This is a genomic window from Pseudomonas sp. GW821-FHT05H12 (assembly GCF_059419385.1).
In genome coordinates this window covers 48218-104638 of record NZ_JBWKRS010000006.1, presented here as the reverse complement: position 1 = coordinate 104638, position 56421 = coordinate 48218, and the positions used below count along the sequence as shown (strand labels likewise).

Here is a 56421-nt window from a genome sequence, read left to right as displayed (position 1 = left end):
TGGGCCGCGTGGCGCCGGGTTACGGGTGATAAACATCGCATCACCGTAGCTGAAAAAACGGTACTCGTTGGCGATGGCGGCTTGATAAGCGGCCATGGTTTCCGGGTAACCGGCAAATGCCGACACCAGCATCAACAGCGTGGATTCCGGCAAATGGAAGTTGGTCACCAGGCAATCGACCACATGGAACGGCCGGCCCGGGAAAATAAAGATATCGGTGTCGCCACTGAACGGCTTGAGCACGCCATCACGCGCCGCGCTCTCCAGCGACCGCACGCTGGTGGTGCCCACGGCAACCACCCGACCGCCGCGCGCCTTGCACGCGGCCACCGCATCCACCACGTTCTGGCTGACTTCCAGCCATTCGCTGTGCATATGGTGGTCTTCAATCTTATCCACACGCACCGGCTGAAATGTACCGGCCCCCACGTGCAGGGTCACATAAGCCGTTTCGACGCCCTTGGCGGCAATCGCATCCAGCAGCGGCTGATCAAAATGCAGCCCGGCAGTCGGCGCGGCCACGGCACCAAGGCGCTGGGAGTAAACGGTTTGATAGCGCTCGCGGTCCGCGTCTTCGTCGGGGCGGTCTATATAAGGAGGCAGCGGCATATGGCCGACGCGCTCCAGCAACGGCAGCACTTCCTCGGTGAACTTGAGCTCGAACAACGCATCATGGCGCGCCACCATCTCGGCTTCGCCACCGCCATCAATGAGGATGCTCGAACCCGGCTTCGGCGACTTGCTGGAGCGCACATGGGCCAGCACGCGATGGCTGTCCAGCACCCGCTCCACCAGAATTTCCAGCTTGCCGCCGGAGGCTTTCTGGCCAAAAAGGCGAGCCGGAATCACCCGGGTATTGTTGAACACCATCAGATCGCCTTGGCGCAAATGCTCAAGCAAATCAGTGAATTGACGGTGTGCGAGGGCACCGCTCACCCCGTCCAGGGTCAGCAGTCGACTGGCGCGACGCTCGGCCAAAGGGTGGCGAGCGATCAGCGAATCAGGGAGCTCAAAAGTAAAGTCAGCAACGCGCATGATGGGGTTCGTCTAGCAGGGCCGGGAAGTCTAGCGGAAATAGTGAAAATTGACCATGAAACGTGATTGACCAACGGTAATCACCTCTCTATACTTCGCCGCCATTGAGCCCTGATGGCGGAATTGGTAGACGCGGCGGATTCAAAATCCGTTTTCGAAAGGAGTGGGAGTTCGAGTCTCCCTCGGGGCACCATCTTAAAAAAAGACCTTGAAATTCAAGGTCTTTTTTTTCGCCTGCAGAAAAGTGGGCAGCCAGCGAAATCACTGCTCACCGCCCTCTCTACCTTGAAACGCAATCCCCCTGTGGGAGCTGGCTTGCCTGCGAAGGCGCCAGCCCCAACACCATCAAATCACCCGCCTACACACCAACCGCTTCACCCTCCTCCACCAGCCCATTCGGCAACATTCCATTCGCCAAATCATCCACCACCGCCTTCGCCATCTCCGCCAAATAATGTGCCGCCCAGGCATAGCAATCCGCGTTCGTGTCCATCGCCGCACCCAATGCCAGCATTTTTGAACAGTGGAGAAGCTCTGAGGCATGCTCAAGGGCATCGCGAATGGGTACGCCGGAATTGACGCGGAATAGGCGGTGAAGGTTGGGCTGTTTGCCGCAGGTGGAGAAGGTGATGACTCCGAGGGTTTTGTTGAGGGGTGGGTTGATCATTGGGCACCTCCCAGATAGGTGGAGGTCTGGGTTGTGGGATTGCGAAGATACGACCTATCAGAAACGCTCATTGCTTAGCTCCTAATGTAGAGAGCTGCCACGTTCGTTTCTCATGCGAATAGGTGGCAGCTATGCGCGGGCTGACATCCATCACCATGGTTGACGCCATGCAGGTGCTCACTATCAGCAACAGATATAGCCACCTTTACCGAAGCTGAAACGATGGCCCTTTTTCTTCAAGATCCTTTCAATTTCAACGATTGAAATTTCAGTAACTTCCGGCACCTCCCACTCACTCGATCCCGCGGGTTTCATGCCCCGTGTACTTCAGATAGTGCCAGGGTCCCCAGCACCATTCTGGAGACTGATTGCTTTCTGCCATCCTCCAGCTACCCTCCTTCCGTGCTGGTCTTCGTGCAACTCAGCGAACACAGCACACATTGCTAAATATTGAGTCATTACCGATCCGACACACGGAAGCGAGGACTAGCCAATGCAATCATTTGTCGTGAATAGAAATGTACAGGCCAACGGCGACTACGAAGTGCATAACACAACGATTGGCTGCAGCTTCATGCCAAGGCCGGAGAATCAGGTACCACTCGGAAATCATCTCACCTGCACCGGCGCAGTCAGCGCCGCTCGGGTAGCAAATCCCACACTAAAAATTAATGGTTGTTACTATTGCTGCAATCCTTGCCACACCAGCTAAATTCCTGGCAGAGAACGAGGGGGTTTACGGATCGTTCATAACCAAACTTAGGATTGCAAGATCAAAGGCCCAAGCAGCTTGTATCCCTCCGTGTATCCCTAACCATATTACCGATCTGTAAGCTACGGATTATATGGGAGGCTCCAGCCTCCCTCGGGGCACCATCTTAAAAAAAGACCTTGAAATTCAAGGTCTTTTTTTTCGCCTGCAGAGAAGTCGGCAGCCAGCGAATTCACTGCTCACCGCCCTCTCCACCTTGAAACGCAATCCCCCTGTGGGAGCTGGCTTTCCTGCGAAGACGCCAGCTCATACAACTTCAACTCACCGACCTACACACACGCTTGAGCACCACCTCATTCGCCAAACGGGGCTGCAAGGCGTCTAGCGAATCCGGTGCGATTCAAAACGTATACTTAAAACTCGTCATAAAATTACGCGGCGCGCCATAAACACTCCAGCTATCCGCATACGCGTAGTAGCTGCGATCAAACACATTATTCACGTTCAACGTGGCACTCAGGTTCTTGCTGATGTCATACCGCGCCATCAAATTGGTCAGTGCATAACTGCCCTGATCGAACGTGTGCAGGTCCATCCCCGTCTTGCTCTGCCAGTTCACGCCACCGCCCACGGTGATCTTGTCGAGCACACCTGGCAGGCGGTATGTGGTGAAGGTTTTGAGGCTATGCCGTGGGCTGGTGGTGACAATGCGCTGATCGTCCTGGTTGGTGCTCACGCTGTACGCATAGCCCGCCGATGCTTGCCAGCCTTCGCTCAGTTCGCCGTTGAGTTCCAGTTCGACGCCTTGGGTAGTGGTGCCTTGCTCCAGACGGTAGATGTCCGGCGCACGCACGTACACCGCGAGGTTGTCCTGGTCGATCTTGAACAGCGCCAGGCTGGCGTTGAGTTTGTCGTCGTTGAAGCTGCCTTTCACCCCGACTTCGTAGCCGGTGCCTTCCTGGGGGTCGAGGGCTTTGTTGTTTTCGTCGTGGACGCCATAGGCCTGCGGGTTGAAGATTTTGGTGTAGCTGGCGTACACCGCCCACGTTTCGCTCAGGTCGTAGACGATACCCGCGTAGGGCAGGAAAACGCCGTTGCGGGTTTCCTTGCTTTCGGTGTTTTGGGTCGGGTCAGCGTACACGCTGGATTCGTTGTTGCGCTTCCAGTTAGTGACGCGGCTGCCGAGGATGACTGCGGTGTTGTCGGTGACATGAAAGCGCGAAGTCAGGTAGGCGGCGTATTGGTTTTCTTCGATGTGGGTCTTGCCCACCGGCGTGGTATCCGGGCGATTGGCCCCGCTGCCGTTCCAGTTGAAGATGTTGGGCACCGTGCCGTCGTAGCCGGTCCAGGAGCCGAACCAACCGCCGTGGCTTGGGGTGTTTTCGTTGTAACGTGACATTGTGACGCCGGCGATCAACTCATGCTCACGGCCGAACAGGCTGAATGGCCCGGTGAGGTAGGCATCAAGATTGTTCTGGCGCGGTGTGCCGGACCAGCGGTTGGGGTACAGGTAAGCGCCAGCACCCGTGTCCTGATCGATATCACCGTTCATGTAGTTGATCAGTTCATCGAACTGGTTCTGGGTGTGACTGACTTCCACCTTGCCGCTCCAACCGTTATCGAACTGGTGCTCGATGGAGGTGAAGACGTTGGTCTGCTTGCGGTCGTTGTACGCCCAGTCCGGCGCGCTGTTGGCGGAACGGCTGAAATGGGTGCGGTTGCCATTGCTGTAGAACATCTGGAAGCCGGTACGCAGCGGGTCGTTGACCTGATTGTTAATGTAGCTGAAGCCCACCGTGAGCATGGTGGCGTCGTTCAGGTCGAACTCGGAAATGCCGTACACCAGTTGCGAGTCGGTGTTGACGCGGTCGACCCAGGAGTTCTGTTTCTTGTAGTCCACCACCAGGCGCCCGCGAACATTGCCGCTGTCGTTCAAAGGCCCGGAGACATCAAAGCCCGTGCCATAACGGTCCCAACTGCCCGCCTCTCCCGTGATGCTGGCCTGGACCTCGGCGGTCGGGCGCTTGCGGATCAGGTTGATGGTCGCCGAGGGCGTGCCCGAGCCGCTGATCAGACCAGTGGCGCCGCGCACCACTTCAACACGGTCGTACATCGCGGTGTTTTGCGTGGTGTTGTCCAGACGCGCCGAGGTGGGTACGCCGTCGATCTCGAAGTTGTTGATCTGAAAACCACGGGACCAGTATGTATCGTTCTCCGCGCCTACACCGACGCGCAGCACGGTGATGCCCGGCGTGGCTTCCAGCACTTCGGTGAGGTTGGTGAGCTTCTGATCGTCGAGGCGCTGACGGGTGATGACCGTGAGCGATTGCGGGGTTTCTTTTTGGGTCAGGTTTAACCGCGTCGAACTGCTGGACGAATACGTGGTGTACAAGCCGGTGCCCTCAGTGGTCGAACCCGGCGCCATGCCGGAGATCGACACCGTGCCCAGTTGCAACGCGCCGCCTGCACCCGGCTGCAATTGATAGCGCCCTTCGCCGGTCTGCACCACCGTAAGCTCACTGCCAGCCAATAGCGTTTGCAGTGCCTGGTCGACCGTGTAGCTGCCGCGCAGCGCCGGGCCTGTCTTGCCGGCGGTGAGCGCGGCATTGCCTGCCAGGTAGATGCCGGCCTGGGCGGCGAGCCGGTTGAGTTGGTCAGCCAGGGCACCGGCCGGCAGATCGTAGGTCTGCACGCTGGACTGCTCGGCGGCTGCCGCCCGTGGCGCCATGCTCAGGCTGGTGGGGATGGCCAAGGCAAACGCAATAGCCAGCGCCAAGGGTTGTGGTGAGTTACGCAGGAATGAGGACATAAAACAGTTCCGGTCGAAGGAGGCATCAAGCCGTTGTCCTTCACTAATTCGAATGAGCAATCAAAACCGGAAGCACACGATGCAAAAAAATCAGCGCGGAACCACCGTGGTCCACCAGGCGAAGCGCCGCTCGGTGCGCACGGGCAAGACCTGCTCAAGCATGGTCAGAGCCTGATCGGTGTCTTGCAGGGGATACGTGCCCATCACCCGAAGGTTGGCGACCTGTGGGTCGATGCCCAGATGGCCATGGCGATAGCTGGCCAGTTCGCCGATAAAGTCCCCCAGGCGCATATCGTTCGCCATCAGCACACCTTTTGCCCAAGCCTCACGCCCAGGTTGCGCACGTTGCATTGCGCCCAGGTGCTGACGGTCGAATAGAACACCCTGCCCCGCCGGTATGATGCGGCGTTGATCCGTGTCGCCGCAGCTGGCCTCCACGCTGCCCTCAAATACATTGAGCAGCGTGTGCCCATCCTGCTCACGCACGCTGAAGCGTGTGCCGAGCGGACGCAAGCGGCCCTGCGGTGTATCCACCACGAAGGGGCGACCGTCCTTGCCGGTATTGATCAGGATTTCGCCGCTGTAGAGTTTCAACTCACGCTGACCGGCGCTGAAATTCACATCCAACGCCGTGCCGCTGTTGAGCCAAATACGCGTTCCATCGGCCAACAGCTGCTCGCCCAGCACCGTGGTGTTCGTATGGAAATCCGCGCGCCAGGTGCCCGACACCCAACGCTGCTGCCAACCGGCCCAGCCCAGTAGCGTGCCGCCCAAGACCACCGACAGCCCGCGCAACACCTGGCGCCGCGAACGCTGGGACTGCCGCAAACTCTCCAGCGTCTTGTTGGCACCCACGGCATCGTCCTGCAACGGTGCAAAGCGTTGCCCCACACGCGCGACATAGCTCCAGGCCAGACGATTGACTTCACTGTGGGCATGCCATTGGCGCCAGGCCTCATGCACCGGCAAGGCGTTGGGTTCGGCACTCAGACGAGCGAACCAGTCGGCGGCCTGTTGCAAAGTGGCATGGTCGAGGCCACCGGGGTTGGTGCTCATGCCAAGGCACCGTCCAACTCAGCCTCCAGCACCATGCACTGGAACATGGCTTGGCCGATGTATTTGGTAACGGTGCGCTCGCTCACGCCAATCCGCAGCGCGATCTCGCGATAGCTCAAGCCCTCGATCTGGGCTAGGCAGAATGCCTCGGACACCTTGGCCGGCAAGCGATCAAGCATCGCCTGCAAATGCACCAGGGCCTCCAACACCAATGCGCGATGTTCTTCCGAAGGCGCGCACGCTTCAGGCCGGCTCGCCAACACCTCAAGCCAGGCCTGCTCCACGTGCTTGCGTCGGAAAAAATCCACACACACATTGCGCGACAAGGTGCTGAGGTACGCACGCGCATGCCCTTCGCTGCCGAACTCACGCGGGTGGCTCAACAGCCTGACAAACACATCATGAGCCAGCTCGGCGGCATCACTGACATTGCCGAGTTTTCGCGCCAGCCAACGTTGAATCCAGCCGTGATGGGCGCAATAAAGGCTGCTGATGCTCAAAGATGCGGTGCCGGGCTCGGGAAGCGGTGGCATACACAGCCCTACGAATAAGAATTGTTCCCAATGGTAATGAGAAAAACTGACCACTACAACGAGCAAAAGCGATGGCATTGCGGCGGACGGCTTGAAGTACGAGGTCTTTTTTTTCCGGTTCAGAACAGGGATCATCGCCCTCCCAAAAGACGCCGAGGAACCGAAACCATGGAATTGACGCTGGAAGCGGTGGCGCTCTTTGCACTGAAACTGGTGTACGAGACGGACGGCGGCAGCCCGGTTTTGCGTGATGACCCAGTGATGGTCGGGTATGACCGCGAGGTGTTTGGGTTGTTGGTGCGGCAGGGGGATCTGGCTACTATTCAACTCAAGGTTGATGAGTGCCTGACACTCGCACTCAAGTCCCTGGGCGGCGCCAACACCGTGATGGGCCGCGAGCTGCAACGGCTTGCGGTGGACGTGCGCCAAGCATCAACACTTGAAGCACTCAATGCCCCGCTCAACACCCTCAAGGACTATCTGAAAGCCATTTTGTGAAGCGCGACTCAGCGTCGCCCTTCCACCGCCATCCGCACCGCCAACCCCATCAGCACCGACCCCATCAACCAGCGCTGCACCACCTGCCAGCCCGGCCGGGTGACAAAAAACACCGCGATGGAACCCGCCATGGTGGCAATCATTGCGTTGACGCTCACGCTGATCAAAATCTGCGTGAAACCCAGCACCAACGATTGCGTCAGCACACTGCCATGGCCATTCGGGTCAATAAATTGGGGCAGCAACGACAGGTACATCACCGCCACCTTGGGGTTCAGCAGGTTGGTCACCAAGCCCATGGTGAACAGCTTGCGCGGGCTGTCTTGAGGCAGGTCCCGTACCTGAAACGGTGAACGCCCGCCCGGTTTCACGGCCTGCCAGGCCATGTAGAGCAGATACAACGCACCGCCAAAACGCAGGGCGTCGTAGGCAAACGGCACCGCCATCACCAGCGCCGTGATCCCCAGCGCCGCACACAGCATGTAAACCAGAAACCCCAACGCCACGCCGCCCAGGGAAATCAACCCAGCCGTGCGCCCCTGGCAGATAGAGCGTGAAATGAGGTAAATCATGTTCGGGCCGGGGGTGAGCACCATGCCGAGGGAGATCAGCGCATAGGCAAGCCAGTTGGACAGTTCAGGCATGATGGGGCTCCGCTTTTTTATCTTCTGGCCAAGGTTGTCAGGTTGGCCGCCATGGTAGGGCGTTCAAAATGCCCGCGTTAGATACAGATCCGTGAGCAAAACGGCATACACAAGGACAGGCATATGATCGACTTCAACAACAAAGGCTTTTTCAAACTCAAGCAAAACAACGAATACGCCGAACGCGTCTCGGCGCTGCTGCTGGACGGCGAAGAAGTGGTCGACGCCTACAAGGCCATGCGCGACGGGGTGGTCTTCACCACCAAACGCATCATCGCGGTCAACGTGCAGGGGATCACCGGCAGCAAGAAGGACTTCACCTCGCTGCCGTACAAGAACATCGTGGCGTACTCGGTGGAAACGGCTGGGACGTTTGATCTGGACTCGGAGTTGGAGATCTACTTTTCATCGCTGGGGAAAGTGAAGTTTGAGTTCACCGGGAAGACCTCGATTGTGGAAATCTCGCGGTTGATTTCCAAGCATCTGCTGGGCTGAACAGCATCAAATGTAGGAGCTGGCTTGCCAGCGATGGCGCCTGCCCGTACACCATCAAATCTCCTACCGCCCCCCTAATATGCCTCCCTGGCAAAACGACCTGCGCTCTCCCTATACCCAGATAAGAGAACGCCTCCTGACGATTCGGCCATTACAAACACGCTGACTTTTCCCACGCTCCGCCTCGAACAAAGCCAATATCAACTGTCGCCTCCCCCCTCGTACGCTCACTCCCCCACACAAGGAAGTGAGCCGGTCATGTCAGAGCGCTTTTACCCTCCCACCGAAGAAGAACAGCTCAAACAGCGCATCCTGACCCCGCAACCATCGCGCGTGCCCTATTCGCCGTTGATCGATTCTTTCATCCCGGCTTCCACCTCAAAACCGCCCCCCGCCAAACCGCGCCATCTGCCCGACGGCATCATTTGCTATAGCGATCCGACGGGTTATGTGTCGCCGGTTCAAAAAATATCTGTGAGGACCACATGGGACTAAAAGTGAGGCTGGAATGGTTCGACAGAACCACCAAACACCTAAGCGGCGCGGAGGACTCGGCGGAGTTGGGAGACGACTACTCCGTAATTTCCAACCTTGGACTGTCGGTAGATGAGGACGTCAACAACGGTATGTTTGAGCTGCGGCGAGAGTGGGTACTACTGGTACAGGCGTACTTTTCTCATGAGATTGAGCTTTCTGAAAGTGATTACTTCATCGCGTTTGATTACGAAGAAGCAAACGAATAACACAAACGTAGAGAATTAAGCCTCATGCGCAGACTGTCACTAACAAACAAAAAACTCCGCAACATCCCCAGGCACCTCAGAGCCCTGACCCGTTGGGCTGACCGCTTCAAAGGCTGCTTTTACAACGAGCTGCCGTCGGAACCCAATTACATAAATATAAGAATCCCGGTTATCGAGAATCTTGTTGAAGGCAAGCAAACCACGCCGGAGATTCTGGCGCATTGCGCTCAACAGTTGATCAAGGTTGCAGGTCATCTGTTTGAAGCTCGGTTAGACGATGACCCTGAGTGTTGGATTGTCGCCTGCATCATGGTCCCGGACATGTTCTCAAGCAGAGTCTGTGTCTACACCGACAAAGCGCGCCATCTCGGCCACACCCAACCCTTTGACTACGAACACTTCCGGCAAACCCGCATCACCGGACGAAGTCTCGCCTGTGAATGGGGCCTGACCGTCCCGCCGGGGCTTCACGAGGTTGGCTTTCACTTTGTTCATGAAGACGAAGAAGGAAACGTCTTCGAGTCAGAGCACTGGTACTTCGGAGAAGTCAGCACGAACGATGATGAACCTGGCGCAGAGCGCTGGAAGTATCAAACCTTCAGGTCCTTCCAGGCGCAACATCCACATCTGTTCGGCCCATCCGTTTAACCCTCCATCGCCATGACTGTCGTAACTGACGATAGAGAGAGGTTTCCAAAATGGTGATGAAGATAAGACTGCGGTGGTACGAAAAGCACAGCAGTGACTTGAAGGCAGCTGAGTACTCAGCGGATATCGAAGATCCCGACAGTGTTTTTGAAGCATTGGGTCTAGGCGAGGAGACCGCGATATACGCCGACGTATTCAACGTACTGCCTAACTGGATAACGATTATCCAGCCGTATTTCCAACACATGATTGAACCCAATCAGCTCGACTACCAAATTTCCTTTCGCTACCAAGGCGCCTGGCCACCCCCTTCAAAGCAACCTGAGAAGGCGTCTTGATGCAATGAAACCTACAGCACAAAGCCGGCCCTCTACCGCTCAGTCAACACCCGCACCCATGGCGTGCGCCACGGGAGTTACGGCGCTTACCGGTACGAGCGAACGCGCAGCTCAATGCACAGCCATCAACGTCCAGCCTTTACCGCGCAAACGGTGGGCAATGCCCACCGTTCAATCAAGCCCGCTTACCCCGCCTTCGTCTCACTCCCCTCCCCACCCATCAACACCCGATTCGCCGGATCGGTGATATCAAATACCTGCTGTGCACACGCCGAACGACTAGGCGTGAACTGGAACTCCACCAGATACACCTTCGCTTTCTCTGGGGTGAACGTGCTCTCCGGCGGTATGCAGCTGTAATAAGCGCCATTGCCTATGTTTCCCGCCCGACCAAATACGGTGAGTTTCTTGCCTGGGTCCGCCTGGATCTCCAGCTGCGGAAAGCGTTTGAACCCGGCGCTGGCGACTGTCTGGTTGAGTTTGGCGATCCAGTTGAAAACACGGCCTTCACCGGTGTCCACCACCGTACCCAAGGATTCCACGCGTTGGTCAGGGTCGCCTTCGCGGCGGATGGAAAATTCGACGGGGTTGGTGCCGCCGTAGGCTTTCATGATGACTTTGGCGTGTTCGGCATCGACCGTTACGGTTTTCTGGCGAAATTGCACGCCGTCCTTGAGCAGGCTAGGCGAAGAGTCGCGTTGGTTGGATTGGCAGGCGCCCAGGGCCAGGGCGAGGGAAAGCAGCGCGATGCGCTTCATGGGGATGTCCTTATCGGGGATGAGAGTGAAGACTGGACCCGAGTTTAAACAGTTTGTTCCGCTGGGACCGAATAAGCGGCTGATGCTCAAGCAATCAGCGATGCAAGAGTCGTGGCCTGGCAGGCCTACCGAGGTGATCCCTTCGCAGCCTCGCCAGGGCTCGACATCTCCCACATTGGATCGGCGTCGCGGCCAGCAGTACCTATTCCTGTGAGAGCTGGGCTTATCTGTCAAATCATCGGTGACTGACCCACCGCCATCGCTGGCAAGCCAGCTCCTACAGTGGATGGTCGTCGTTACGCGGCCCCCTGTGGGAGCTGTCGAGCTTTAGCGAGGCTGCGAAAGCGGCCTATCAGGCAACGAAAATGCCTGCAATGCTCCCACCCTCAACGCTCGCCAAACACCAACCGTGCACTCAACCCGCCCTGCTCCAGATTCTGCAACACCAGCCGGCATCCAATCTTGCCGACGATCATGTCGACAATCGCCAACCCCAACCCGGCGCCGTTGGCATTGCCACGGCTGTAGAAGCGCTCCACCAATCGCCCCATTTCCGCTTCATCAATGCCAGGCCCAGCGTCTTCCACGCTCAGGCAATCGGCGCCGATGATCACTTTGACTTCACTGCCCACCGGCGAAAAATTCAGCGCGTTGGTCACCAGGTTTTGCAGGGCAATCGCCAGCGCCACCGGTTCGGTTTCCAACCAGCACGCTTCCTCGCCTTCGAGCACCAACTCCACACCCTTCTCCATTGCCAGGGGCGTCAGCTCCGCGAGTTCTTCCCGCACCAGTTCCGTCAGTTGCACACGGCTGCGCACCGGGTTGCTCAGGTGCGGTTCGATGCGCGCCATGGTCAGCAACTGGCTGCCAATGCGCGTTGCGCGGTCCACACCACTGACCAAAAAGTCCAACGCCTCGCGCCGCTGCTCTTCAGTCACGGCAGTTTGGGCGTTCTGGGCATGAATGCGTAGGATGGCCAACGGCGTGCGTAGCTCATGGGCGGCATCGGCGATAAAGCGGCGCTCGCGCTCCAGCAGGTCATCGATTTGCACCAACACCCGATTCAGCGCCGTCTGCATCGGTTCCAGATCGCTGGGCAACGGTTTGAGCTGCAACGGCTGCAGCGTGTCAGTGGTGCGGCCGCGGATCGATCGGGCCATGACACGCAACGGCTCAAGCCCCCAGCCAATCACCAGCCAGATCAATACCGTCAGCAACGGCACGCCAATCAGGGTGGGCCATAGCGTGTGGCGCATGATGCGCTGGATCACGTCCTGGCGGATGTCGTCGCGCTCGCCCACCCAGATCAACACCCCCTGCTGCGGGTCGGCCAGGAGGAAGGCGCACCAGTCATTGCCGTTATCCATCAGGTCGTGGGAACCGAGGGTCGCCGGTGGCGCCTTCAGCACCGGCGCTTCGGCCGAGCGCACGAGTAATTCACCCGCACTGTTCCACACCTGGAAAGTCAGGCGAGTTTCATAGGGATGGGCCACGCCCTCCTCGCCCACGCGGCTCATGGCCTGGTCAAAGGCCTGGTGCAGGCGGTCCCAATCAGCGTCCCCAGGATCACGCTGGCGCAGCACACCCTGCAGCAAACGTGCGCTTTGTGCGAGTTGAGCGTCGTAGACTTCTTCGATTTCGTGATGGCTGTCGCGCAGCACCAGCCAGCTGATCAAGGCGTCCCCCAGCAAGATCAGCACCAGCACCGGAATCAGAATGCGCGCGCGAACCGAGGTCATGGTTTGAGCACCAACACATAACCGACGCCACGCACGGTGCGGATCAGCTCGGTGGATAACTTTTTGCGCAGGTTGTGAATCAACACTTCCAGCGTGTTGCTCTCGACCCGGTCCTGCCAGCCATACAACGCACGGGACAGCCGTTCGCGGGTCACCACTTTGCCAGGGCGCACCATCAATTGGTGCAGCAGTTGGTACTCCATCGGCGTCACGACGACTTCTTCATCCCCATAACGCACCTGCTGCGTGGCCGGATCGAGGCTGATACCGGCGTGCTCCAGCATCGGTTGCGCACGGCCCTGGCTGCGCCGCAACAAAGCACGCACGCGGGCCTTGAGTTCTTCCACATCGAACGGCTTGATCAAGTAGTCATCGGCGCCCGCATCCAGCCCGGCAATGCGCTCGGCGGTGCCGTCGCGGGCAGTGAGGATCAGCACCGGCAGGTCATGCTGTTCGGCGCGCAATTGCTGCAACAGGTCCAGGCCATCGAGGCGTGGCAGGCCGAGGTCGAGCAGCAACAGGTCGAAATTTTCCGTGCGCAGGGCATGCAGGGCGGCCACGCCGTCCTGCAACCAATCCAGGGTGTAGCCTTCGGCGCCCAAAGCCACACGAATCCCCTGGCCGAGGGCACGATCATCTTCGACAAGGAGTAGGCGCATACCAAAATCTCTGTAGGAAACGGCGGCATCATGCCGGGTTCTGGCGTGGGCTATTCCGCTAAAGATGTTACGGCTCGTTGCCAACTAAGGTTGCACTAAGGTTGGTTTTGCACTGTGAAATCTCCTACAAACGCCGAGAGCTTTTCCATGCGCAAAATTCTCCTGCTGTCCCTGATTCTCGCCAGCCCCCTGGCCGTTGCCGGCCCACAGTGCACCACCGCCGAGCGCTCGCAATGGCAAGACCAGCAAGCCTTCCAGGACAAGCTCAAGGCGCAAGGTTACGAAATCAGCAAGTTCAAGGTCACCGACGGCAACTGCTACGAGATCTACGGCTTCGACAAAGACAAACGCAAGGTCGAGATCTACCACGACCCCGTCACCGGCAAGGCCGTGAAGACCGAGATCAAAGGCTGATGCCAAGGCAATCCCTGCGCCTGTGGGACCCGCTGGTGAGGCTGTTTCATGTGTCTATCGCCGGGGTCTTCATCGCCAATTACTTCTTTAACGAAGCCGGTGATGACTGGCACGTCTGGCTGGGCTACTACGCCATGGCCTGGCTGCTGGTGCGGACGGTGTGGGGATTTGTCGGGCCACGCAGCGCGCGTTGGGCAGATTTTTGGCCGACACCCGCGCGCCTGAAAGCCCACGCGCACTCACTGCTCAAGGGCCGGCCACAGCATCGTCTGGGCCATTCGCCAATTGGCGCCCTGGTGATGCTGTTGATGTTGCTCGCGCTGCTGACCCTCGGCGTCAGTGGCTTCCTGATGCAGGAAGTCGATGCCTTGTGGGGCGCCGACTGGCCGCTGCAACTGCACGAAACGGCGGCCAATGTGCTGCTCGGTTTGGTAGGTGTGCATGTACTGGCGGCGCTGTTTGAAAGTGTCCAGGTGCGGGACAACCTGCCGTTATCCATGCTCACCGGTCGCAGGAAGCGCCTGCCGGATGAGCCTGTGCAGTAATCCTTTTCCAGACAGGTTCCCTATGCGCTCCGCCTTATTGATCTGCAGCCTGCTGGGGGTATTTCTCGCCGCCTGGCTGAGCCATCCGCCCCATATGCTGGCACCTTTTGCACAGGCCAGCCCGAACACCGCCAAGGTGGCAGCGGCTCCGCAGTACAGCAGTCGTTTTGTGTCTTCGCAGCTCACCGATTTTGTGCACGCGTCATCCGTCACCGCACTGCCTGGCGGCGACCTGATGGCCGTGTGGTTTGCCGGCTCCCGCGAGGGCGCCGCCGATGTGCAGGTGCGCAGCGCACGCTTTGATGCGCACAGTGGCGAATGGGGCGCCGAGCAGGTACTGGCCACGCGGGAAAGTACCCGCGACGGCACGCAGCGCTATATCCGCAAGCTCGGCAACCCGGTGATCGCCCTGGGGCCGGACAAACGCCTGTGGATGTTTTACGTGTCGGTGTCGGTCGGCGGCTGGGCCACCAGTGCGATCAATCTGATGGTGTCGGAAGACTTGGGTGCCACCTGGTCGGCCCCCAAGCAGTTGGTGACCTCGCCGTTCTTCAACATCAGTACGCTGGTGCGCGCCGCGCCCGTGTTCCATGCCGACGGCTCGATTGGCTTGCCTGTGTACCACGAGTTCATGGGCAAGTTTGCCGAGTACCTGTACTTGAGCGCCGACGGGGCAGTGATCGATAAATTCCGCATCAGCCGGGGCAAACATTCGCTGCAACCGACCATCGTGCCCCAGGACGGCCAGCGCGCCGTGGCCATGCTGCGCTACGCCGGTGACACCCATCACCGTGTACTCGCCAGCCGCACCGAAGATGCCGGGCAAACCTGGAGCGAGCCGTACCCGCTGGCGCCGGCCAACCCCAACTCGTCGCTCGCGGCCGTGGCCACCGAGGACGACGGTTTGCTCGTCGCCCTCAACGACCTGCAAGACGGCCGCTTCAAACTCAGCCTCTACGGCACCGACGCCCAGCTCAGCCAATGGCGCACCGTGGTCGAACTGGACCAGTCCCCCGACCCGCTCGGCCAGCCGTTCACACCCCAGGCCTACAAGGAAATCATTGGCGAGGGCTTCCGCGCCTCCAGCGGTGCCCGGCGCCTGCCGCTGGAACAACGCTTCCTGAGCAACCTGGATTACCGCGTGTGCAAACCCCGTGGCTGCGATTTTGAGTACGAGTACCCGTATTTCAGCCGCAGCCCGGACGGCATGTACCACGTGGTGTACTCGTGGAATAACACCTTTATCAAACATGTCAGCTTCAACGAAGCCTGGCTGGCGGAGCGCTTGTGATGACGGCGGTGTGGCAAGCCCATTTGAGTTTTGTGCTGCTGGGGTTTGTGCTCTTGAGCACGTTTCGATTCACCGCAAAGTGGCGCCCATGGCTACTGCCAGTGTTAGTGGTGCTCAGTGTTATCCCGGTGAATGAACTGCCTCTGGCGGCGTATGTGCGCAGCTTTACCGATGACCTGGCGTTCAGCACGTTGGTGTTGCTGGCGTGGGTTGCGCTGTGCCGGTTGGGCGTATTGCAACCACTGCATCGCCCACAAAAGCTGCAACTGCTGATGCTGTTTGGCGGGCTGAGCCTGCTGCTGTATCCAGCCACCCTGGGGCTGACGTATGTGGATCCGTATCGCTGGGGGTTCAACCCTCGGCCGATGATTGTGCTGGTGGCGGCGGTAGCGTTATTGATGCTGTGGCTGCGCCATTCGTTGGCGGTGTGGATGTTGGCGGTGGGTACGTTGGCGTTCGCGTTGCGGCTCAAGGCGTCGGAAAACTATTGGGATTATTTGGTGGACCCGCTCTTGGCGGGCTACTGCGTCATCGCTGGATTTACGAATCTCAAACTGTGGGAGCGGGCTTGCTCGCGAATGCGGTGTGTCAGGCAGCACATTTGGCACTGATACACCGCTTTCGCGGGCAAGCCCGCTCCCACATTGAGACTGCGTCGATTTAAAGAATGGGGATAAAAATGAGTGCGTTGCAATCACGCCGCCTGCGCTACGGCGTGGGCGCGATCGGGTTGGTGTTTGTGTTGCTGGCCGCCTTGCGGCTGGTGTTTGTGGTGGGCTTTTCGGGCCTCGGGTTCAACACGCCCGCGCTGCTCGAAACCCTGGGCATCGGTCTGCGTTTCGACCTGCGCCTGGCGGTGTTGATCCTGCTGCCGCTGGCCGTGCTGGCGTGGCTGCCGCGCTGGAACCTCACCACCCTGCCCGCCCTGCGCTGGCTGGCGCGGGGTTATCTGCTGGTGATGCTGGCGGTGGTCGGCCTGGTGTACATCATCGATTTCGGCCACTACGCCTACCTCGGCGTACGCATTAATGCGACGGTGCTGCGTTACCTGCAAGACGCGCAGATTTCTCAGCAGATGGTGTGGGAGACCTACCCGGTGCTGTGGATAACCGCCTGTTGGCTGGCTGCCGTGGCGCTGTGGGTGTGGGCGTTGGTGTGCCTGGAACGAATCACCCTGGACCTCGAACCCAAGGCCATCGGCAAACCGACGCTGGTCGCCGTTTCAGTGGTCGGCGTGATCACCGTGCTGCTGGCCCTGCTCGGCCGTGTGGCCAACCTCAACCTGGAGAACCCGGTACCGCTGCGCTGGAGCGATGCATTCTTTTCCGGCGACAGCCAAGTGGCCGCCGTGGGCTTGAACCCGGTGCTGTTTTTGTACGACACGCTCAAGGTCGGCCAGTCGCAGTTCAACGAGGCCAAAGTGCGCGAGCTGTACCCGCAAGTCGCCCACTACCTGGGCGTCGATCAACCTGACGCCGCGCACCTGAACTTCGCTCGGGAGCAAGGCGTGCAGCCCTATCGCCTGGCCGGCAGCCAGCCGCCCAACGTCATCTTCGTGATGCTCGAATCCCTCGGCACCAGCGCCGTGGGGGCCTATGGCAACCCGCTCAACCCCACGCCAAACCTGGACAAACTGGCCACGCAAAGCCTGTTTTTCAAACACTTCTACGTGCCCGTCACTGGCACCGCCAAGACGGTGTGGGCAAGCATCACCGGCGTGCCGGACGTGACCCGCCAAGAGACGGCCACGCGCAACCCGCTGATCACGCGGCAACACACGCTGATCAACGCGTTCGAGGGTTACCAGAAGTTCTACATGATTGGCGGCAACACCGGCTGGGCGAATATCAACGCGCTGATCCGCCAAAGCATCGACGGCGTACAGCTGTTTGAGGAAAGCCACTGGCGCTCGTCCCGCGTGGATGTGTGGGGCATCTCCGACCTCGACCTGTTCAAGGAAAGCGACGCGCTGCTGCAAGCCGTGCCCGACGGCCAGCCGTTCTTTGCCTTCCTGCAAACCTCGGGCAATCACCGGCCGTTCACCATCCCCAAGCACAACGACGGGTTCCAGGTAGCCGACGTGACGCTGGAACAAGTGCAGGCGGCTGGCTCCCGCAGCGTCGAGCAGTACCAGGCCGTGCGCTTGCTGGACTACAACATCGGGCGCCTGATGGACATCGCCAAGGCCGGTGGCTGGTACGACAACAGCATCTTTGTGTTCTTCGGCGACCACAACACCCGCATCAGCCAGATCCCGCACATGGCGCCCGCCTTCGAACAGTTGGGCCTGGAGAGTAACAACGTGCCGCTGCTGATCCACGCCCCCGGCCTGGCGCCTCGCGTGATCGAAGACGCCGTGGGCCTGGCCGACCTGTTGCCCACCGTGGCGGGTATGGCGGGCGTGCCGTTTCGCAATCGCGCCATGGGCCGCGACATCCAGCAACCGGCACCGGAAGGCGAACGCATGGTGCCGCTGGTGTTGCAGGAGGGCACGTTCCCAGTGATTGGTGGCGTGACCAAGGACTTCCTGCTGCAGATGCAGCACGACGGCAGTTCACCCACCCTGCACGACCTGGCGTCGCAAACACCGAGGGAAGACGTGGCGCAGCAACATCCCGAAAAGTTCGAGCGCCTGCAGGGGCTGACGCGCGGGCTGCATGAGAGTGCGCGGCTGATGCTGTTCAGGAATGTGCGCGAGTGATCACTTGGCCTGGAATGTCTCGAGGTACGCCAGGATGTCCTGGATTTTTTCTTGGTCGCTGATCCCCCAGAAAATCATGCGCGTGCCGCTGACGACTTTCTTTGGCGCCTCGATGTAGGCGGCGAGTTTGTCGCGGGTCCAGACCACGCCCGAGTTCTTCATCGCGTCGGAATATTGATAGTCGGTGGTGGTGCCGGCCGGGCGGTCGATGATGCCGTTGAGCTGCGGGCCGAAACCGCCGCGTGCACCTTCGCCGATGCTATGGCAGCCGCCGCAGGTCTTGGTAAAGAGCTTGCCACCGGCCTCGGCATCGCCGGCGGCGAAGGCCGGCGCGCTGAGGATCATGGCAAGGGTCAACAAGGCGAGGCGTTTCATGGAAGGCTCCACATCAAGGTAGCGGTCATTATGCCCAATCAGGAGCGCATGCCCATCCAGATCACGGTTTCGGTCCATGCCGTGACCACCGGCGCCAGCGCCCGGAACCACGGGTCGCGCTCATCAATCTGCGCGGCCGAGTGGTCATGATGGTGTTGTTCTTCCTCGACGATGGACGCAATAGCAGCCACCGCCAAGGGGTCGATGCCCTGCAAGGTGTGCAGTTGATGGGCCAGATGCTTGAGCACCACGCTTTCGACCGCGACCGTCGTGGCGACAATCGCCTTGCGCCCGCACAGGCCAGTCACCACCCCCAGCACCAGGCCGCCCAGGCCACACAGCCAATAACTGCGGCAGCGACGATAAGCGCGGCGTTGCAACTCGGCCTGGAACACCGCGCGGTGGCGGCGCTCGTGGGAGAGAAATTCCTGCAGTTCGGCCACCATGCCACGCGCAAAAAAACGCGCCATGAACAGCTGGCCGCTGTAGATACAGATCGCGCCATGCTCACCGGCATGGTCGACCTTGATCATGCGGTTGCCGAGGTCGTGGTCGATAAGTGGGGCAACGGGAGCATTCACGGGGGCAGCCTTGTGCGAAAGCCTGTGAGAGGTCAGGCCGGTCCTCTGTAGTTGATGCGCGGGTATCGTGCAGTAACACCCGGCAACCGCGCAAGCCAGAGCCTCTGCACGACCACCCATCGTTTAGCGCATATCCAATCGAACCTATTGAGGCCTGTCCCACTCCACCCAATTGAACCCTGATGGTGGAGTAAGGATCATGGCTCAGCCATCGATTTTAGTGTTGGAAGACGACGAGATCATTCGCTCGTTGATGGTGGACGTGCTGGAGGAGTTCGGTGCCCATGTCACCTCGTTTCCTTCGGCAGATGAAGGGATGATTTTCCTGGAGCGGGCCGATGACCCGGTGGACTTGATTGTCAGCGATATCCAGATGCCAGGTTTGCTCAACGGTTATGACTTGAGCCGGGTCGTGGCCCACCGCTGGCCGTCAGTGCCGGTGGTGCTGACGTCCGGCAATACCAAGCTGGCGGCGCAACTGGGCAGCAGTGTGCGCTTCCTGCCCAAGCCCTGGAGCGCCGAGCATTTGCTTGAATGTGTGCAAACGGCATTGACTCAACAAGGATCGTCCATGCATTGATAGCCCGGCGATATCACTTAAACCGAACTTGAGACGGGGAGTTGTGGTCATTCAATGAGCAAGGAGCGACTTTTCTGATCCGCTGGTCAGGCTTTTCGCCTTGTGCGTACAGCCGACGGCAATGAGTTGTGTAGAATCGTCGCCCATTTTCACGCGTCATTCATGGCCGCAAGGCCCACTGTTCGAGCTCATTGCATGCATTCACAGGCCCATGACGTCAGTGCGCCCTCACTGCTGGAAACATTGCGTACAGGTACTGCCCTGTTGCATGTTGCACTGGAAAAACGCCTGCCGTTCTTCTCCGAGCGCCTGGATGCCAACTGGTATCGACGACTGCTCCAAGCGTACTACGGCTTTTACCGCCCAATGGAAACAGCGCTGTACGACAGTGGTTTGATCCCCGAGGGTTTCGACACGGTGATGCGCGTGAAAACGCCAACGTTGGTGAGAGACCTCCATGCCCTTGGCCTGGACAACGACACCCTCGACGCCCTGCCTCGTTGCACCGATTTGCCCACCTTCAACACTCCCGCTGCCTGCCTCGGCGCCCTGTACGTGCTCGAAGGCGCGACGTTGGGCGGACAAGTGCTGCGCCGGGAAATGGCCCAGCGCCTGGGCCTGGATGCTGACAACGGTGGCGCGTTTCTCAACGTATATGGCGCCGAGACCGGACGGCGCTGGAAAGACTTTCTCGACTACCTGGGCCGCCTGCCGCTGGATGCATCCGCCAAACAGCACGCGGTAGAGGCTGCCCGTTCGACATTCAGCGGCTTTGAGCAATGGCTCGACCGCCAGGAGGTACTGCTATGAAACCCGAAGATTTTGAAGAGCTGCTTGCCAACTGCGCCGACGAGCCCATCCGTTTTCCGGGAGCGATCCAACCTCACGGTGTGCTGCTGACCTTGTCGGAACCCGACCTGAATATCATCCAGGTCAGCGCCAACGTGGGCACGTTGTTCGGCCAGGCGCCTGAGGCGCTGCTAGGCAAGCCTCTGCACACTCTGTTGGGGGTTGAACACGCTAACGCTGTGCAATCCATGGCTGAGAGCAACAGCTTTTTCGACGCGCCGCCCCTGCATGTCACCCTCAACGTCGCCCCCTTCGAAGGTCTGTTGCATCGCCATCAGAACGTGCTGGTGCTGGAATTCGAACCCCGTATTGAAGACTTCAAACCACGCGCACTGAACGGCCGCACCAGCGACCTGGGCAAAATGTTGCAGCGCCTGCAGTCAGCGAAAACCCTGCAAGCCTTGTACGAAATCAGCGTGAATGAAATCCAGGCCATGACCGGTTATGACCGGGTGCTGATCTACCGTTTCGAAGAGGAAGGCCACGGCCAGGTGATCGCCGAGGCATCGGCGCCGTCCATGGAGCTGTTCAACGGGTTGTTCTTCCCCGCGTCCGACATTCCGGAGCAGGCCCGCGAGCTGTACCGCACCAACTGGCTGCGCATCATCCCGAATGCCGCCTATGAGCCGGTGCCGCTGCTGCCCAAGCTGCGCCCGGACACCGGCCAACCGCTGGACCTGAGTTTCGCCACGCTGCGCAGCGTGTCGCCGATTCACTGCCAGTACATGCAGAACATGGGCGTGCTGTCGTCCATGAGCATTTCGTTGATGAAGGGCGACACCCTGTGGGGCCTGATCAGTTGCGGCAACCGCGAGCCGTTGCTGGTGCCCAATGAGCTACGCACAGCCTGCCAGACCATCGGCCAGGTGCTGTCGTTGCAGATCAGCGCCATGGAAGCCCTGGACCTGAGCCGTCAGCGTGAAGAGAAGGTCGAGGCCTTGGCCCTGCTGGCTCAGGCAATGAAGGCCAGCGAAGAAAACGTCTTCGACGGCCTCGCCCAACAGCCGCAAGTGCTGATGGACCTGGCCCTGGCCGGCGGTGTGGCGATCATCGAAGACAAACAATTGCATCGCTATGGCAACTGCCCGGAGCCGGCGCAGATTCGCGCCCTGCACAAGTGGCTGATCGAGACCGGCGAGCCGGTGTTTTCCAGCCACAACCTGGCGTCGGTGTACCCGCCTGCCGCCGAGTATCAACAAGTGGCCAGCGGCGTATTGGCCATGAGCCTGCCCAAGCCTGTGGATAACGGCGTGCTGTGGTTCCGCCCGGAAGTCAAAGAGAACATCAACTGGAGTGGCGACCCGAGCAAACCGCTGGACCTGGAAAACTCCGACGCGGGCTTGCGCCTTCGCCCACGCACATCGTTTGAAATCTGGAAAGTGGAAATGGCCGGCATCTCCACCAAGTGGAGCCACGGCGACCGCTTTGCCGCCAATGACCTGCGTCGCTCAGCCCTGGAAAACGACCTGGCCCGCCAAGTGTTGCGCGAGCAACAAGCCGTGCGCGCTCGTGACGAGCTGGTGGCGGTAGTCTCCCACGACCTGCGCAACCCGATGACCGTGATCTCCATGCTGTGCGGCATGATGCAAAAGGCTTTCAGCTCCGACGGCCCGCACACCTCGCGACGGATTTCCTCAGCCATCGACACGATGCAACAAGCGGCCGGGCGCATGAACGTGCTGCTGGAAGACTTGCTCGACACCTCGAAAATCGAAGCCGGGCGCTATGTGGTCAAGCCGGTGCCGCTGGATGTCAGCCAGATCTTTGAAGAGGCCTATTCACTGCTGGCGCCGTTGGCGATGGAAAAAGGCATCGACCTGTCGTTCAACACCGAACCTGGCCTGCAGATCAACGCCGACCCGGAGCGCTTGTTCCAGGTACTGTCGAACCTGATCGGCAATGCCATCAAGTTCACCCCGCGCCAAGGCAATATCGGCATCAGCGCCATGAGCAATGGCGAGGAGATTGTGTTTTCGGTGCGCGATTCCGGCGAAGGGATTGCGCCGGAACAATTGCCTCACGTGTTTGACCGCTATTGGACACAGACGGAAAACAATCCGACCGGCAGCGGTCTTGGGCTGTACATCACACAAGGCATCGTCCAGGCCCATGGCGGCAAGATTGTTGCTGAAAGTGAAGTGGGCCGTGGCAGCGAGTTCCGGTTCACGGTGCCTAAAGTGACAGACGACGTACACCGATAATCGATCACCCCGCCGGGCAGCCTTGCTGCCCCGGCCTCCCCTCTTACCGGATAAATACCTTGTATTCATCCGCGCACCTGAACACTGACGCCGTTAAGCAACAGTTAATAAACAACCCACACACTCTTAACTTTTTTATCAAAAAACTTCTACCCAGCACATTACAACCCGCAACACTCGCGACCTCGCCTGCCCGAACAAAAACAACTAACTTAACTCCCGCACTGTTACAGGGAAGAACATGCCATGTAGAACTCATTATCAACTTTTAAAAAAGAGACACCCTTATGATCAGCGCTATCAGCACTTACCCCGTTCAATTCCCTGTTAACCCAGACACTCAACACACCCCATCCACCCATTCTCGCCAAAAGCGCAGCCTTGAAGAGCAAGACCTTCAGGTTTCGGCCTTTGAAACCACCTCCAGTGCAGACAAGCCCCGCAGGCGCAATGGCGGAGGTATGGACAGCCTCGGTCGGGGAAACCTACTGTAAACCTGCAATCCATTAAGTAGCTTGGTGAAAAGCAGCGTTCAATACGCTGCTTTTCTATTTTCTCGCCGACGCCTTTTAATACAACGCCACCTATTAACGAAACGTCTACATTCTTTATTGTATCCTGCCGGCCTACCTCTTAATTTGAGTTATCCGTTTGATGCCAGAGCCATCATCGCTACCCTCTGTACTCGCCGGCCCATTGCTACGCCGTGTCGAACCCAAGCGCCTGGTGTTATGGCTCGTGGCAAGTCAGCAGCTGACGCTGACCCTGAAGTTGCAACTTCCTCAAACAACATTGGCTATTCCCCTGGCCGCTCATAGCCAGGTCATTGCCGTCGGTCGTCACGCATTTATCCATCTGATCGATGTACCGCTGGCTGAGCCAATGCCCTGCGACGTAAACATCAGTTTCGATGTGCTGATCGACAATCACGGTATTGCCGAGTGGGCCCCTCACTTGCTTTACGCAGGGGCCTCAATGCCCCACTTCGTTGTACACAGCCGCATTCACCAACTGATCCACGGTTCCTGCCGCAAGCCCCATCACCGCGCCGACGAAGGCCTGCTCTGTGTCGACCGCCTGCTGGCCGAAGCCCATACCCCGGCCGAACGCCCGACCTTGCTGATGATGAGCGGTGACCAGATCTACGCCGACGATGTCGCCGGGCCGATGTTGCGGGCGATTCATGCCTTGATCGCACGCCTGGGCTTGTTCGATGAATACCTGGAAGGTGCGGTGGTCGACGACAGCACCAGCCTCTACAGGCATCGCGCCAGTTATTACCATCGCGCCGACCTGCTGCCTGCGCTGGACAGCAACGAGACCCTGCGCGAACGCTTTTTTGGTGGCGTGAAAAAGCCGATCTTTACCAGCAGCACCGCCGACAACCATCTCGTGACCTTCGCCGAAGTGATCGCGATGTACTTGCTGGTCTGGTCGCCAACCCCCTGGACATTGATCGACACGCAGGCCCCGACGCTGAGCGCAGCCGAACAACAGCGCTACGCCCACGAGCAGGTGCAGATCGACCAATTCCGCCAAGGACTGCCCGGTGTTGCACGGGTATTCGCTCACCTGTCCACCTTGATGATCTTTGACGATCACGACATCACCGACGACTGGAACCTCAGCGCCCAGTGGGAACAAACTGCCTACAGCCATCCCTTTTCCCGACGCATCATCGGCAATGCTTTGCTCGCTTATCTGCTGTGCCAGGGCTGGGGTAACCAGCCGGATGTGTTTGACGACCTGCTGAACCAGATTCAGGCATTGACCACCCGGACGCAGGACAACCACCTGGACGCAACCGCACAGGACGAGTTGCTCAAGACCCTGCTGAAATTCCAGCACTGGCACTACGTGCTGCCGACCACCCCGGCCCTGGTGGTGCTCGACACCCGCACCCGACGCTGGCGCAGTGAGTTCGCCCTCAAGCAACCCTCTGGCCTGCTCGACTGGGAAGCCTTGAGCGAACTGCAACAAGAGCTGCTGGACCATCCCTCGGCCATCATCGTCTCGCCCGCGCCGATCTTCGGGGTCAAGCTGATCGAAACCGTGCAGAAAGTCTTCAGCTGGTGCGGCCACCCATTGCTGGTGGACGCCGAAAACTGGATGGCCCATCGCGGCGCCGCCCACGCGATCCTCAACATCTTCCGCCACTCCCGTACGCCGGGTAACTACGTGATTCTTTCGGGCGATGTGCATTACTCGTTCGTGTACGAAGTGCTGATCCGGCACCGCAACGCGGGCCCCAGGATCTGGCAGATCACCAGCAGCGGCATCAAGAACGAATTCCCGCCGCGCCTGCTGGAATGGTTCGACCGCCTCAACCGTTGGCTCTACTCGCCACGCTCGCCCCTCAACGGCTTCACCCGCCGCCGTGCCCTGCAGGTGGTGCCCCATATTCCCGAGCATGCCGAAGCTGGCGAGCGGCTGTGGAACAGCGCAGGGATAGGCCAGGTGTTTTTCAATGAGCAGGGGCAGCCTGAGGCGATTTACCAGCACAACGCGGATGGCAAGCCTCGGACGAGGATGGTGGCGCCTGAGTGAACGGTCTTACATGCGCAGACGCACCATCGCACCCCAGCCAAAGAAACATCCTAACTAATTATTTTTAATGATTTTTCTTGAAAAAATCTTCTGCTCTTTCCTTCACAAAAAAAGTGCCAGGCTCTGACGGGACTTTGCGAAAAGCGCCCTCAATCGCCGATTGCCATATGAACCTATTTTGGTGCACTCTTTTTGAATCACCTCCTTCTTGTGTTGAACGTCGCTTTTTATCGGACTCAAGCGGGCAATGAACCTGTACGCGAATGGCTGATGGGTTTGCCCAGGGAGTCTAGAAAATTCATAGGCATTGACATCAAATCAGTCCAATTCAGGTGGCCGCAGGGAATGCCGCTGGTTAGAAAACTCGAACATCGCCTTTGAGAAATTCGCAGCGATCTCGGTGAGTCCATTGCACGGACGCTGTTCACTCTGGTTGATCATGAAATGATCCTGCTGCACGGGTTCATCAAAAAGAGCCAGAAAACTCCATCCGTCGACCTGGACACCGCCAGACGTCGCAAAAGCAAGCTATGAGGGACGCCGCAATGAACAAACATATTGGTTCCAGTTTTGATGATTTCCTTGACGACGAAGGGCTCACAGAAGAGGTGTCCGCAGCCGCATTAAAGCGTGTTATCGCCTGGCAGTTGGCGGAAGCGATGAAGGTGCAAAAGGTCAGCAAAAAAGCCCTGGCTGAACGGATGCACACCAGCCGTACCGCAGTCGATCGTGCACTGGACCAAAACGATGCAGGCATGACCCTGGCGACCCTGGCGACCCTGGCGAGCGCAGCGCGGGCGCTGGTCCAACGCGTAGAAGTGCGCCTGGTGCCCGATACCGAACCGGGCGCGCCCCTGGTTTAAAGCCCCCGGGCCAAAAACCACTCTGCCGTTCAGTAGAGCAGCGGCCTGCCTCCTACTAAAGCATCGCCCCCACCCTATTCAAACCACACCCGCCCCGTTGTACAGTAGCCCCAGCCACGGAGTATCGGCGTCAACCCTGACTGGCCTTGGGAGCCAGCCCACGCAGGAAGCGTACAGATGGACGATACATCCGACAGCAAGCCGCTGCGCAATGACTTTTCCGACCTCAATGCCGACATGCTGCATGCCGTGATGGAATTGGTCAGCGACGGCATCTGGGACTGGAACGCCAATACCGGGTTCGTCTACCGCAACCCCGGCTGGTACGAAATGCTCGGTTACCCCCGCCACTCCCTGGAGAACACTGTGTTCACCTGGGAGAACGTGATCCACCCCGAAGACTACCCGCAAGTCATGACGGTGTTTGATGACTACATCAGCCGCCGTGCGCCCCAGTACCGAGTGGAATACCGCTGCCGTAAGGAAGACGGCTCCTACCTGTGGATTGAAGACCGCGGCTACGTGATCGCACGCAACCCCGACGGTACGGTGGCGCGCATGGTGGGTGCGCACCGCGATATCCATACGCGCAAGTCATCGATCGAGCAGCTTGAACGGCGCAACCAGTCCCTTGAAGCCCTGGTGGCCGAGCGCACTCGCGAGTTATCGCGGGTCAATCAGCAACTGCAAGTGCAGCTCGACGAAAACCGCTCCCTGGCCGAACTCGACACCCTGACCCACGTGGCCAACCGCTACCGCCTGGAGAAAGTGCTGCTGGAAGAATGCGACCGCGCCGAGCGCTTTCGTCTGCCGTTGACGCTGGTGGCCATGGACCTCGATGACTTCAAGCCAATCAATGACAAACATGGCCACGCGGTCGGTGACCAGACGCTGGTTCGCACCGTGCAAAACCTGGAGGCGTGCGTGCGCCCCGGCGACCTGTTGGCCCGCTGGGGTGGTGACGAGTTCATGCTGATCCTGCCCAAAAGCAACCTGCAAGCGGCGAAGGGCGTGGCCCAAAGCATTCGCCAGCAGATCACCCGGATGCCTGCCGTGGGCGACTTCAAGGTGACGCTGAGCCTGGGCTTGGCCGAGCGCCATAGCGGTGAATCCCCTGCCGCACTGATGGCGCGAGCCGACCAGGCGTTGTACCGCGCCAAAGCGGCAGGGAAGGACACCGCGTCGGAATAGCTACCGTACGGGCGGTGCGTACTGGATACCGCCCTGGCTCCACAGGGCATTAAGCCCGCGCTTGATCTTCAGCACGCTGCCCTGGCCAATGTTGCGCTCGAACACTTCGTCGTAGTTACCCACCTGCTTGACGATCTGCACCACCCAATCCTTGCGCAGTTTCAGGTCCCGCCCGTATTCACCGTCGGCACCGAGCAAGCGCGCCACATCCGGGTTCCTGGTGGTCTTGGCCTGCTCCTCGACGTTCTGCGAGGTGATGCCCATTTCCTCGGCATTGAGCATGGCGAACAGGGTCCATTTGACGATGCTGAACCACTCATCATCGCCCTTGCGCACCAGCGGCCCCAGCGGCTCCTTGGAAATCACTTCCGGCAGCACCACGAACTCGTCCGGGTGGGCCATCTTGATACGCTGGGCGTACAGGCCCGATTGGTCGGTGGTCAACACGTCGCAGCGTCCGGATTCCAGGCCCTTGGCGCTTTCATCGGCGGTGTCGAAGGTGATCGGTGTGTATTTCATGCCGTTGGTGCGAAAGTAATCCGACACGTTGAGTTCCGTGGTGGTGCCGGCCTGGATACAGATAGTCGCCCCGTCCAGTTGCTTGGCACCGGTCACGCCCAGCTTGTTGTTCACCAGGAAGCCGATGCCGTCGTAGTAGGTCACGCCGGTAAACACCAGGCCCATCCCTGAGTCGCGGGAGCTGGTCCAGGTGGTGTTGCGCGAGATCACATCCACTTCGCCCGATTGCAGCGCGGTGAAGCGCTCCTTGGCGGTCAGTTGGCTGAACTTCACTTTCGAGGCGTCACCAAACACGGCCGCTGCAACGGCGTGGCACACATCCACGTCGATGCCGGTCATCTTGCCCTTGCTGTCCGGCACACCAAAGCCTGGCAGGCCGTCGCTGACACCGCACTGGATAAAGCCTTTCTTCTGGATCGCATCCAGTGTGGCGCCCGCGTGCGCGGTGCCGGCCAAGCCCAATACGGCGCTAGTGCCGAGTACGGCCAAGGTGGTTTTGAATGGATTCATGCAAGGCACTCCCTGTCATTCCTTATTATTCGGCGCCTCACAGCCCGCGCCGGTTTATAGTGCTGCCGGGCAGTATCCACGGCTTTACGGCGCTGCCACAAACGACCTTTAGGCAAAGGCTCCTTCCGATTTGGAATGAACTGCATGATTTCAAAACGCTTGACCCCTTCGATGACGGCCCTGCAATGCTTCGAAGCCGCCGCCCGCCACCTGAGCTTCACCCGCGCCGCCGAAGAACTGCACCTGACCCAGAGCGCAGTGAGCAAACAAGTCGCGCAGTTGGAAGAGATGCTTTGCCACAACCTGTTCGAACGGGTGCGCCAGCGCTTGTACCTGTCACCGGCGGGTTCGCTGTACCTGGCCGAGGTGCACAAGATCCTGACCCAGGTGGACATCTCCAGCCGTTACATCCTCACCTACGGCGGCGAGACCGAAGTGCTGCGCATCGCTACCCAGCCGACCTTCGGCGACCGCTGGCTGGTGCCCAAGCTCAAGGATTTCGCGGCCAAGCACCCGAACATCCACCTCGATGTGCGCAATGAGCTGGAGCCCTTCGACGTGCTGCAGGCCAAGGCCGATATCGCGTTTTTCTTCGGCCAGGGTTCATGGCCCGGGGCAACGTGCATCGAGCTGTTCCGTGAGGCCGTGGTGCCGGTCTGCGCGCCGGGGTTTGTCGCCGACGGCAGCGATGCCTCCTCGCGCCACACCCTGCTGCAATGCACCTCGCGCCCGGAGGCCTGGCACGAGTGGTTCCTGGAACAGGGCCTGCATTCGCAGAACAGCTACCACGGGCCGCGTTTCGACACGTTCTACATGTGCATCCGCGCCGCGCAATCGGGCTACGGCGTGGCGCTGGTGCCCCAATACCTGGTGGCCGAAGAGCTGGCCAACGGCAGCCTGATGATCCCGTGGAATTACACGATGCCCAGCGCCGGCGCGCACTTTATCGCCCACGCCGAACACGCCGGCGAAGTGCCAAAAGTGAAGGCCTTCCTGAAGTGGATGGTGAGCTATATCAAGGCACATCCCGACTTTTAATAATGACCCGGCGACTTTATTTCGTTTGCGGCAAGGCCGGGCGCACGGCTTAGATAAAAAGACGCCCGCCATTGCCGAGTCCACGATTCATGAGCCGCGAAACCATCAGCCAATCGATTTCCATCGTCCACCCCATCAGCCTCAGCCACGGCAAGAACGCCGAAGTGTGGGACACCACGGGCAAGCGCTACATCGACTTTGTTGGCGGCATCGGCGTGCTCAACCTCGGCCACTGCCACCCCGGCGTGGTCGCGGCGATTCGTGAACAGGCCACCCAGCTCACGCACTACGCGTTCAACGCCGCCCCGCATGCGCCCTACATTGAGCTGATGGAACGTCTGACCGCATTCATACCGGTAAGCTACCCGGTCAGCGGCATGCTCACCAACAGTGGCGCAGAGGCCGCGGAAAACGCCTTGAAGATCGTGCGCGGCGCCACCGGCCGCACGGCGGTGATCGCCTTCGATGGCGCATTCCACGGGCGTACCCTGGCCACCCTCAACCTCAATGGCAAGGTGGCGCCCTACAAGCAAAAAGTCGGCGTGCTGCCCGGCCCGGTGTACCACCTGCCCTACCCCAGCGCCGATAACGGCGTGAGCTGCGCCGAGGCCCTGAAGGCGATGGAGCGCCTGTTCAGCGTGGAAATCGACGTGGACGATGTCGCCTGTTTCATCATCGAACCGGTACAGGGCGAAGGTGGTTTCCTCGCCCTGGATGTCGAGTTCGCCCAGGCGCTGCGGCGTTTCTGCGACGAGAAAAACATCCTGCTGATCGCCGATGAAATCCAGTCGGGGTTCGGGCGTACCGGCCAGCGCTTTGCGTTCTCGCGCCTGGGGATCGAACCGGACCTGCTCCTGCTCGGTAAAAGCATTGCCGGTGGGGTACCACTGGGTGCGGTGGTGGGGCGCAAAGCGCTGATGGACAACCTGCCCAAGGGCGGCCTGGGCGGCACCTATTCCGGCAACCCCATCGCCTGTGCAGCGGCGCTGGCCACCCTCGATGCAATGACCGATGAACACCTGCAAGCCTGGGGCTCACAGCAACAGGAAGCCATCGTCCGCCGTTATGACACCTGGCGCGCACAAGGCCTCAGCCCCTACCTCGGCCGCCTGACCGGCGTGGGTGCGATGCGCGGCATTGAGCTGGCCAACGCCGACGGTTCACCCGCGCCGAAGCAACTGGCTCAATTGCTGAGCCTGGCGCGGGACGCCGGTTTGCTGCTGATGCCCAGCGGCAAATCGCGGCACATCATCCGCCTGCTGGCACCACTGACCATCGAGCCTGCAGTACTCGAAGAAGGCCTGGATATTCTCGAGGCCTGCCTCAAGCAGCTGGACTAGTAGCGCGCATCGGCGGGTTTGCCGCCGTTGGGCCAATCCTTGACCTTATCCGGGAAGTCCGGGCGCGGTTGCCCCGAGAAATACGCCGCCACGTCCACCGCGTCCTGGTCCGTCAGACCGCCCTGGCCCAGCGGGAATTTTTCGTGAAAGCCGATCGGCATGTTGCGTTTGACGAACGCCGCCGCCGTGTAAGGGCGGGCCATGCCGGCGCCGATGTTGAACGACTGCTCGCCCCACAGCGGCGGGTACACCAGTTCCCCATCGGCACGCGCCAAGCCCTGGCCGTTATCGCCATGGCACACCGCACACTGTTTGGCGTAGACCGCCTTGCCATTGGCCAGGTCCGGCTTGATCGCCGGGTCGATCTTGCCCACACCGCGCCCCGCCACCTTGTCTTCGGGCCGTGTGTTGTTTTTCATCCAGTCGAAGTACGCGACCATGGCCTGCATCTCGGCCGATTGCGGCGCCAACGGCGTGCCGTTCATCGAACGGCGGAAGCAGCCGTTGATGCGTTCTTCGAGGCTGACCACCTTGCCCGCACGCGGCGCATAGCTGGGGAAAAACGCCGACACGCCGACAAAGGGCGAACCGTCCGCCACGGTGCCGGCGTTGAGATGGCAGCTGGTGCAATTGAGTGAGTTACCCACGTTATCCGGCAGCAACGCCTTGGTTTGCAGGTGCAGGCGCATGCCACGCACCACCTGGTCAGCGTTGGGGGCGGCGAGCAGATCTGCCAGGCGCGGGGTTTCAAACGCCGATGAATCGGTGGTGGCCGGGTTGAGTTGGTCGCGCAGTTTCTTCACCTGGGCGGCACTGATCGGGGTGCCTTCATTGCCCCAGCGGGTGCGCACAAAGCTCAGGATCTCGGCAATTTCCGCGTCCGCCAGGCGTGCGAAACCGGGCATGGTGTAGACCCGTGGGTGGGCCGCCGTTTGCGCGGTTTCCCAACCGGTGAGGGTGATGTGCAGCAACGACGTCGGGTTGTTGGACGCAATGCTCGGGTTGCCGGCCAAAGGTGGAAACAGGCCCTTCACCCCGGCGCCATCGGCACGGTGGCAGTCGCTGCAAAACTGCATGTACCCCAGCCCGCCTCGGCTGGTAAACAAGTCGGCAGGCGGCGTGGCCGGAGCGCGGGCCACAGCCGGCATCGGCAGGTCGTCTTTGCCCGGTGGCAGGGATTTGAGGTAGCTGGCGATGGCGGTGAGGTCGTCATCACTGAAGTGCTGGGTGCTGTGGTGAATCACATCCGCCATGTTGCCGGCCACCGTGGCAAAGCGGTTCTGCCCGGTCTTGAGCAGTTGCACGGTGTCCTCCACGGTCCACAGGTTGCGCAGGCTCAAGGCGCGCCAATGTTCGACGGTTTCACCCGCCAGGTAATGCCGGCCGCTGCGGCCGTCATCGCTCATGGCCTTTTCCTGGAACGCGATGCCCCGTGGGGTATGGCAGGAGCCGCAGTGGCCCAGGCCCTGGACCAGGTAGGCGCCCCGGTTGAGCACCTCGTTACGGGCAGGGTCGGGGGTGAAGGGTTGCTTGTCGAGAAAGGCAAAATTCCACAGCGCCAGGCCCCAACGCTGGTTGAAGGGGAAGCCCATGTCGGCGTCGAGGTTAGCCTGTTGCACGGGCTCCACGCCCTGCATCAGGTAGGCGTACAAGGCGCGCATGTCCGCTTCGCTCATCTTCGCGTAGGACGGATACGGCATCGCCGGGTACAGGTTCATACCGGCCGGGGTAACACCTTCACGCATCACCCGGTCGAACTGTTCGAAGGTGTAGGCGCCGATCCCCGTCTCACGGTCCGGGGTGATGTTGCTGGAGTAGATCGTGCCCATGGGCGTGCTCAACGCCAGCCCGCCGGCCATCACTTTGCCCTGCTGGGCGGTGTGGCAGGCGATGCAGTCGCCCAGTTGCGCAACGTATCGGCCGTGGTCGATCAACGGGGTATCGGGTGGGCTGGCGTGCAAGGGTAGCGCCAGACACAGCGTCGCCCCCAGCAAGGCCAGGCGGGAGAGGGAAAGCGCCATCACATTAATCCTTTAATAACCCGGCGTGGGGTGGCCCCCTCGGCGCAGGTCTGTGGTCATTTTTATGGGTTCATCAGGCCTCTGTGTTGTAACGGTTTTGTCGGTGTGGCGTTTTGATGTGGGTCAGGCTCAATTCGATGGACAAACCCCTGAACGCTCGACGACTATCCACCGCTCGCCCCTACCGCACGGACGCACCCCATGCTCGATATCCTCCAAGGCACGCCCCTGTGGGTCTATGCCGTTTACCTGTGGATTTGCTACTACGGCATCAAGGCCTGCCTGGGTGGACGTGAGAGTCGTCGCTCGTTGATGATCCTGCCGGTGGTGCTGGTGGTGTGGTCGCTGATGGCGTTGGCGCCTTCGCTGCTGTCGAGCAGCGCCTGGGTGGGCGGCGCCATCGTGGGCAGCCTGCTGGGCATGCGGTTGTTCAACGCCAACGGCGCGCACCTCGATACCAATGGCGAAACCCTGGTGTTGGCGGGCACCTGGAAAACCCTGCTCATCTCACAGCTGTTCTTTGCGGTGAAGTACTACTTCGGCTACCAGCAGGCGGTGCACCCGTTGCTGTTGAGCACGCCAGAGATGCTGGTGGCGGTCGGCGCGGTCTCGGGGTTTACCGTTGGTCTGTTCTGCGGGCGGGCCGTGCGACTGCACCGGGCGCTGGCCGCGTTGCGTGGCAAGGTGGGCAGCGTGCTGCCTTGACCTGATCCCCCTCCCCCCTGAAAATGCGCGACGCTTTTTTGTCTCCGTTTACTGAAGTAGTGAAATTTCAATGTCCGATTCCTACACCGAAGAAGAATCCGTAGTCGCCTTGCAATCCAAAGCTGAATACGAAAACGCCATCAATCTTTCACAGCATGTGCCAGCGGCCAAGATCATCAGCGAAATGGTGCTGGACGCCTTCCACACCTCCAAGGAAAGCGACCAGATCCGCGAGCTGCGCGTCGCCATCCGCCAGGCCCACGATGCCTTCGATGACGACAAGGCCTACGACCTGATGGGCCAGCTCAAGCAGCTGAAAGACGCCGAGGCTGCCGACAACGCCGCCCTGGAAAACCTCAGCAGCCAATTCTCCATCAGCCGCATCCTGTCCAGCTTCAAGGATGACCCTGAGTTCCAGGAGCTGGTCTACGGCCTGGCCCTCAAAGTGCTGAACCAGAGCCACCAGGCCATCAGCAACCCGAGCGCCGGCAAGAGCAAGGCCACACGGGCCAAGAAAGAAGAAGTGTATGTGATCAGCAAGGACGGCATCAGTGTCACCCTACCGCTGCGCACACCACGCTCCAAGCTCAACGTCGACCGTGAAGCGCTGGAGTTCCTAGGCTTTGCCTTCGTGGGCGAAGGCAGCGAAGCCGAGCTGGAAGGCGAAACCTTCGTCGACAACAGCGGCGTCGAGCAGCCGGTCACGCGCAAAAGCATCGTGACCGCGCTGCAACAGCAGAGCGCGTTCGACGGCTACACCATCGCCGCGCAGTGACTGCCTGACGCTACAAGCTGCGCAGTGTCACCAGGGCCTGTTCCACCTGGGCCAGGGTGACCTGCCGGCCGACCGAGGCGCGCACGAAATGCGTGGCGCCCAGGTCCTTGAGCAGCAACGGCGTGTGGGCGGCAGTGCCCGCCCACAGGTTGAGGCCCAGTTCGCGGGCCAGGCTGACGAACACCTTGGCCGAGCTGTTGCGCGGCACGAACGACACAGTCCCGGTCTGCTCGAACGGCTCACACAGCAGTTGCAACTGTGGCAAGCGCCGCAGCTCCTGCACCAGCAAGGCATAAGGTTCGGTGTTCACCGCCGCCCCCACCTCCGCGTATTCGCGCATCGCCGTGTGCAAGCCCACCAGGGCTGAAAAACTCTTCTCGGCAATCTCCAGCACTCGCGCACTGGACACCTCGATACGGTTGACCTGGCCATCGGTGCTGGCCGCATGCAGGTCGGCAAAATTCAGTTCCAACTGTCCGAGCAAGCGTGGCGACACATAAGCAATCCCGCTGCCACGCGGCCCGCAGAGAAACTTGCGCCCCGCGCCCGTCAACAAATCACAGCGAATGTCACGTACGTCCAGCGGCAACTGGCCCAGGGACTGGCAGGCGTCGACCACATACAACGCGCTCGAGTCCTTGAGCAACGCGCCCAACGCTTCCACCGGGTTGATCACGCCGCAGCATGACGGCAGGTGCGACACGCTGACCAGGAACACCTCGTCGTCCAGGTTGCGCTGCACCCAATCCAGGTCCAACGGGCTGGTCGCGGTGGTTGGGATCACCTCGACACGGAGGTCGCGAGACAGCTTGAGGTAGTTGAAAAAGATCAGGTTGGCCGCGTACTCCGAGGCCGACACCCACACCCGCTTGCCCCGGGGGAAGTTGAGCTTGCTGAGGATGCTGGTCCAGGCCTCGGTGGCACTGCTGAAAAAACCGATGTCGGTCGGCTGCGCATTCAACAGCCCGGCGGCGACCCGGTACAGGTCGACGTTGAGCAGTTCCTCGTAGGCCAGTTCAGTCTCATAACTGCCAATGCGCGCTTCGATCGAGGTAAAGCGCTGGATCGCATTCAACGTGGCCGTGGACATCAGGCCCGCGCCAGCGGTGTTCAAGTGCACGATGCTCATTTCACGCTTCCTTGTTCCACAAGAGGGTTGAGCTTTTCATCACGCCCACTGCCACCGCGAACAGCAGCAACACGGTGCCGGCCAGCAGCCACGGCGACGGCAGGGACGGCTGCGCCACCAACATGAACGCCAGCGACGGCGTGATCATCACCCCGATGTTGACCCCCGCCGAGTAGTAACCCAGGTTGCGGTCCACGGTGTGCCGGCTGGAGATGCTGCTCACGTAATGAGTAATGCCGGGAAACACGATCATCTCACCCAGGCTCCACAGTACGGTGGCCACCAGCAGCACCGCGCCGATATGGCTGAAGCCCATCAGGAAAAACCCGACCCCGGCCACCAGGAACCCCGCCACCAGTGAGCGACTGCTCGACAAGTGCGCCATGCGCTGGTTGATCGGCACTTCGAACAGGATCACCAGCAAGGCGTTGATGAAGAAAATGATGCCGACGTAATACGCCGGCAGTTCGGTGTAAGTGATGATGTAGGCCGACAGAAACGTCGGCGGCAAGGCGTAGGCCACATGCACCGGCAGCGCCGCCAGCAAGATCACCAGCAAACGCGAACGTTCGTGCGGTGCCGTCTCCGGCAATCCATTGCCCTTGCTCGCCAGTGGCGCTGCCTGCGCCGCGTCAACCGTGACCGCACGGCCGAATCGCAGGCAGGCGGCAAACGACACCAGGGACAACGCCGCATTGATGTAGAACACCGCATCGGCGTTGCTCAGGAAAATCAGGCTGCCCAACAGCGGCCCGATCGCCATGCCGATGTTGATCGCCAAACGGTTGCAGGAGAACGCCACCTTGCGCGTCTCGCTGCTGCTGTGGGTCACCGTCTCGGAGAACGTCGCCGGCGTGAAGGCTTCGTAGCAGGCGCCCCAGAGGAACGACAGCACGAACAGCGCGGCGGTGTTGTCCACCGATGGGATGATCAACAGCAGCAACGCGTTGAGCAGCAACGAGCCGAGGATCACCCGGTTGGCCCCCAGGCGCTTGATCACCGGGCCGATGATCAGGTCCACGAACAGCGCACCCGCGCCATACACGCCGACCAACAGGCCGGCCGTGCCCGCCGACACGGCGTGCTGATGAATCAGGTACGCCGCGTAGAACGGGAACGCCATGGTGCCCATGCGGAACACCAGGGTGATCATGAACAGCGACTGCAGCCGGGCGTTGAGCCCGCGTAACGCGCGATAAGTGCCCATCAGCGGATCACGTAGACGTTGTCTTTGTACTGGCGGATCTGTTCGTAATCCTGGTCGATATCCCGCTGGTTCTCCGACAGCAGGAACACGCGCAACGGGCTGCTGAGCAGGTCGACGGTCTTCTTCATCAGCTTGCCGGCCTTGTACTTCACGCTCAGCTTGTGCACCGACGGCAGCGCTTCGATCAGGTGAATGGCCGCCTCGTTGAAGCCGGTCACTTCGCCTTGCAGCGTGGTGTCGGTGTTGATCACGCAGGCTTCCTTGAGCTTGTGGTAGCGCTTGCCGGCGTAACCGGCCTTGAACGCCTCGCCGTCGCAGTAGGCCAGGTAGGTCAGTTGCGCCTGGTTGCCGCCCAGGCTGATGTCGTGGAAGTTGGGCTCCATGTTGCCGTTCAGCCGTGCGCCGACCTCCACCAGCGCAGGGCCGGCCTCGGTCAGGATCACTTCCGAATGAGCAGGGCCGTTGTTGATCCCCAGGGCCTTGAGTACCTTGACGATGTAGTCCACCAGCACGTTGGCTTCCGGGCTGTCAGGGGCGATCAGCACGTCACGGTCATAGATGTTTTTGCCACCGCTGACTTCGCGCTTCACATAACGCCAGATCCCGCAGACATACACCTGCCCATCACGGCTGACCGTATCGACGATGAACTCCGGCCCCTTGAGGTAGGACTGGCAGAGGATCTCGGTGTTGGCCAGGCCGAAGATGTCCAGGTTGGACACCACCTCCTGGCAGGCGCGCTTCACGTCCTCGACGTTGTGGCAGATCGAGACACCGTCGGTGGACGCCGAGCTGAGCGGCTTGACCACGCACGGGAACACCTGGCCGGCCTCGACCCACGCCAGCAACTCGGCGGGGTCGGCGGACTTGATCTGCCGCGCGGTCAGCAGGCCGGCAGCGGCCACCTTGCCGATCATTTCAAACTTGTCGCGGCGCGCCCGGGAGCCGGCGCTGCCATTGGAGGTCGGCAATTGCAGCTGTTCGCTCAGGTAGTCGGCAAACGGCACGCCAGGCTCCTGGCCAGCGATCACCGCCACCACATCGAACTCACGCAGGCGGCGCACCACGGCGTCGGCGCTGCCGTTGAAGATCAGGTTGTGTTCGAACTCATCCAGGTTCGGCCCGAGCATGCTCGGCATCAGTTCCGGGGTGCTCTGTACATGGATCAGGCCCAGGCCGGCATCCCGAAAGAATTTAGGCAGGAAGTTACCGCTGGAGTAGACATCAACCAAGGCGACGTACTGTTTCATGAGGATGTCCTTTTCAGTAATGAGTGGCGGTTTCGGAAGGGCGCGGCGACGCCACGTCGTCCAGCGCGAGGAAAATGTTCTGCGGGAATTCGGCGACGCGGTGCAGCAGGTGCAAGTACCAGTTGGTGCCGTACACCGCCGACACGCGGGTCTTGACCTGGCCAGCGTCCTTGACGGCCTTGATCAACTCGGGACGCACGCCGTGGAGCATCTCCAGCTCGCCACGGCTGGCGATGCCGCTGGTGAGGATCTGCTCGACCAACTGCGGGTCCTGGGTGGCGAACGCGTAGTTGCTGCTGGCACCGTTGATACGGTCGAGCAGGCCCAGGTAGCGCTCGTCCAACTGCGCACCACGGGGCAAGGCGATGGCGGCCGGCTCGGCGTAGACGCCTTTGACCAGACGTACTTTGCAGCCGGTACCGAGGATCTCACCCAGGTCATCGGGCGTGCGGTTCAACTGCGCCTGCAGGGTGATGCCCAGGTTGGGAAACCGCGCACTCAGGTGCATGAAGATGTCGAGGATCGAGTCGGTCCATTGGGACCGTTCCATGCTGAGGATCACGCCGACGTCCTTGTCGGCCGCATGGGTGAGGATCTTCGAGCAGTTCTCGATTGCCAGCTCACGGGAAATGATGGTGCCGACGTTGGACAGGTCGAAGCCCAGTTGCGGCGGCTCGCTGAGTGTCGGGTGCAGCGCCATCAGGTCGATCAGCTTGAGGTATTCGTCGGTGGCGGTGGTCACCTCGGCCAGGGTGGTGGCCTCTTCGCCCACGTACTCGACGCCGGTGCGATAGCCCTTGCCTTGCAGGGCGGCGAGCTTGTCGAGCATCTCCAGGCGGTCTTCGGAAATGATGTAGCGCAAGGCGGCCGGGCGCAGGAAATCACGCAGGGTGTCGCTGGCCAGGAACAGGTCGCGGTAGGTCTTGTTGGCCGCAAGCTTTTTCAGAGCCAGGGTCGCCAGCAGGCTGTTGTCTGTGTTGTGCATGGTGTCAAACCCCGTAGGCCTGGTTGAGCATGCGACGGGCGAAGCTCGAGTCGTCGGCATGGTTAGCGATCTTGTGGGCGCGGAACTTGGCCGCGTAGCTGAGCATGGTTTCCTTGTTGGGGCTGTGGCGGTCGCGGGTGAAAATCCCGGCCCACAGGTTGTCCCAGCGGGCGTACTCGGGGTGCGACATCAACAGCTCGTGGGCCTTGCGCATGTTCCAGTGCGGGATGGCCGGGTGCAGGTGGTGCACCAGGTGGTAGTTGTCGTCGTGGCGGCCGAAGAAGAAGTTCTCCAAAGCATTGCCCTTGCGGTTGCGGGTCAGCAGCAGCTTCTCGGTTTCGGCAGCGGGCAGCGGGTAGTGCTCGGCCAGCTCGATGATCCAACCCACGGCCACGGCGGTAGTGAACAGCGGCACCAGCCAGAACAGCAGCAGCTCAGTGACCACGCCGAAGCTGGCGGCCACGGCGAAGATCGCTGCCCAGTAGGTCCACAGCATGAGGCGTTCGTTGCGGATCTTCTTGTCCGAACCCTGGGCCTTGACGCGGTCCTTGATGATGTAACGGATGTACTGCACGGTGCGGTAGCCGGACAGGGCCAGCAGTACGTTTTTCAGGAAGAACTCACGCTCGCTCTGCTTGACGTCGTACAGCCCGCATTTGAGGTGGAAGTTGTAATCCGGGTCTTTTTCCGGGTGGCCCAGGTGCACGTGGTGGTTCTTGATGTGCGAGATGCTGTAGGACTGGTGCAAGTGGAAAATCAGGTACCCGGAGAGGAAGGTGCCGGAAAACCAGTTGATAACGCGGTTTTTGGCCAACATCTTGTGCGCCGATTCATGCAGCACGTTCGCCAGGGCCCGTTGGGTGGTGCCAATCAGAAACAGCGAAACCGGGTAGAACCAGTAGCTGATCCCCAGGGACAGGTAGATCGCAAACGCGATGATGGCGTAGTCCTTGCCCAGCGCGACGGCCCAGTGGTAGTTATCTTTTTTGCATAAGTGCTTGAGCATCCCGAAGGTCTCGCGGGAGATACCCGCAGCGTATTCGCCAGCAGCTTCTTTGTTCTGATCGACCAGCATAATCACTCCATTAATTAAGCGGCACGCTGCAACACCCAACCCGCGCGAGTGGCACTGGACTTCCTGGCTCATTACCGGCTCGGGCATTTTTTTAGGTATTGCAGCTAACGTTTTTTTTGCCTGAGCTAGACTCTTCGGCTGCGAAAAAAACTAAAGCACCGCCCCATCGCTAACAAGCTGCCCTTTTAGACAGGTAGGCTCCAATGCCACGCGCACGCGAACGCCCGCCTGCGAAAAATCGCAAGCGGGCGTGGGGTTAACAGGTGTGGGTCAGGCTTGTTCGCGGATATAGCCCAGTTGCAGGGCCTTGCGAATGGCAGATTTGCCGTTGGTGACGTCCAGCTTGTCGAAGACGTTTTTCATGTGGAATTTGACCGTGCGCGGGCTCATCGACGTCAGCAGGGCAATCTCGTTGTAGGTCTTGCCCAGGCTGGTCCACGACAGCACTTCGGTTTCGCGGGGGGTGAGCACGGTCTGCTGGGTCAGTGCAGGCGCGCAGCTCTCCAATGCCTCGTCGTACACCGAGACCAGCAGCATCTGCAGCTCGCTTTTGTTGGCCAGCACGGTGTCGCGAAACCGTTGCCCTTCGCCGAAACTGCACAGGTTGAGGATCGAGTAAAACCCACGGTTGCCGTGCACGATAAAACTCGCGCCCTCCCCCACCGGCGCGCAGGGCCCGGGCACCGGCACGGCCTCTTCAGCCGGTGTCAGCAGGTTTTCATCGCTCCAGAAGAAGGGTTTTACCCGTTCCTTGGACAGAGAGAGCAACTGGCCGCGCTGATAGAAGTCATCGGCCGAGTCCGCGCGCTCCAGGGCGTCGGGGTAGTTGGAGATGATCTCCGCCTCATCCAGCGTCGGCCCGCATTGATAGACCTCGAAGTGCCCAAGCCCCCGTCGGGTCAGCTCGGCATCGAGCAGTTGGCGCACGTCGGCAGGCTGCATGGGCGTGCTGTTATTGGGTTGACCATTGCTTCGCATGAATCTCGTCCCTGATGAGTGACTACGGGTGAGCCTAGCGTTCTGGCCGGAGCGCTTCAATCCCGAAGCTCCCGATTCAGAGTCGACTCACCCAGTAGGAAATATCCCTACACAACAAGAAGAATGAAACATGCCCCAAACGCCTTGTCCAGTGGTTCCCACGGTAAGCCGACCATGGGCAGGACAATCCCTCAGCTCAGACCACCTGTGCGGCAAACACTTCACGGAAACGCTGCATCTGCTGCGCACTGCCAACGGTCACCCGCACCCACTGCGGCCAGTTCTTCCACACCCGCCCGATCAGTACACCGTGCTCGGCCAGCCGCTCGATGACCTGCTCGGCGGGGCGTTTCACGTCGATCATGAAGCAGTTGCTGGCCGACACCGTGCAGGTAAAACCGCGTGCCTTGAGCCAGGCCACCGTCTCATCGCGGGCCCGGGCATTGAGCGCCTTGCGTTGGGGCAACAGCTTCACGTCTTCCAGGCTGGCGTGGGCGCCCAGCAGGCTGGAGCCGGCCGGCACGTTGTCGCCGCCGAATACCGCCAGCCGCTCCAGCAACGCCGGATGGCCAATCGCCAGGCCCACACGGGCACCGGCCAGGCCGTAGATTTTCGAGAAGGTGCGCAGCACCAGCAGGTCGTCGTGCTCTTTGACCCAGCTGATACAACTGGGCGCATCGGAGAAGTCGATATAGGCCTCGTCCACCACCAGCACGCTGCCCTTGGGCTTGTTCGCCAGTGCCTCGCGGATGGCGTCGGTGGGGGTCAGGGTGCCGGTGGGGTTGTTGGGGTTGCATACGTAGAGCATGCCGGCTTGGGGGTCAGCAGCCAACATGGCGGGAATGTCGTGGGCGTGCGCAGCGTTGAGGTTCACTTCCTGAACCGGCGCCTTCCAGTTTTCGGCTGCCTGGCGCGGCACTTCATAGGACGGCGTGCCCATCACCAGGCTGCGCGTAGTGCTGGTAAACGCCAGCACGGCATAACGCAGGGCCGCCATCGAGCCGGAAAACACCGCCACCTGGTCTTCGGCAATGCCTTGTTGCTGGGCGAACAGTTCGGCCAGCGCATACATATGGCCATAGGGATACAGCGCAGCGGTGGCGATCCCCCGCTGCATGGCCTCCCGCGCCGCGCCAGAGGGCCCGTAGGGGCTTTCGTTGTAGTTCAGCCGCAGCCTCTCGGCCTTGGCCGGTGGCGGGCTGGCAACCGCCCATTCCAGGCGCCCCAGCAGAGGCAGGGCTGCGCCCACGGTGAGAAGGGACCGGCGACTGACGCTGAACATGGAGCTACTCCTTGTAGGCGGGCGATGAATTCTCACTACTCATTCAGAGGGGTATGACGAGCATTGCCCCGGCTGATTTAACGGGCGCCCAAGAAAAAGCCCCGCGCTTCTCTCGAAGGCGGGGCTTTTTCACTGCAGGACCACTCAGTGAGCGTAGGTCAGCAACAGCTCTTTCGGCACTTGGAAATCCAGGGACATCATCACGCTGAGCGCGGTGATGGTGAAGATCGAGAACACGAACAGCTTGCGCGCCCAGACAGTGTCATCCACCGCCTTGTAGCCGGTCCAGGCCATGTACAACCAGTACATGCCCATGGCAGCCGCGACGGCGAGGTAGCTCATGCCGGCGTAGCCACTGAAGGTCAACATCAAGGTCGCCAGAAGGAAGGCCAGGATGTACAGCAGGATGTGTTTCTTGGCCACCTGAATGCCACGCTTGACCGGCAATACCGGAATCGACGCAGCCAGGTAGTCATTGAAGCGGAAAATCGCAATGGCGTAGGAGTGCGGCATCTGCCACAGGCTGAACATCACCAGTAGCGTCAGCGCGGCCATGTCGAAGCTATTGGTCACAGCCACATAACCAATCACCGGCGGCATCGCCCCCGACAGACTGCCCACCAGCGTGCCGTGAACCGACTTGCGCTTGAGGTACAGGCTGTAAAGGCCGACGTAGATGACAAACCCGATCACGGCAAACAGCGCCGCCAACGGGTTGGCCACCTTGTACAACAGTGCCACACCGGCAACACCCAGGACGGTCGCGTAGACCAGTGCCAGTTTCAGGGAGATAAGGCCCTGGACCAGCACACGGTTCTTGGTGCGTTCCATCTTGATATCGATATCACGGTCGATGCAGTTGTTGAACACACATCCGGAAGCTACCACCAGGGACGTGCCGATCATTGCAGCCAGGAAGATGGCCAGATCGACATGTCCCTTGGAGGCCAGGAAGAAACCGCCCGCCACAGAAAGCACGTTACCGAAAATGATCCCCGGTTTGGTGATTTGGATAAAGTGCTTAAGCGACATCGGGTCTTACCTCACTTCGCCATCATGAACGTATGGATGCTGAACATGATCCATATCGACAGGCCAACCAGCAGCACGATTACGATGCCTGCGAACACGAAGGCAACCACGTTATCGCGCTGTTCCTTGGAACGGTCCAGGTGCAGGAAGTACACCAGGTGAACCAGAACCTGAATCACCGCGAATGCCAGCACGATCATCAAGGTGACCGACTTTGGCAGGGTCGGGTACATCACCAGACCAAACGGGATGAGCGTCAGGATGACCGACAGGATGAAGCCGATAGCGTAGGACTTAACGCTGCCGTGGCTCGCATCATGGCTGTCATGGGAGTGTGCATTAGCCATTACAGAGTCCCCATCAAGTAGACGACGGTGAATACGCAGATCCAGACCACGTCCAGGAAGTGCCAGAACAGGCTCAGGCAAGTCAGGCGAGTCTTGTTGGTGTTGGTCAGGCCGTGTTTATTGACCTGATACATCATCACCGCCATCCACAGCAGGCCAGCCGAAACGTGCAGACCGTGGGTGCCTACCAGCGTGAAGAACGCGGACAGGAAGCCGGAACGGTGCGGGCCGTAGCCTTCGGAGATCAGCAGGTGGAACTCGTTGATCTCCATGCCGATGAAGCCCAGGCCGAACAGGAAGGTCAGTGCCAACCAGCTCAGAACGCCTTTCTTGTTGCCCTTGTAGAAGGCCAACATGGCGAAGCCGTAGGTGATCGAACTGAACAACAGCAAGGCGGTTTCGCCGAGCACGTAAGGCAGTTCGAAGATGTCGTGGCCCGACGGGCCACCCGCTACGTTGTTTACCAGTACCGCGTACACCGCGAAGATCGACGCAAACAAGATGCAGTCGGTCATCAGGTAGAGCCAGAAACCGAAAACGGTCATTGGCCCCGAGTCGTGGTGATGGTCATCGTGCCCATGGTCATCGACATGGGCGTGTCCAGCATTGGTCACTAAGTTCGACATGGTTTAAGCCTGTTCCAACGAGGTTTCTACACGGTTGGCCGGAATCTTCTTCTCGGCTACCAGGCGAGCGTGCTGCTCGGCTTCGATGCGCTCGATCGTCTCGACCGGCACCATGTAGCCTTGATCATCACGGGCAGCGTGAATGATGAAGTAACCGATAGTGCCCACCAGGCTCACGATCGCCAGCCACCAGATGTGCCAGATCATCGCGAAACCGAATACGGTCAACAGGCCGCCCATCACCACGCCAGTGGCGGTGTTGTTTGGCATGTGGATCGGCTCGTAGTGCTTCGGACGCTGGTACGCAGTACCGTCTTCCTTGGCTTCGGTGAACGCATCAATGGTGTTCGCAGTAGGGATCACGGCGAAGTTGTAGAACGGCGGTGGCGACGAAGTCGACCATTCCAGGGTGTGGCCATTCCATGGGTCGCCGGAGTCGCAAGCGTTCTGCTTACGGTCACGGACGCTCACGTACAGCTGGATCAGCTGGCAGGCAATACCCACAGCGATCATCACCGCACCGAACATGGCGACGTACAGGTACGGCACCCACTCAGGGTTGGTCGTGGCGTTCAGACGACGGGTCATGCCCATGAAGCCCAATGCGTAGAGCGGCATGAACGCGACGAAGAAGCCCGAGATCCAGAACCAGAATGCAGCCTTGCCCCAACCTTCGTGCAGCTTGAAGCCGAACGCTTTCGGGAAGTAGAAGCTGAAACCAGCGATGTAACCGAATACAGCACCACCAATGATCACGTTGTGGAAGTGAGCGATCACGAACAGGCTGTTGTGCAGGACGAAGTCAGCACCCGGGATGGCCAGCAGTACGCCGGTCATGCCGCCGATGGCGAAGGTCACCATGAAGCCCAGGGTCCACAGAACCTGGCTGGTGATACGCAGACGGCCGTGGTAGATGGTGAACAGCCAGTTGAATAGCTTCACCCCCGTCGGGATGGAAATCAGCATCGTTGCCAGGCCGAAGAAGGCGTTGACGCTGGCACCCGAACCCATGGTGAAGAAGTGGTGCAGCCACACCATGAAGCCCAGTACAGAAATTGCGCCCGATGCGTAGACCATCGAGTGGTGACCGAACAGGCGCTTGCCGGTAAAGGTCGAGATCACTTCAGAGAAGATACCGAACGCTGGCAGGATCAGGATGTACACCTCAGGGTGACCCCATGCCCAGAACAGGTTCACGTACATCATTGGATTGCCACCAAGTTCGTTGGTGAAAATGTGGAAATCCAGGTAACGGTCAAGCGACAGCAGCGCCATGGTAGCGGCCAGGATCGGGAACGAAGCCACGATCAGGACGTTGGCCCAGGTGCAGGTCCAGGTGAAGATCGGCATGTCCATCAGTTTCATGCCAGGGGCGCGCATTTTCAGCACGGTGGCCAGGAAGTTGACCCCCGTTAGCGTCGTCCCGAGCCCTGATAACTGTAGCGCCCAGATGTAGTAGTCCACACCCACGCCCGGACTGTACTGAATGCCCGACAGTGGCGGATACGCAACCCAACCGGTCTTGGCGAATTCGCCGACGCCCAGGGAAACGTTGATCAGCACAACGCCGGAAACCAGCAGCCAGAAGCTCAGGGAGTTCAGGAACGGGTAGGCAACGTCACGGGCACCGATCTGCAGCGGCAAGGCAAGGTTCATCAGGCCGGTGAAGAATGGCATCGCCATGAAGATGATCATGATCACACCGTGAGCGGTGAAGATCTGGTCATAGTGTTCAGGTGGCAGGTAGCCAGGCGACCCCTCGGTGGCCATGGCCAGCTGGGTACGCATCATGATGGCGTCGGCAAAACCACGCAGCAGCATGACCATGGCAACGATGACGTACATGACGCCGATTTTCTTGTGGTCGACCGACGTCAACCACTCGGTCCACAGGTAGGACCATTTCTTGAAATAGGTGATACCTGCTACGAGCGCCAGACCACCCAGCGCGATCATGGCGATAGTCACCATTACGATCGGCTCGTGGAACGGGACCGCATCCCAACTTAATTTACCAAACATCGTTTACTCCTCTGCCCCAGCAGTTGAATGCGCGCCCGTTTCAGAACCTTCAACCGCGGCCACTTCTTTCTTCTCGTGCTTGACCGGCTTGCCTGGCTTCATACCTTCGTACTTGTCGACGATTTTCTGAAACAGGTTCGGCTCGTACGTGGAGTACAGGGCGACTGGGTTGTTCTGGCTTGGTTTGGTCAGGGCATCGTATTCAGCTTGATCAAGCTGTTTAGGTGCGGCCTTGACTTCGGCTACCCAGGCGTTGAAATCGTCCTGGCTCGTCGAGATCGCTTTGAATTTCATGCCGGTGAAGCCAGCGCCGCTGTAGTTAGCGGAGATGCCTTCCATTTCAGCTTTTTCGTTGGCGATCAGGTGCAGGCGAGTCTGCATGCCTGCCATCGCGTAGATCTGACCGCCCAGGGCTGGGATGAAGAACGAGTTCATCACGGCGTCGGAGGTGATCCGGAAGTTAAGCGGGGTGTTCTCTGGGAACTTGATCTCGTTGACCGTGGCGATACCCAGGTCCGGGTAGATGAACAGCCACTTCCAGTCCAGCGCGACCACTTCGATGTTGATCGGCTTGACGTCGGATTCCAGCGGACGGTACGGGTCCAGCTCGTGGGTCGACTTATAGGTGATGTAACCCAGGGCGATGATGATGAGGACCGGTACCAGCCACACCGCGATTTCAATCTTGGTGGAGTGCGACCACTTGGGCGCGTAGGTGGCGCTGGTGTTCGACGCGCGGTATTTCCAGGCGAAGGCGAAGGTCATGATGATCACAGGGACCACGACCAGCAGCATCAGCAGAGTAGCGGTGATGATCAGGTTGCGTTGATCCAGACCGATCTGTCCTTTTGGGTCCATCAAGGTCCACTTGCAGCCTCCGAGCATTAACATCATGCCAAGCAGCGGCAAAAAGCCTAGTAATCGGGGGTACCTGTTTTTACTCATCTCACGACCTCTAAAGCAGCTTGCGCAATGCAGTTGGGTTTTGATCGCCAACACTTCACCCTGCCAAGGGTTGGCATTTCTCTTCGATTGAATAAGAGCCTGCCCGCTACGCCATAACGGAGCGTTTCACGGACCTGCGGTGAGTTCTTATTCGATTTCGTGGTTAAAGGCCTTGTTACAGACCAATTCCATTTGGTGCGGATAGTTGAAAGGCTGCCGGAACCTGGGGTCGCACAGAGCCATCCATCTGCCCCTCGACCGCTCCAATGCTCAAATATTGAACAGCACCGGACATTCAGTGCGGGCGATTGTAGTTAGCTAGCGATGTATAAACCATGTCTTATAAAGAAATAATTTTTATCGATTACAGCAATAATCCTTCACCATTATTGCAACGGTTCGCGATCTTATCGCGTTCGATTCTCAACAAAAACCACAAAAATTGCCGTGTTATTCGATAAACCGTCACATCCCTTACACGCTGTAAGGGCATGCAAAACGGATCCAACCCCCCATAAAACAAGGCATTCGGACATCACCGAACGGCTCGGACGACAGGTGTTTCGCGGGATCGTTCAAACGACGAACTGACAGCACAAATCACGCGCCCGAGGCAAATTTAATGGGTTACGCGCGGGGTCAGAAACGTCCTGCGACAGGTTCCGTGTGACAACATGTCGCACGCTGCGCGCACCTGAAATTGCTCCTCGTCACGGCAGTTTCACAAAATTCCTACACAGCAAAACGCCCCGGTCTCCCATCTGGAGAACCGGGGCGTTTTGCAAAAACGACTCAGGTGTTGCGTTGGCGATTACGGTAGATGCCCAGCGGCACCAGGATCACCGTCAGCACGAAAGCCACCAGCGCCCATTGGGCCAGGGACAGGCCGAGGATCGGTGGGTACGGCGTGCTGCAGAAGCCATCCACCTGGAACCCCAAAGGGAACACCTTGGCCAGGGGCAGCTCATCGACAATCGGCTGCAGCACATCCACGCCGCAGCTGACCTCAGGGAAGAACTGGGTGTACACATGGTGACCGGCCGCCGCGACACCGCCCAGGGCGCTGAGGATCACCAGCCCTTCGAACAGCGTGACCGCGCCCTTGGTGCGCATGGCCGCGCCGATAAACGCGAACACGGCGATCAGCAGCAACGCATAGCGCTGCAGGATACACAGCGGGCAAGGCGCCTCGCCCAACACCACCTGCATGTACAACGCACCGCCGATCAGCGCCAGGCAGATGATGCCCAGCAACACCAGAAAGCGCCGCTCCCTGCCTAAACGCAATTCGTCACTCATCTCGGGTTCCCTTTGTTTGGTTGTGCCAATGGCCGCAAGTTTACACACAGAGAGTGGTTTAAACAGAAGGGGGTTAACGGGGGATTAATCGAGGAAAATGTTGTGGCTGTGCGGACGCCATCCCTGTAGGAGCCGGCTTGCCGGCGATGCAGACGACTCGGTACATCAGGCGTACCCAGCGGATGCAATCGCTGGCAAGCCAGCTCCTACAGTTCTGATGGTGTTATTCCAGTGCCGCTGCCGGGCCGAAGAACTCATAACGGCTCTGCTGCTCCGGCACACCCAACGCCTTAAGGTGACGCTTGACCGCGCCCATGAAACCTTTAGGCCCCAGGAAGTACGCATCCACATCACGCTGCGCCGGCAACCACGCCGCCAGTTGCTCCTGGGTCAGCATGCCCACCTTGTCTGCGGCCGGGCTCACGCCATCGTCCTCGGCATAGCAGTAGAAGCGCTTGAGTTGCGGGTGCTTGGCGGCCAAGCCGTCCACCCAGTCACGGAACGCATGCACCCCGCCGTTACGCGCGCAGTGGATAAAGTGCACCGGGCGCTCGGTGGCCAGGGCCGCTTCGAGCATCGGCAGTGTCGGCGTGATGCCCACCCCGCCGCTGATCAGCACCAGCGGTTTGTCGCTGGCCGCCAGGGTGAACTCGCCCGAAGGCGGGAACAGGTCGATAGTCGCGCCGACGTGCATCTGGTCATGCAGGTAGTTGGACACCCGCCCACCGGCTTCACGTTTGACGCTGATGCGGTACAGGCCCGCATCGCTCAGGGCCGAGAGGGAATAGTTGCGGCGCACTTCTTCGCCATCGAGCACCAGCTTCATGCCGATGTATTGGCCAGGCGCAGCCGCCAGGATCGGGCCGTTGTCCACCGGGGCAAAATAGAAGGAGATGATTTCGTCGCTCTCTTCCACACGCTTGACCAGAATGAACGGCCGCGCACCGCGCCAGCCGCCCGGGGCCTGGGCTTTCTCGTCATAGATGGCCGCTTCGGCGCCGATCAGGATGTCGGCCAGCTGGCCATAGGCGGCGCCCCAGGCACTCATTACCTCAGGCGTGGCGATCTCGCTGCCCAGCACTTCGGAAATTGCACGCAGCAGGCAGGCGCCCACGATCGGGTAGTGCTCCGGCAGAATCTGCAGGGCCACATGCTTGTTGATGATCTTGGCGACGAGGTCGCCCAACTGGTCCAGTTGGTCGATGTGCCGTGCGTACATCAGCACGCCGTTGGCCAAGGCACGCGGCTGGTCGCCACTGGCTTGGTGGGCCTGGTTGAACAGCGGGCGAACCTCCGGGTACTCGGAGAGCATCATGCGGTAGAAATGGGTGATCAGCGCTTCGCCGCCGCTTTCCAGCAGGGGCACAGTGGATTTGACGATGGCACGGTCTTGGGCACTAAGCATGGCAGACTCCTGGGTCTTTTGACTGATTGCCTTTACTTACTCAGTATTCGTGCCAACTTATTAATCCTTATATTTCAATGACTTGAATAAAAAATAGTCATTTTGACTTCCTACACCTTATAGTCATAAGGACTACAAGGAGTCATTATGACTGCACACTCCCTGCTCACCACCCTGCTCCCCCTGGTCGCCGACCTGTCCCGCGATCTGCCCGAGAGCGAGCGCTACCGCCGCCTGCTGCAGGCCATGCGCGCCCTGCTGCCCTGCGATGCCGCCGCGTTGCTGCGCCTGGACGGCGAGTGGCTGGTACCGCTGGCGGTGGATGGCTTGAGCGCCGACACCCTGGGCCGACGCTTCAAGGTCAGTGAGCACCCGCGCTTCGAGGTGCTGCTGAGCAGCCCCGGTCCGACCCGCTTTGACAGTGACAGCCAACTGCCCGACCCCTACGACGGTCTGGTGGACGGCATGCACGGCCACCTGGAAGTCCACGATTGCATGGGCTGCCCGCTGTTTGTCGACGACCGGCCGTGGGGCCTGCTGACGTTGGATGCCCTCGACACCGAACGTTTCGAACGGGTCGAGTTGGACGCCCTGCAGGCCTTCGCCAGCCTGGCGGCGGCCACGGTGAATGTCGCCGAGCGCATCGAGCGCCTGGCCCTGCGTGCCGAAGATGAACACCAGCGCGCCGAGATCTACCGCCAGGCCAGCGGCCAGCAGCACAAGGAAATGATCGGCCAGAGCAAGGCCCACAAGCGCCTGGTCGAGGAAATCAAACTGGTGGGTGGCAGCGACCTGACGGTGCTGATCACCGGCGAAACCGGGGTGGGCAAAGAGTTGGTGGCGCAGGCGATCCACGCCGCGTCCGCGCGCGCCGACAAACCCTTGATCAGCCTTAACTGCGCCGCCCTGCCGGAAACCCTGGTCGAGAGCGAACTGTTCGGCCATGTGCGTGGTGCGTTTACCGGCGCGCTGAACGAGCGCCGTGGCAAATTCGAGCTGGCCAATGGCGGCACGCTGTTCCTGGACGAAGTGGGTGAACTGTCCCTGACCGTGCAAGCCAAACTGCTGCGCGTACTGCAAAGCGGTCAGTTGCAGCGCCTGGGATCGGACAAGGAGCACCAGGTGGATGTGCGCCTGATTGCCGCCACCAACCGCGACCTCGCCGAAGAAGTGCGCAACGGCCGCTACCGCGCCGACTTTTACCACCGCCTGAGCGTGTACCCGCTGCAAGTGCCGGCGCTGCGCGAGCGTGGCCGTGATGTGTTGTTGCTGGCGGGTTACTTCCTCGAACAAAACCGCTCGCGTATGGGCCTGGGCAGCCTGCGCCTGACCAGCGATGCCCAGGCGGCGCTGCTGGCCTACAACTGGCCGGGTAACGTGCGGGAGCTGGAACATTTGATTGGCCGCAGCGCACTCAAGGCCCTGGGCAATTGCCGCGAGCGTCCGAAGATTCTCAGCCTGAGCGCCCAGGACCTCGACCTGCCCGACGTCAGCGCGCCGCCTGCAATAGAAGCCGCGGCCGAAACAGCGCCCGTGGTCAGCGGCGACCTGCGCCAGGCCACCGAGCAGTACCAGCGCCAAGTGATCAGCACCTGCCTGGAGCGCCATCAGCACAACTGGGCCAGCGCCGCCCGCGAACTGGGGCTGGACCGCGCCAACCTCGGCCGCATGGCCAAGCGCCTGGGCCTCAAATAACCCCACAACGCGGATCATATGTGGCGGCTGGCTTGTGTAGGAGCTGGCTTGTGTGGGAGCTGGCTTGCCTGCGATGCAAGCACCTCGGTCTCTCAGTTGCACCCAGGTGACGCTATCGCAGGCAAGCCAGCTCCCACAGGTTTAAACCAGCTTAGCTTCGAAGGCCGGGCTCACAGGCTTGGGTTTACGAAACACCAACACATTCCCCAGCATGACCAGTACCAACCCCGCCAGGGCCGGGGCGGTCCACTGGTAGCCCTCGGCAAACGCCGAGACGTTCAGCGCCACCACCGGGAACAACACTGTGCAATACGCCGCACGCTCCGGCCCCATGCGCCCGACCAGGGTGAGGTAGGCGGTAAAGCCGATCACCGAACCCGGGATCACCAGGTACCACAGGGCGCCGATGTAACGCGCACTCCAATCCATGTCGAACGGGATGCCGCGCACCGCGCAGTAGGTCGCCAGCATCACCGAACCGTAGGCCATGCCCCATGCGTTGGTGGTCAACGGCTTGAGCCCGGCTTTCTGTTGCAGGCTCGAGAGCATGTTGCCCGCCGAGAAACACATCGTGCCGAGCAACGCCAGGCCCAACCCCAGCAAGGTCTGCGGGCTGGCGGTATGCCCGACCAGTTCCGGCCAGAACAAGAAACCCAGCCCCAACAAGCCCAACGCGCCGCCCATCAATACGTTGCGCGCGACGCGTTGGCCAAAGAACACCCGGGCATTCAGCGCGTTCCACAGCGTGGCGGTGGAAAACACCACGGCCACCAGGCCGCTGGGGATCCACTGGCTGGCGGTGAGAAAGCACATGAAGTTCACGCAGAACAGGCACAAGCCCTGGGCCAGGCAAATCAAATGCCCGCGCCGGTTCATCACCTGCAACTTGCGGCTGAGCAACAGCAGCACAAACAGCACCAGGGCCGCCAGGCCAAAGCGGTAGACGATCGACACGGGAATCGCCACGACGCCCAATTGCCATTTGAGGGCGATCCAGGTGGTGCCCCAGATCAACACGGTGAGTACATACAGGAAAAGGTTCATGGTGGGCTCCGGTGATTGAGCCACAGTGTCCCTCGCAGCCAGCCCCGATCTCTTGCACATTCTTGCGCTTTTGTCGGCTGGCAGGATCACAGCAGCCGCTGCGCAGAGTAGGATGCAAGGCGTCGGAGAATACACACCATGCCTGATCTGCAATCCCTGCAAGTCTTTCAAGCCCTCAACCGCTCACCCCACGCCCGCCTCGAGGCCTGCGCCGAGCTGGGTGACGGCTTGTCTGCAGCCTTGTGGAGTAACCATCACGATTCCCAGGATTACCAGGCGCCTGGGCACCACACCCTGTCGTGCTACATCGGCGGCGGCACCGGTACCTTTCGTCGCGATCAGCCGGGCACCAAGGGCGGCCCCGACAAGCTGTGCATCCTGCCGGCCGAACACCGCTCGGCCTGGGTGATCAACGGCGAGATCCGCCTGGCCCACGTGTATTTCAGCCCGGAGCAATTTGCCCTCGGCTGCGTCACCCTGCTCGACCGCGAACCCCGTGAGCTGCAATTGCGCGAAAGCACCTTTCTTGAAGACGCCCGCCAGGCCCAACGTTTTCACCAACTGATTGCGCTCAACTGGCAGGAACCGGCCGAGCGCTTGCTGACCAGCAGCCTGGCCCATGAAATGCTCAGCCACACCTTGCTCAGCCAGGTGGGCGCACGTGAAGGGCTGCGTTTGAAAGGCGGGCTGGCCGCACACCAGCGGCGGCTGTTGGTGGACTACGTCGAGCATCACCTGGAAGAGCCGATCAGCCTCGGCCAATTGGCGGGCCTGTGCGCGCTATCGGAATACCATTTTGCGCGGATGTTCCGCCAAAGCTTCGGCCTGCCGCCCCATCAATACCTGCTGGCACGTCGCCTGGCCCGCGCACAGGCCTTGCTGCGCGGCGGCACCCTGCCGCTGGGCGAGATCGCCTGGTTGTGCGGTTTCTCCAGCGCCAGCCACTTCACCCACCGTTTCCGCCAGGCCATGGGCGCGACGCCCGGGGAATACCGCCAGGCGTTCGCTTAACCTTCAACCGCCCATCAAGCCCAATGTCTTGGCCTTGGCCACCGCTTGCGTGCGACGCTCCACGCCCAGCTTGCTGTGGATACGCCGCGCGTGGGTCTTCACGGTGTGCAGGGAGATAAACAAGCGGTCAGCGATTTCCAGGTTGGAATTGCCCAGGGCAATCAACTGCAACACCTCCAGCTCGCGCTGGCTCAGCGGGTTGTCCACCGCACCGGCGGGCGACGCCTGTGGCTCCAGGCCCAACTCGCTCAGCAGCCCGGGCGAACGCAGGCGCAACTCACGAATGGCTTGCTGCACCTGGCAACGCCCCGCCAATTCCAAGCCCGCGCGCAAGGCTGTACGGGCCTGGGCCGGGTCACCCAGTTGCCATGCCACTTCGCCCAACACCAACAGCAGCTCGGTCTCCAGGCACAGCATGCCGCGCTCGCGGGTGGCATCGAGCAAGGCAGTGAGCCGTGGGATCGGTTGCTCGGCGCAGCCCAGTTTGACCTCGGCCAATACCAGCAGGTATTCCAGGCGCGGGATCAATTCCAGCGTGGCGGGCGGCGCCTGGCGGGCGTTTGGTCCACGGAAGTGGCGCAACACCCGGCGAACCGCTTCCATCGTCAATTCGGCGCGGCCTTGCTGCAGCCAGAAATGCCCGCTGACCAACAGCAACACGGCGCGATACACCGTGTCGGGTACATGACGCTGTTGCATCAAGCGCTCGGCCTCCCGCAACTGGATAAACGCCTGGGCGTAATCGCCACGGTTCGCCGCCAGTAACGCCAACCCGAGAAACCCGTACAGCACGCGCTTATCCTGACTGTGCAGGCACATCTTCAAGCCCGCGTCGAAACACTCGGCCGCCACTTCATCCTGGCCTTGGCGCAACGCCAGGTGCCCGCGCCGCAACGCGATACGCCCCACCAGCGGGCCAGCCTTAAGCCGCTGCGCAAGCAACCTCGCCTGCACCTGTTCAAGCAGGCTTTGCGCCCGGTACGGCGCACCGCGTTGTTCCAGCAATTGCGCGTGATCCAGTTCGAGCAGAGCCTCCAGCAACAGCGAACCATGGGCACGGGCCAGGCACAACGCTTCGCGGCTCAAGGCTTGGGCCGTATCCAGCTCGCCGCGCAGCAACGCTTGCTGGGTCAGCCCCGACAGGCACATCAGGCGCGAAGTCCACGCACTGTCGGGCAAGGCTTGCAGCGCCTCCAGGAAATGCTCGCGGGAACGCTCGGCATCGCCGCCCAGGTGCAACAACCAGCCCCACTGCGCCTGCCAACGCGCCAGCAAATAACGTTGCTGGGCCGCCGTCGGTTGCGGCGTAAAACGCGCCAGTTGATCGATACATTGCGCGGCCTGTTCAAAGCGCCCGGCGAACAGCAACGCGGCCGTGACCAGCCCCACCAGTTGCGCAGAACCGAGCATCAATTCATCGCCATGCTGCTCGTGCAGGCGCAGCAGCAACGCGGCGTTCTGCTGGCGGAACAGGTCTTCGAAACTGAAGTGCTGCAACAGGCTCACGGCCACTTCGTACTCTTCAGCAAGCAAGGCTTGTTCGAAGGCGGCCTGCCAGTCCTGCTCGGTGGTGAACCACTGACAGGCCCGCCGGTGCCAGGAGCGTTTGGCCGGCCAGGGTTCGTCACTCAGCAATCGGGCAAGCGGCGGGAAGACCTGAAGCCAGTCAGTGTCCTCCCACGGCTGGATGAACGCGCCAAGCGCCTGTAAATCGCGCAGGTAGTGGTCACCGTCACCAAAGCCGAACAAGTGCTCACACAGCCCCGCATTGAAGCGCGGCAGATGGGCGAGCACGCGCCAGGCCTCCGCCAGCTCGGCCGGCAAGGTGCCAAACAGTTCGTGTTGCAGGTAGTCGAGCAAGGTCTTTTCAGGGTGGCCATCGCCCAGCAAGGCGATGCGCACGCCCGCGCACCAGCCGCCGCTGAACTGCATGACACGCTCAACCGACTGCCCTGGCGCATGCCGCAGCAGTGACTGGACCTCTGCCGGGTTGAATGCCAATTCAGCGCCGCACTCCAGCAACTCATCGTCGAGCAGCAAGCGTGGCCAGTTGCACAACGGCCGTCGGCGCGCACCCAGCCACCACGTCAGCGCGGGGCTGGTGGCGGTGAGCAGGCGGTCGAGCAAGGCGTCGGTGTCTGGTGTGGGCAGACGGCAGAAATCATCGAGGAATAGCCATGCCGGGGTTTGCCAACGGGCCAGGTCCAACAGCAACGTGGCTTCATCGGTGAAGGCCAGGCCCAGGTTTTGCGCCAGCCGCTGGCACAGATCGAGGGGGCTCAAGGCCGCGCCATTGAGTGGCAACCAATGCACCTGGCACCCCGTGGGCGCCTGCAAGGCGCATTCGGCGAGCAACGCACTTTTGCCGCTGCCACCGGGCGCACACAGCAACTTCACACGCACCTGCGCCGCCAGCAACGGTTCGGCCAGGCGCGGGCGCAATAAATGGTGGGAGGACAGCCGTGGCATGAATCCAGGACGGTCCAGGCAGCGTGTCATGGCGGTCATTGCTGCATCCTGCTTTTTTATTGTTATGCAACCTGGCGCCTACCCTAGTCCTGTGGTCGGCGGTTGTTGAAGAAGTATTCAGCGAACTGATTTCAAGCCATGCATAAAACCGACTGTGGGGGGGGGGGGGGGGGGGGGGGGGGGGGGGGGGGGGGGGGGGGGGGGGGGGGGGGGGGGGGGGGAGGGGGGGGGGGGGGGGGG

General features: G+C 60.4%; 51 protein-coding genes, 1 tRNA gene and 3 pseudogenes (1 of these 55 running past the window's edge). 26 read left to right on the top strand and 29 right to left on the bottom strand.

Annotation, left to right across the window (positions count from 1 at the left end; translation table 11 throughout):
* On the bottom strand, window positions 1–1035 hold the 5' portion of the coding sequence (gene queA / locus AC07SU_RS07390; RefSeq protein ID WP_494996631.1) for a tRNA preQ1(34) S-adenosylmethionine ribosyltransferase-isomerase QueA. 15 nt of this gene lie to the left of the window's left edge; 1035 of the gene's 1050 nt are visible here — the first part of the coding sequence; the start codon lies at window positions 1033–1035; the stop codon falls past the left edge of the window.
* A gap of 108 nt (window positions 1036–1143) precedes the next feature.
* On the opposite strand from queA, the gene AC07SU_RS07385 reads away from it, so the two are divergent.
* Window positions 1144–1228, top strand: a tRNA-Leu gene (locus AC07SU_RS07385).
* Between the two features lie 165 nt (window positions 1229–1393).
* On the opposite strand, the gene AC07SU_RS07380 is transcribed toward AC07SU_RS07385, so the two are convergent.
* The 4 genes from AC07SU_RS07380 to AC07SU_RS07365 form a co-directional block, all read right to left on the bottom strand.
* Entirely contained in the window at window positions 1394–1702 is a 309-nt protein-coding gene (locus AC07SU_RS07380; RefSeq protein ID WP_176997013.1) for a DUF3077 domain-containing protein, read from the bottom strand.
* A 1112-nt stretch (window positions 1703–2814) separates the two neighbouring features.
* The gene (locus AC07SU_RS07375; protein WP_494996630.1) at window positions 2815–5223 is read right to left on the bottom strand and encodes a TonB-dependent siderophore receptor; all 2409 of its coding nucleotides are present in this window, start codon (window positions 5221–5223) and stop codon (window positions 2815–2817) included.
* Window positions 5224–5313: 90 nt separating this feature from the next.
* Window positions 5314–6279, bottom strand: coding sequence for a FecR domain-containing protein (locus tag AC07SU_RS07370; protein ID WP_494996629.1), 966 nt, complete (start codon window positions 6277–6279; stop codon window positions 5314–5316).
* Entirely contained in the window at window positions 6276–6812 is a 537-nt protein-coding gene (locus AC07SU_RS07365; RefSeq protein WP_176997010.1) for a sigma-70 family RNA polymerase sigma factor, read from the bottom strand. Before AC07SU_RS07365 ends, AC07SU_RS07370 begins: the two co-directional genes overlap by 4 nt.
* Window positions 6813–6980: 168 nt before the next feature.
* Here AC07SU_RS07365 and AC07SU_RS07360 point away from each other — a divergent pair, with 168 nt between their 5' ends.
* The gene (locus AC07SU_RS07360; protein ID WP_494996628.1) at window positions 6981–7310 is read left to right on the top strand and encodes a hypothetical protein; all 330 of its coding nucleotides are present in this window, start codon (window positions 6981–6983) and stop codon (window positions 7308–7310) included.
* Window positions 7311–7318: 8 nt separating this feature from the next.
* Here the strand turns inward: AC07SU_RS07360 and AC07SU_RS07355 are convergent, their stop codons facing one another.
* The gene (locus tag AC07SU_RS07355; RefSeq protein WP_494996627.1) at window positions 7319–7954 is read right to left on the bottom strand and encodes a LysE family translocator; all 636 of its coding nucleotides are present in this window, start codon (window positions 7952–7954) and stop codon (window positions 7319–7321) included.
* A 123-nt stretch (window positions 7955–8077) separates the two neighbouring features.
* Here AC07SU_RS07355 and AC07SU_RS07350 point away from each other — a divergent pair, with 123 nt between their 5' ends.
* From AC07SU_RS07350 to AC07SU_RS07330, 5 genes and pseudogenes are all read left to right on the top strand, one after another.
* Window positions 8078–8449 (top strand): PH domain-containing protein, encoded by a 372-nt coding sequence (locus AC07SU_RS07350; protein WP_176997007.1) that lies wholly within the window; start codon window positions 8078–8080, stop codon window positions 8447–8449.
* A 258-nt stretch (window positions 8450–8707) separates the two neighbouring features.
* Window positions 8708–8902, top strand: a pseudogene (locus AC07SU_RS07345) (detoxification); the annotation flags it as partial.
* A 32-nt stretch (window positions 8903–8934) separates the two neighbouring features.
* Window positions 8935–9192, top strand: coding sequence for a colicin E3-like toxin immunity protein (locus AC07SU_RS07340; RefSeq protein ID WP_494996626.1), 258 nt, complete (start codon window positions 8935–8937; stop codon window positions 9190–9192).
* 24 nt (window positions 9193–9216) lie between these two features.
* The gene (locus AC07SU_RS07335) at window positions 9217–9840 is read left to right on the top strand and encodes a DUF3916 domain-containing protein (RefSeq protein ID WP_494996625.1); all 624 of its coding nucleotides are present in this window, start codon (window positions 9217–9219) and stop codon (window positions 9838–9840) included.
* Between the two features lie 50 nt (window positions 9841–9890).
* Window positions 9891–10178, top strand: coding sequence for a colicin E3-like toxin immunity protein (locus AC07SU_RS07330; protein WP_494996624.1), 288 nt, complete (start codon window positions 9891–9893; stop codon window positions 10176–10178).
* A 185-nt stretch (window positions 10179–10363) separates the two neighbouring features.
* Here the strand turns inward: AC07SU_RS07330 and AC07SU_RS07325 are convergent, their stop codons facing one another.
* The 3 genes from AC07SU_RS07325 to AC07SU_RS07315 all read right to left on the bottom strand — a co-directional run bounded on the left by AC07SU_RS07325 (window position 10364) and on the right by AC07SU_RS07315 (window position 13334).
* Window positions 10364–10936: a hypothetical protein gene (locus tag AC07SU_RS07325; RefSeq protein WP_494996623.1), complete on the bottom strand. Its 573-nt coding sequence runs from the start codon at window positions 10934–10936 to the stop codon at window positions 10364–10366.
* Window positions 10937–11322: 386 nt separating this feature from the next.
* The gene (locus AC07SU_RS07320; RefSeq protein WP_494996622.1) at window positions 11323–12675 is read right to left on the bottom strand and encodes a sensor histidine kinase; all 1353 of its coding nucleotides are present in this window, start codon (window positions 12673–12675) and stop codon (window positions 11323–11325) included.
* The gene (locus AC07SU_RS07315; RefSeq protein WP_176997002.1) at window positions 12672–13334 is read right to left on the bottom strand and encodes a response regulator; all 663 of its coding nucleotides are present in this window, start codon (window positions 13332–13334) and stop codon (window positions 12672–12674) included. The genes AC07SU_RS07320 and AC07SU_RS07315 overlap by 4 nt, the downstream gene beginning before the upstream one ends.
* A 147-nt stretch (window positions 13335–13481) precedes the next feature.
* On the opposite strand from AC07SU_RS07315, the gene AC07SU_RS07310 reads away from it, so the two are divergent.
* The 5 genes from AC07SU_RS07310 (at window position 13482) to AC07SU_RS07290 (ending at window position 18285) form a co-directional block, all read left to right on the top strand.
* On the top strand, window positions 13482–13748 hold the full coding sequence (locus tag AC07SU_RS07310) for a PepSY domain-containing protein (protein WP_176997001.1): 267 nt from the start codon (window positions 13482–13484) through the stop codon (window positions 13746–13748).
* Window positions 13748–14293, top strand: coding sequence for a cytochrome b/b6 domain-containing protein (locus tag AC07SU_RS07305; RefSeq protein WP_494996621.1), 546 nt, complete (start codon window positions 13748–13750; stop codon window positions 14291–14293). Before AC07SU_RS07310 ends, AC07SU_RS07305 begins: the two co-directional genes overlap by 1 nt.
* A gap of 22 nt (window positions 14294–14315) precedes the next feature.
* Window positions 14316–15584, top strand: coding sequence for a sialidase family protein (locus AC07SU_RS07300; protein WP_494996620.1), 1269 nt, complete (start codon window positions 14316–14318; stop codon window positions 15582–15584).
* Window positions 15584–16195 (top strand): hypothetical protein, encoded by a 612-nt coding sequence (locus tag AC07SU_RS07295; RefSeq protein WP_494996619.1) that lies wholly within the window; start codon window positions 15584–15586, stop codon window positions 16193–16195. The genes AC07SU_RS07300 and AC07SU_RS07295 overlap by 1 nt, the downstream gene beginning before the upstream one ends.
* A gap of 68 nt (window positions 16196–16263) precedes the next feature.
* Window positions 16264–18285, top strand: coding sequence for an LTA synthase family protein (locus AC07SU_RS07290; RefSeq protein WP_494996618.1), 2022 nt, complete (start codon window positions 16264–16266; stop codon window positions 18283–18285).
* Here the strand turns inward: AC07SU_RS07290 and AC07SU_RS07285 are convergent, their stop codons facing one another.
* Together AC07SU_RS07285 and AC07SU_RS07280 are read right to left on the bottom strand one after the other, a co-directional pair.
* Window positions 18286–18660, bottom strand: a complete 375-nt coding sequence (locus AC07SU_RS07285; RefSeq protein WP_176996996.1) for a c-type cytochrome — start codon at window positions 18658–18660, stop codon at window positions 18286–18288. It abuts the gene before it with no gap.
* A gap of 38 nt (window positions 18661–18698) precedes the next feature.
* On the bottom strand, window positions 18699–19241 hold the full coding sequence (locus tag AC07SU_RS07280; protein ID WP_494996617.1) for a demethoxyubiquinone hydroxylase family protein: 543 nt from the start codon (window positions 19239–19241) through the stop codon (window positions 18699–18701).
* A 199-nt stretch (window positions 19242–19440) separates the two neighbouring features.
* Here AC07SU_RS07280 and AC07SU_RS07275 point away from each other — a divergent pair, with 199 nt between their 5' ends.
* The 7 genes and pseudogenes from AC07SU_RS07275 to AC07SU_RS07245 all read left to right on the top strand — a co-directional run bounded on the left by AC07SU_RS07275 (window position 19441) and on the right by AC07SU_RS07245 (window position 27472).
* Complete coding sequence (locus AC07SU_RS07275) at window positions 19441–19821, top strand: response regulator (protein ID WP_176996995.1); 381 nt, start codon at window positions 19441–19443, stop codon at window positions 19819–19821.
* A gap of 195 nt (window positions 19822–20016) precedes the next feature.
* The gene (locus tag AC07SU_RS07270) at window positions 20017–20631 is read left to right on the top strand and encodes a biliverdin-producing heme oxygenase (protein ID WP_494996616.1); all 615 of its coding nucleotides are present in this window, start codon (window positions 20017–20019) and stop codon (window positions 20629–20631) included.
* A complete protein-coding gene (locus AC07SU_RS07265) occupies window positions 20628–22871 on the top strand; it encodes an ATP-binding protein (RefSeq protein ID WP_494996615.1) in 2244 nt (747 codons plus the stop codon). Before AC07SU_RS07270 ends, AC07SU_RS07265 begins: the two co-directional genes overlap by 4 nt.
* 654 nt (window positions 22872–23525) lie before the next feature.
* A complete protein-coding gene (locus AC07SU_RS07260) occupies window positions 23526–25418 on the top strand; it encodes an alkaline phosphatase D family protein (protein ID WP_494996614.1) in 1893 nt (630 codons plus the stop codon).
* A 192-nt stretch (window positions 25419–25610) separates the two neighbouring features.
* A pseudogene (locus AC07SU_RS07255) lies at window positions 25611–25952 on the top strand (type II toxin-antitoxin system RelE/ParE family toxin).
* Between the two features lie 11 nt (window positions 25953–25963).
* Entirely contained in the window at window positions 25964–26281 is a 318-nt protein-coding gene (locus AC07SU_RS07250; RefSeq protein WP_494996613.1) for a Fis family transcriptional regulator, read from the top strand.
* Between the two features lie 177 nt (window positions 26282–26458).
* Window positions 26459–27472 (top strand): sensor domain-containing diguanylate cyclase, encoded by a 1014-nt coding sequence (locus AC07SU_RS07245; protein WP_494996612.1) that lies wholly within the window; start codon window positions 26459–26461, stop codon window positions 27470–27472.
* On the opposite strand, the gene AC07SU_RS07240 is transcribed toward AC07SU_RS07245, so the two are convergent.
* Window positions 27473–28501 (bottom strand): amino acid ABC transporter substrate-binding protein, encoded by a 1029-nt coding sequence (locus tag AC07SU_RS07240; protein ID WP_176996990.1) that lies wholly within the window; start codon window positions 28499–28501, stop codon window positions 27473–27475.
* 144 nt (window positions 28502–28645) lie between these two features.
* Here AC07SU_RS07240 and AC07SU_RS07235 point away from each other — a divergent pair, with 144 nt between their 5' ends.
* Entirely contained in the window at window positions 28646–29539 is an 894-nt protein-coding gene (locus AC07SU_RS07235; protein ID WP_176996989.1) for a LysR substrate-binding domain-containing protein, read from the top strand.
* Between the two features lie 89 nt (window positions 29540–29628).
* The gene (locus AC07SU_RS07230; protein ID WP_494996611.1) at window positions 29629–30879 is read left to right on the top strand and encodes a 2-aminoadipate transaminase; all 1251 of its coding nucleotides are present in this window, start codon (window positions 29629–29631) and stop codon (window positions 30877–30879) included.
* Here AC07SU_RS07230 and AC07SU_RS07225 read toward each other — a convergent pair.
* Window positions 30876–32900, bottom strand: coding sequence for a c-type cytochrome (locus AC07SU_RS07225; protein WP_494996610.1), 2025 nt, complete (start codon window positions 32898–32900; stop codon window positions 30876–30878). The genes AC07SU_RS07230 and AC07SU_RS07225 overlap by 4 nt on opposite strands.
* A gap of 201 nt (window positions 32901–33101) precedes the next feature.
* On the opposite strand from AC07SU_RS07225, the gene AC07SU_RS07220 reads away from it, so the two are divergent.
* Together AC07SU_RS07220 and AC07SU_RS07215 are read left to right on the top strand one after the other, a co-directional pair.
* Window positions 33102–33605: a DUF6622 family protein gene (locus AC07SU_RS07220; protein WP_494996609.1), complete on the top strand. Its 504-nt coding sequence runs from the start codon at window positions 33102–33104 to the stop codon at window positions 33603–33605.
* 70 nt (window positions 33606–33675) lie between these two features.
* On the top strand, window positions 33676–34380 hold the full coding sequence (locus tag AC07SU_RS07215) for a hypothetical protein (protein ID WP_176996985.1): 705 nt from the start codon (window positions 33676–33678) through the stop codon (window positions 34378–34380).
* A 10-nt stretch (window positions 34381–34390) separates the two neighbouring features.
* On the opposite strand, the gene AC07SU_RS07210 is transcribed toward AC07SU_RS07215, so the two are convergent.
* The 12 genes from AC07SU_RS07210 to cyoA form a co-directional block, all read right to left on the bottom strand.
* Window positions 34391–35509, bottom strand: coding sequence for an aminotransferase class V-fold PLP-dependent enzyme (locus AC07SU_RS07210; RefSeq protein WP_494996608.1), 1119 nt, complete (start codon window positions 35507–35509; stop codon window positions 34391–34393).
* 1 nt (window position 35510) lies between these two features.
* On the bottom strand, window positions 35511–36716 hold the full coding sequence (locus AC07SU_RS07205; protein ID WP_494996607.1) for an MFS transporter: 1206 nt from the start codon (window positions 36714–36716) through the stop codon (window positions 35511–35513).
* Window positions 36716–37966 carry an ATP-grasp domain-containing protein gene (locus AC07SU_RS07200; RefSeq protein ID WP_494996606.1) on the bottom strand — a complete coding sequence of 417 codons (1251 nt, stop codon included), beginning with the start codon at window positions 37964–37966 and terminating at the stop codon, window positions 36716–36718. Before AC07SU_RS07200 ends, AC07SU_RS07205 begins: the two co-directional genes overlap by 1 nt.
* Before the next feature lie 13 nt (window positions 37967–37979).
* Window positions 37980–38951, bottom strand: coding sequence for a proline dehydrogenase family protein (locus AC07SU_RS07195; protein ID WP_494996605.1), 972 nt, complete (start codon window positions 38949–38951; stop codon window positions 37980–37982).
* 4 nt (window positions 38952–38955) lie between these two features.
* On the bottom strand, window positions 38956–40026 hold the full coding sequence (locus AC07SU_RS07190; protein WP_494996604.1) for a fatty acid desaturase: 1071 nt from the start codon (window positions 40024–40026) through the stop codon (window positions 38956–38958).
* 270 nt (window positions 40027–40296) lie between these two features.
* The gene (locus AC07SU_RS07185; RefSeq protein ID WP_176996979.1) at window positions 40297–41004 is read right to left on the bottom strand and encodes a helix-turn-helix transcriptional regulator; all 708 of its coding nucleotides are present in this window, start codon (window positions 41002–41004) and stop codon (window positions 40297–40299) included.
* Between the two features lie 196 nt (window positions 41005–41200).
* Window positions 41201–42286 carry a pyoverdine biosynthesis transaminase PtaA gene (gene ptaA / locus AC07SU_RS07180; protein WP_494996603.1) on the bottom strand — a complete coding sequence of 362 codons (1086 nt, stop codon included), beginning with the start codon at window positions 42284–42286 and terminating at the stop codon, window positions 41201–41203.
* A 144-nt stretch (window positions 42287–42430) separates the two neighbouring features.
* Window positions 42431–43318: a heme o synthase gene (gene cyoE / locus AC07SU_RS07175; protein ID WP_060754363.1), complete on the bottom strand. Its 888-nt coding sequence runs from the start codon at window positions 43316–43318 to the stop codon at window positions 42431–42433.
* 11 nt (window positions 43319–43329) lie between these two features.
* A complete protein-coding gene (gene cyoD / locus AC07SU_RS07170; RefSeq protein WP_494996602.1) occupies window positions 43330–43665 on the bottom strand; it encodes a cytochrome o ubiquinol oxidase subunit IV in 336 nt (111 codons plus the stop codon).
* Entirely contained in the window at window positions 43665–44291 is a 627-nt protein-coding gene (locus AC07SU_RS07165) for a cytochrome o ubiquinol oxidase subunit III (RefSeq protein WP_058426759.1), read from the bottom strand. The genes cyoD and AC07SU_RS07165 overlap by 1 nt, the downstream gene beginning before the upstream one ends.
* A 3-nt stretch (window positions 44292–44294) precedes the next feature.
* Window positions 44295–46313, bottom strand: coding sequence for a cytochrome o ubiquinol oxidase subunit I (gene cyoB / locus AC07SU_RS07160; RefSeq protein ID WP_176996976.1), 2019 nt, complete (start codon window positions 46311–46313; stop codon window positions 44295–44297).
* A gap of 3 nt (window positions 46314–46316) precedes the next feature.
* The gene (gene cyoA / locus AC07SU_RS07155) at window positions 46317–47258 is read right to left on the bottom strand and encodes a ubiquinol oxidase subunit II (RefSeq protein WP_176996975.1); all 942 of its coding nucleotides are present in this window, start codon (window positions 47256–47258) and stop codon (window positions 46317–46319) included.
* A gap of 27 nt (window positions 47259–47285) precedes the next feature.
* Between cyoA and AC07SU_RS07150 the strand changes: the two are divergent.
* Window positions 47286–47576, top strand: a pseudogene (locus tag AC07SU_RS07150) (hypothetical protein).
* A 474-nt stretch (window positions 47577–48050) separates the two neighbouring features.
* On the opposite strand, the gene AC07SU_RS07145 reads toward AC07SU_RS07150, so the two are convergent.
* The gene (locus AC07SU_RS07145; RefSeq protein WP_494996601.1) at window positions 48051–48557 is read right to left on the bottom strand and encodes a disulfide bond formation protein B; all 507 of its coding nucleotides are present in this window, start codon (window positions 48555–48557) and stop codon (window positions 48051–48053) included.
* Window positions 48558–48780: 223 nt separating this feature from the next.
* Window positions 48781–49962 (bottom strand): NO-inducible flavohemoprotein, encoded by a 1182-nt coding sequence (gene hmpA / locus AC07SU_RS07140; protein WP_494996600.1) that lies wholly within the window; start codon window positions 49960–49962, stop codon window positions 48781–48783.
* 147 nt (window positions 49963–50109) lie between these two features.
* Here hmpA and norR point away from each other — a divergent pair, with 147 nt between their 5' ends.
* The gene (gene norR, locus AC07SU_RS07135; protein WP_494996599.1) at window positions 50110–51657 is read left to right on the top strand and encodes a nitric oxide reductase transcriptional regulator NorR; all 1548 of its coding nucleotides are present in this window, start codon (window positions 50110–50112) and stop codon (window positions 51655–51657) included.
* A gap of 141 nt (window positions 51658–51798) precedes the next feature.
* Here norR and AC07SU_RS07130 read toward each other — a convergent pair whose 3' ends face one another.
* The gene (locus AC07SU_RS07130; protein ID WP_494996598.1) at window positions 51799–52701 is read right to left on the bottom strand and encodes a DMT family transporter; all 903 of its coding nucleotides are present in this window, start codon (window positions 52699–52701) and stop codon (window positions 51799–51801) included.
* Between the two features lie 138 nt (window positions 52702–52839).
* Between AC07SU_RS07130 and AC07SU_RS07125 the strand changes: the two genes are divergently transcribed.
* Complete coding sequence (locus AC07SU_RS07125) at window positions 52840–53712, top strand: helix-turn-helix domain-containing protein (protein WP_176996970.1); 873 nt, start codon at window positions 52840–52842, stop codon at window positions 53710–53712.
* Between the two features lie 3 nt (window positions 53713–53715).
* Here the strand turns inward: AC07SU_RS07125 and AC07SU_RS07120 are convergent, their stop codons facing one another.
* Complete coding sequence (locus AC07SU_RS07120; protein WP_494996597.1) at window positions 53716–56220, bottom strand: LuxR C-terminal-related transcriptional regulator; 2505 nt, start codon at window positions 56218–56220, stop codon at window positions 53716–53718.
* Window positions 56221–56421 lie beyond the last annotated feature (201 nt).

Bases quoted from the DNA above. Each gene is read 5' to 3' on its own strand.
- AC07SU_RS07380 (WP_176997013.1), bottom strand. From the start codon at position 1,702: ATGATCAACCCACCCCTCAACAAAACCCTCGGAGTCATCACCTTCTCC.
- AC07SU_RS07375 (WP_494996630.1), bottom strand. From the start codon at position 5,223: ATGTCCTCATTCCTGCGTAACTCACCACAACCCTTGGCGCTGGCTATT.
- AC07SU_RS07370 (WP_494996629.1), bottom strand. From the start codon at position 6,279: ATGAGCACCAACCCCGGTGGCCTCGACCATGCCACTTTGCAACAGGCC.
- AC07SU_RS07365 (WP_176997010.1), bottom strand. From the start codon at position 6,812: ATGCCACCGCTTCCCGAGCCCGGCACCGCATCTTTGAGCATCAGCAGC.
- AC07SU_RS07360 (WP_494996628.1), top strand. From the start codon at position 6,981: ATGGAATTGACGCTGGAAGCGGTGGCGCTCTTTGCACTGAAACTGGTG.
- AC07SU_RS07355 (WP_494996627.1), bottom strand. From the start codon at position 7,954: ATGCCTGAACTGTCCAACTGGCTTGCCTATGCGCTGATCTCCCTCGGC.
- AC07SU_RS07350 (WP_176997007.1), top strand. From the start codon at position 8,078: ATGATCGACTTCAACAACAAAGGCTTTTTCAAACTCAAGCAAAACAAC.
- AC07SU_RS07340 (WP_494996626.1), top strand. From the start codon at position 8,935: ATGGGACTAAAAGTGAGGCTGGAATGGTTCGACAGAACCACCAAACAC.
- AC07SU_RS07335 (WP_494996625.1), top strand. From the start codon at position 9,217: ATGCGCAGACTGTCACTAACAAACAAAAAACTCCGCAACATCCCCAGG.
- AC07SU_RS07330 (WP_494996624.1), top strand. From the start codon at position 9,891: ATGGTGATGAAGATAAGACTGCGGTGGTACGAAAAGCACAGCAGTGAC.
- AC07SU_RS07325 (WP_494996623.1), bottom strand. From the start codon at position 10,936: ATGAAGCGCATCGCGCTGCTTTCCCTCGCCCTGGCCCTGGGCGCCTGC.
- AC07SU_RS07320 (WP_494996622.1), bottom strand. From the start codon at position 12,675: ATGACCTCGGTTCGCGCGCGCATTCTGATTCCGGTGCTGGTGCTGATC.
- AC07SU_RS07315 (WP_176997002.1), bottom strand. From the start codon at position 13,334: ATGCGCCTACTCCTTGTCGAAGATGATCGTGCCCTCGGCCAGGGGATT.
- AC07SU_RS07310 (WP_176997001.1), top strand. From the start codon at position 13,482: ATGCGCAAAATTCTCCTGCTGTCCCTGATTCTCGCCAGCCCCCTGGCC.
- AC07SU_RS07305 (WP_494996621.1), top strand. From the start codon at position 13,748: ATGCCAAGGCAATCCCTGCGCCTGTGGGACCCGCTGGTGAGGCTGTTT.
- AC07SU_RS07300 (WP_494996620.1), top strand. From the start codon at position 14,316: ATGCGCTCCGCCTTATTGATCTGCAGCCTGCTGGGGGTATTTCTCGCC.
- AC07SU_RS07295 (WP_494996619.1), top strand. From the start codon at position 15,584: ATGACGGCGGTGTGGCAAGCCCATTTGAGTTTTGTGCTGCTGGGGTTT.
- AC07SU_RS07290 (WP_494996618.1), top strand. From the start codon at position 16,264: ATGAGTGCGTTGCAATCACGCCGCCTGCGCTACGGCGTGGGCGCGATC.
- AC07SU_RS07285 (WP_176996996.1), bottom strand. From the start codon at position 18,660: ATGAAACGCCTCGCCTTGTTGACCCTTGCCATGATCCTCAGCGCGCCG.
- AC07SU_RS07275 (WP_176996995.1), top strand. From the start codon at position 19,441: ATGGCTCAGCCATCGATTTTAGTGTTGGAAGACGACGAGATCATTCGC.
- AC07SU_RS07270 (WP_494996616.1), top strand. From the start codon at position 20,017: ATGCATTCACAGGCCCATGACGTCAGTGCGCCCTCACTGCTGGAAACA.
- AC07SU_RS07265 (WP_494996615.1), top strand. From the start codon at position 20,628: ATGAAACCCGAAGATTTTGAAGAGCTGCTTGCCAACTGCGCCGACGAG.
- AC07SU_RS07260 (WP_494996614.1), top strand. From the start codon at position 23,526: ATGCCAGAGCCATCATCGCTACCCTCTGTACTCGCCGGCCCATTGCTA.
- AC07SU_RS07250 (WP_494996613.1), top strand. From the start codon at position 25,964: ATGAACAAACATATTGGTTCCAGTTTTGATGATTTCCTTGACGACGAA.
- AC07SU_RS07245 (WP_494996612.1), top strand. From the start codon at position 26,459: ATGGACGATACATCCGACAGCAAGCCGCTGCGCAATGACTTTTCCGAC.
- AC07SU_RS07240 (WP_176996990.1), bottom strand. From the start codon at position 28,501: ATGAATCCATTCAAAACCACCTTGGCCGTACTCGGCACTAGCGCCGTA.
- AC07SU_RS07235 (WP_176996989.1), top strand. From the start codon at position 28,646: ATGATTTCAAAACGCTTGACCCCTTCGATGACGGCCCTGCAATGCTTC.
- AC07SU_RS07230 (WP_494996611.1), top strand. From the start codon at position 29,629: ATGAGCCGCGAAACCATCAGCCAATCGATTTCCATCGTCCACCCCATC.
- AC07SU_RS07225 (WP_494996610.1), bottom strand. From the start codon at position 32,900: ATGGCGCTTTCCCTCTCCCGCCTGGCCTTGCTGGGGGCGACGCTGTGT.
- AC07SU_RS07220 (WP_494996609.1), top strand. From the start codon at position 33,102: ATGCTCGATATCCTCCAAGGCACGCCCCTGTGGGTCTATGCCGTTTAC.
- AC07SU_RS07215 (WP_176996985.1), top strand. From the start codon at position 33,676: ATGTCCGATTCCTACACCGAAGAAGAATCCGTAGTCGCCTTGCAATCC.
- AC07SU_RS07210 (WP_494996608.1), bottom strand. From the start codon at position 35,509: ATGAGCATCGTGCACTTGAACACCGCTGGCGCGGGCCTGATGTCCACG.
- AC07SU_RS07205 (WP_494996607.1), bottom strand. From the start codon at position 36,716: ATGGGCACTTATCGCGCGTTACGCGGGCTCAACGCCCGGCTGCAGTCG.
- AC07SU_RS07200 (WP_494996606.1), bottom strand. From the start codon at position 37,966: ATGAAACAGTACGTCGCCTTGGTTGATGTCTACTCCAGCGGTAACTTC.
- AC07SU_RS07195 (WP_494996605.1), bottom strand. From the start codon at position 38,951: ATGCACAACACAGACAACAGCCTGCTGGCGACCCTGGCTCTGAAAAAG.
- AC07SU_RS07190 (WP_494996604.1), bottom strand. From the start codon at position 40,026: ATGCTGGTCGATCAGAACAAAGAAGCTGCTGGCGAATACGCTGCGGGT.
- AC07SU_RS07185 (WP_176996979.1), bottom strand. From the start codon at position 41,004: ATGCGAAGCAATGGTCAACCCAATAACAGCACGCCCATGCAGCCTGCC.
- ptaA (WP_494996603.1), bottom strand. From the start codon at position 42,286: ATGTTCAGCGTCAGTCGCCGGTCCCTTCTCACCGTGGGCGCAGCCCTG.
- cyoE (WP_060754363.1), bottom strand. From the start codon at position 43,318: ATGTCGCTTAAGCACTTTATCCAAATCACCAAACCGGGGATCATTTTC.
- cyoD (WP_494996602.1), bottom strand. From the start codon at position 43,665: ATGGCTAATGCACACTCCCATGACAGCCATGATGCGAGCCACGGCAGC.
- AC07SU_RS07165 (WP_058426759.1), bottom strand. From the start codon at position 44,291: ATGTCGAACTTAGTGACCAATGCTGGACACGCCCATGTCGATGACCAT.
- cyoB (WP_176996976.1), bottom strand. From the start codon at position 46,313: ATGTTTGGTAAATTAAGTTGGGATGCGGTCCCGTTCCACGAGCCGATC.
- cyoA (WP_176996975.1), bottom strand. From the start codon at position 47,258: ATGAGTAAAAACAGGTACCCCCGATTACTAGGCTTTTTGCCGCTGCTT.
- AC07SU_RS07145 (WP_494996601.1), bottom strand. From the start codon at position 48,557: ATGAGTGACGAATTGCGTTTAGGCAGGGAGCGGCGCTTTCTGGTGTTG.
- hmpA (WP_494996600.1), bottom strand. From the start codon at position 49,962: ATGCTTAGTGCCCAAGACCGTGCCATCGTCAAATCCACTGTGCCCCTG.
- norR (WP_494996599.1), top strand. From the start codon at position 50,110: ATGACTGCACACTCCCTGCTCACCACCCTGCTCCCCCTGGTCGCCGAC.
- AC07SU_RS07130 (WP_494996598.1), bottom strand. From the start codon at position 52,701: ATGAACCTTTTCCTGTATGTACTCACCGTGTTGATCTGGGGCACCACC.
- AC07SU_RS07125 (WP_176996970.1), top strand. From the start codon at position 52,840: ATGCCTGATCTGCAATCCCTGCAAGTCTTTCAAGCCCTCAACCGCTCA.
- AC07SU_RS07120 (WP_494996597.1), bottom strand. From the start codon at position 56,220: ATGACCGCCATGACACGCTGCCTGGACCGTCCTGGATTCATGCCACGG.